This is a genomic window from Hyphomonas jannaschiana VP2, assembly GCF_000685215.1.
GTDB lineage: Bacteria > Pseudomonadota > Alphaproteobacteria > Caulobacterales > Hyphomonadaceae > Hyphomonas > Hyphomonas jannaschiana.
The window spans coordinates 1-57671 of sequence record NZ_ARYJ01000009.1 but is presented as its reverse complement, the minus strand read 5'-3'; the positions used below and the strand labels follow the sequence as shown (position 1 = coordinate 57671).

Below are 57671 nucleotides of genomic sequence, written 5' to 3'. Positions count from 1 at the left end.
TGAAGGCCAGTTGGGCTTCTGTCAGGTTGCTCGGGTCAAGGCCGAGCAGAGGCGCGACGCTCGGCGCCACGACCGGCTCGATAAAGGCGGTGAGGAAGTCGTCCCCCAGGAACACGTCCCGGTTCGTGTCGGCGCTCTGATTGTAGTAGTAAAGGCCGGCCATGTAGGTGAACGTGCTGTCGTCCGGCGAGATAAGCTGGAACTCCTGGCTCAGCTGTTCAAACTTGTCGCCATACTCAACATAGAGCATCGAAACCGGCGCATAGTCGGTGGCGTTCTTGTAGTTCGCTTCTGTGTCGCGATAGCCGGTGATCGACTTGGCGGTGAAGCCATTGTCGAACTTGTAGGTCAGATCCATCATGGCGCCGGAGACGTCGCGATCTTCGGTGGGATCGAAGTCGAACGCAACCTTGCGCGTTTCCGGAGCGATCGTGACCTTCTGAATGCCGAGCGTGTCAGTAAGGGGCTCGCCAACGAGAATTTTATTGTCGGTCTTCAGGCCATCATAGGCGAGGTTGATCTCAAGCTTGTCCGTCGGCGTGATGCGCAGCTGGCCGCGATAGGCCAGCACATCTTTGGTGTCGAGGTCGTTGCCGGTGGTGATGTTGTCGATATAGCCATCGCGGTCTGTCTTGGAGATAGAGAGCTTGGCAGCGACATTCTTTGCCAGTGGCACGTTCACCATGCCCTGCAGCTCGCGCAGATTGTAGTTGCCGACATTGACGCTGGCCTTGCCATAGAATTCGTCGGTCGGCTTCTTTGTGACAAGGCTAATGGCGCCGGCGACGGTGTTCTTGCCGAACAGCATGCCTTGCGGTCCACGCAGAACCTCGACGCGCTCAAGATCCAGAAGTTCCTGGTTCACAGCCGGCGACTGACCCATATAGACGCCGTCGACATAGACGCCCACGCGGCTGTCGAAGCCGATATTGCGCGAAGCCGAGCCGACGCCGCGAATGGTGATGACGGAGCGGAAATCATTGTGGCCGGAGATCGATACGTTGGGGATATATTCCGAAATTTCGGAAAGTTCCCGCACACTGGTCTGGTCGATGCTGTCGTCACCGAAGACGGACATGGCGATTGGCACTTCGGAGAGTTTTTCGGCCCGGCGCGTGGCTGTGACGACAATGCCTTCATAGACCTTCACATCATCTTCGTCCTGAGGGGCGGTGTCCTGGACCGCGACGGAGTTGTCAGTCGACTCGGTCTGGGCAATGGCGGTCGCCCATGGGGCTGCGGTGGACAGGATGAGGCAGCTTGCGCCCATCAGCAATTTGGAGGTCATTCGATTTCTTCCCTTAATGACTGTCTGAATCCGGACGCACCCAAGCGGGCGGTGGCGTTCCTCGAAAGGTGAACGTTACCCGGATCTTGACCACCAAGTTAATTAAGTTAACATTGTTGTGTCAACGCGCCGTTCTGGTGCAGAATGGCTTTTGAAGCACCGAGTGACATAAAAGACATGGCAAATGCCGAGGCCGACTCGAAGCGTGGTATTGTAAAGAAAGCCGGTTATCATCACGGCGATCTTCGCAACGCGATCATCGAATCCGTCGTCCGGCTGATTGCTCAGAATGCCTCGCTTGATTTCCAGTTGAAAGATGTGGCGAAACTGGTCGGCACCACGACCCCTGCGATTTATCGGCACTTCGAGAGCAAGCAGAGCCTGCTGGTTGAGACAGCTATCGCCGGTTACGCCATTCAGGAAGACTATCGTAACAGGGCGATCAGCTTGTCGAAGCCGTCGCCACTCGCCCGTCTGATCGCGATCGGGCACGCGTATGTCCTCTTCGGCCGGACGCATCCCGGATATTTTCGTCTCATGAAGAGTCTGGAGACGGAGGAAATGCTTGCTTCTCCGGAGTATCAGTCGCTGCGCACGAAGGCGCTGGATCTGACAAACGCGTTGACGATCGAGTGTATGGAAGCAGGGCTGTTCCTAGAAATTGACATGGCGGTGGTGAAGACCTCGCTGCAGACCACGGCTCTGGGGCTTGGACACATCTACTCGACCGATCAGCTGCAATATATCGCCCCGGAGGCACTCGATGACGAGAGCCTCGTCGCGCGGGTATTCGAGGTGAATCTGGGCGGCTTGCTGAGCGCGAAGGGCAAACGCCATGTTCGTGAAGCCAGCCAGGATCCATTCAAGGCCCAGCGCTGAAACCCCATTGAATAGGATATTATGATGCCAGCCAGTAAGCCTGTGGAAGCAGCCAGCCACCAGATCGGTCTGAACGATGTCCTGAGTGCATCCTCCAAGGCGCCCAAGCCGCCGCCGGCGGCGACGTTAGAAAATACGGCGCTTCTGCTGATCGACATCCAGCATCTGGCCGAGCCATCCTATCATCTGAAAAATGCCGTTGAGGCAGGGTTGCCGGAAGATGCTGTCCGGGAAGTGCTCAGTGACTACGAAGTCCGGTTTAATGCCGCAGTAGTCCAGGCTGCACGTGTGCTGGACGCAGCGAGGGCTGTGGGGATCCCGCCGATCCATGTCAAAATACAGTGTTTGTCAGACAGTGGCCGTGACACAGGCCTGCTGCACAGCCGCCTCGGCTGGAACTTTCCGCCGGGAAGCGCAGGGGCACAATTCCTCGAACCGACAAAGCCGACTGCTGATGAAATCGTCATTACTAAAACAGCCAGCGGCGCTTTCACCGGTACTGGTCTGGATGCGACACTGCGGAACATGGGGATCGAACACCTGCTTGTCGTTGGCTTCCTGACAGACGAATGCGTGGAAACCACGACCCGCGTCGCCCTCGACTATGGGTATGTCACGCGCGTGGTGAGTGACGCGACCACAACCTACCTGATGGACTCCTATCAGGCGACAATCGGAAAGCTTGGGGCTTATGGCTTTACCCTCACGGCAGATGAGGCAATTGCAGAATTTACATCGCTTGGCGCACAGGCCTGAAGCGTAGTTCCGGGGAGGAGCGGTAATATGGGAAAGCTGACACGTCGCGCCCTGATCGGGGGCGGTCTCGTCGCCGGAGCGGGGGTGGCATATGGCGCGTACTGGCTGCGCAAACGGCCGGCAGCGGCGCCGTTGGGCTTCGAAGTCTCGGACGAGGAGCGCGCAGCGGCGATTGCCTTGCTGGACAAATATCCGGCCATCGACAGTCACGCGCATCCCGGCCGCACCTTTGCCCGCGACGCTTCAGGGCTTGCGCCGCTCCTGAAGGTCTACAAGGCGCAGTCCGGCTTTGAACAGCGCACTGTCAGCGACATGCGGGGCGGGCATCTCACCGCCGCCTGCTTTGCCGCCGTCTCTGATTTCAATGTGCTTAATCTTGCGAAAGGCAAAGGCCTCGAAGCGCAACGCGCTTTCAATGAGGGCGAAGCCTGGGAAAGCTATAAGGTGCAGATCGGCAATCTGAAGCGCCTTGCGAAGAACGGCTTGGTGACTGAGATGCTCGCCCCGGACCAGCTGGCAGACTTGCGCCCGTCAAAGAGCCCGGGTGCCATCTGGACGGTGGAGGGGGGCGACTTTCTCGAAGGATCCGTGGAACGGGTTCGTGAGGCCTATGAGGATGGTGTGCGGTCTGTGACCCTCGTTCACTACCGGACAAATGATCTGGCTGATGCCATGACCAATGCGCCGGTGCATGGCGGCCTGACATCGGAAGGCGACGCCATTGTGCAGGAAATGAACCGCCTGGGCATGGTCATCGATCTGTCCCATATGGCGGAAGCCGGTGCGTTTCGGGCTCTTGAGCTCAGTACCCGCCCGGTCATGTTCACGCATACACACATCAGTTCGGCCCACTCCTATCATCCGCGTTTCATTTCGCTGGAACTTGCCAGGGCGGCAGCGGAAGCTGGCGGTATCATCGGGGCCTGGCCAGCGGGAATTGAGGTGAGCGATCTGGCCGGTTTCGCGGACAGGATCCTTCAGTTGATAGATATGGTCGGTATAGACCATGTCTGCCTCGGTACAGATATGGATGGGAACTACAAGCCGGTGTTCGACGATTACCGCCGGCTGCCAGACCTTGTCGCCCTGTTGCGCCGGAAAGGCATGAGCGAGCAGGAACTGGCCGCTTTCCTGGGGGGCAACTTCATGCGCGTCTGGTCAGCTAATCAGAACCATTCCTGACGGCTCTCGCTGTCCGGTTATATCCCGACAACAGGCTGGAACAGGCGGAGCAGTGGGTTGGCGAACCTGAGCTTGCCTTCATCCACGATCAGCGAGATGCAGGGACCGTCATCGTCAATCCGCAGGTCATGCGTGCAGGACTCGTCTTCCTGGTGCAGGTCTCCCGCAACATATTGCTGCGCGCCGGATTTGTAGCCACCGGACAGAACCAACGTCCACTCCTGCCCGCTATGGGAGTGCCGGGGAACTGGAAGTCCGGGTTTTGCGCGGAGCAGGTAAAGCCGTTCGCCGTGCCGGTTGCGGCCAAGGCGCGCCTGCTGCACGCCGACACCGGCGTTGCGCCATCTGAGCCGGCGGCCATTGCGGCGCATATAGTCGGCCAATGGGGCGGGCATCCAGTCAGGTATCGAAGCGGCGTGCGCAGCCTCGGACGTCGGCGCCTTCGCCTGCTCGTCTGCAATCAGGCGGGCGTCGAGGCGAGACATGAAGTCATCTGAGAGCGCCGCAGGTTTTGCGCTTTCAAGCAGCGCGCCGGCAACGTGATCGTCTGAAGCGAAGAGCGGGCGCAGGTGTGGCGCCATATCCGCCTGGCACGTCAGCAGCAATTGCTTGAAAGGTGAGAGGGTGCCAGCTGATTGCATGGCCAACCAGTCGTCACCGACCGTGATCGGCAGGGAATGTGCCGTACTCATGGTACATCCTTTCGATAGGCTTCGAGTGTGGTTCTGAGTTTCTTCAAGGGAGCGCGAATCCGGCTTTTTACCGTGCCGATTGCGATTCCGGTGCGTTCGGCGATCGCGCTGTGAGACAGGCCTTCGAAGAAGGCAAGGTAGAGCATTTGTTTCTGTTCGGGCGGCAGCGTTGCGAGCGCGTCTCTGACGGCCTGCGCGGCTTCGGCCTCTTCCAGACCAGCATGAAGGGAGTCGTCCGGCTCATCGACAAGGTGGATCATGTCGCTGGGCGCTGTTGGCTGCAGCCGGTCATGTTTACGCTTGTGATCGATCCAGCGGTTGCGGGTCATGCGATAGACCCAGGTTGAGAAACTCGCCTTGGCTCCGTCGAAACTCGCTGCTTTCTGCCAGACCGCCGCGAGCACGTCCTGGACAATATCTTCGCTCGTCGAGTCGCCTTCGCCGCGATGCATCAGCCAGGCCTTCAGCCGGGGCGCGTAATGCATCGCAAGTGCATTGAATGCGTCGCGGTCAGCCGATGTCACGACCCGCGACATCAGCTCACCATCCAGCGCAGAGCGGCCAGGCAGGGCGCTCACTTTAGCCGGGGTTTTCGATTTACTGCCACAAATGGCTCCTGACTGAACGGACGTCACGGACTGCATTATCGCCTCCTTTGGTCCTTCTACGCAAATACTGCCAGACTGGATCATTCAATCCGGCAGGCAGGCTGATCCGTATCTCATTGAACTAGCCGGAGAATGCCCATGCCATTTGATGTCGCCGCCCCGATCCGCCGCCGTTCAGGATCCGCGTCGGAGGGGCGCCGCCCACGTGTTGCTGTCATTGGAACCGGGATTTCCGGCCTATCAGCTGCCTGGGCTCTGCAGAATACCTGTGACATTACCGTTTTCGAGAAAGCCGGGCGGATTGGCGGGCACACGGCCACGGTGACGGTCGATGCGCCCGAAGGACCTGTGCCGGTTGATACCGGCTTCATCGTCTTCAACGAGCCGAACTATCCAAATCTGACAGCATTATTTGACCGGCTTGACGTGGCATCCAACCCGACGCGTATGAATTTTTCCGTGTCGATGCCTGACCAGCGTATGGAGTATGCCAGCCACGGTATGGAAGGGCTGTTCGCATGGCGGCGGAATATGGCGAGCCCGCGTTTCTTTCTGATGCTGAAGGACATTTTGCGTTTCCATGCCGCCTCGCATGATCTGGCGCAGTGCCAGCGTGGCCGGTCGATCGGTGATTATGTCGCTGAAGAGCGCTACGGTCAGGCATTTGTCGACTACCACCTTTTGCCGATGGCGGCTGCGATCTGGTCGTGTCCGGTCTCGATGATCATGGATTTCCCCGCTGCAAGTCTTGCCCGGTTCTTTGTGAACCATGGGCTGGTCAGCGTCCGCCCTCAATTCCCGTGGCAGTCGGTTGACGGTGGAAGCGCGTCATATCTTGCGCCCCTGACACAGGGGTTTGCTGACAAAATCCGCTGTAATGCCGGAATCGATTCCGTAATCCGGACGGCGCAGGGCGTTCGCCTCCGGTTCTCAACCGGAACATTCGAAGACTTTGATGAAGTGGTCTTTGCCTGCCATGCGCCAGAAGCCCTCGCGCTGCTTGCCGATGCAGACGAGCCGGAAACACAAATCCTCTCGGATTTCCGAACTCAGCCGAACCGTGTTATCCTGCATCGTGATGAAAGCCTGATGCCAATCCGCAAGGCCGCATGGGCAGCCTGGAATTACCGGGCAAGGCAGACTGACTCCCTGCAACTGTCGGTCACATACTGGATGAACACGCTGCAGAAGCTTGCAACCAAGACAAATTACTTTGTGACCCTCAATCCCGAACAGGAGCCTGCGACGGACAAAGTGGAACAGGAGTTCGTCTATAATCACCCGGTATTTGATGGTCAGGCCATGAAAGCCCAACGTGAAATTTGGTCGATTCAGGGGCATAGGAACACCTGGTTCTGCGGAGCATGGCAAGGCTATGGGTTCCACGAGGATGGCATCCAGTCCGGACTGGCCGTTGCTGAGTTGATGAGTGACTGGAAACGTCCGTGGGCGTTTGACTATTCGCAGGAGCGTCTGGCCCGGCCGGAGGCCGGAAAGGTGACCGTATGAATGCACCGGCGCAATACTACGTCGGAAAGGTAAGCCATCGGCGGTTTGGTGATGTATCTCACTTTTTATGCTACCGGATTGCTTATTTGCTGCTGGACCTTGACCGCTTGGACGAGGCGCGCGGCCTGACCCGTTTTCTGGCGATTGGCAAGGGCGGGTTGATGAGTTTCAACCCGCTCGACCATGGCGACGGCCAGTCGCGTGATCTGGCGGGATGGGTACGAGAGTTTGTTGCCGGGCAGGGTGTCCGGGAATCCACAGACAGGGTTGAGCTGCTGACGCTGCCACGCATGTTCGGCTATGTGTTCAATCCCATTTCCATCTACTTCATCCGCAACGGCGCGGGCGAGCTGCATCACGTGCTCTACGAGGTTGGGAACACGTTTGGAGAGCGACACTTTTATCTGTGTGCGGCTGACGAGGGTGAGGGCGTTTGCCGGCATGATTGCGACAAGGCGTTCTATGTCTCCCCGTTCTTTGACAAACGTGGCCACTACAAATTTATCCTCCAACCCCCGGCGGAGACAATGAAGCTGGCTATCTCCTATCGTGCGGACGGCGTGGAACGCATGCGTGCTTCCCTGGTGGGAGCGGCGCGTCCGATTAGTACCGGGAGCACGCTGGGCTTGTTGGTACGCTTTCCCTTGATGACGATAGGTGTGATTGCAGGGATTCATTGGGAAGCGCTCAAATTATTTATCAAAGGCGCCCGGTATCACAGCCATGGCCCAAAGCAGCCAGAACCAGGAGTGAGCTTCGACCGCCGCCAGTCTGGCGTCCGGGTTTAGGTTCAACTTTCACAATCTTGCTTTCGCGCTGAGGCGCCCTCGCGCACCCGATGCGAGGGCGCGCTTACACATGCCTCTTTGACAAATCCCGAATATGATGACATTTCGAGTGTCAATATATTCGGGGCTGAGGTAGTCATGTCGAAATGGGTCAGAAGCGGTGGTTTCCGCAAAATGCTAACGCGGCTGGGTGGGGGGGCGGCCTTGCTGGTAGCAAGTATCAGCTTCGCGGTCGCTGCTGCGGCTGAAGCCCCGGAAACGGACGACACGCGACCAAATTTCGTCCTGATCCTTGTCGATGACGCGGCATTGATGGATTTCGGGGTATATGGCGGGGAGGCGCGGACCCCTAACATCGATGCCCTCGCCGCGCGCGGCGCAATGTTCCGCCGGCATTACTCGTCTCCACTCTGTTCTCCATCGCGGGCCATGCTCCTGACCGGTATGGACAATCATATGACGGGCATCGCCACCATTCCCGAAGTCCTGCCGAAGGAGCATGTTGGGCAGCCGGGCTACACGATGCATCTGGAGCCGGGCATTCTGACACTGGCAGATCGCTTGAAGGCTGCCGGTTATCGTACCCTGATGTCAGGCAAGTGGCACCTCGGTAGCGGCGCGGGTGACCTGCCCAATGCCCACGGCTTTGACCGGTCTCTGGCATTGGACGCCTCGGGCGCCGACAACTGGTCTGACAAGCCCTACATGCCATACTATCAAAAGGCACCCTGGTACGAAGACGGACAGCCTGCCGATCTGCCGGAGTCCTTCTACTCTTCCGCGATGATCGTCGATCACATGATCGAGTATCTGGACGACAGCGATCAGAACGCGCCTTTCTTTGCGTATCTGCCATTCCAGGCGATTCACATTCCCGTGCAGGCGCCGCCGGAGCTGACGGCCGGGTATGATGGTGTCTATGATGAGGGCTGGCATGCTCTGAGAGAAGCGCGGTGGCGGAAGGCAAAGGAAAACGGATTGATTCCGGAAAGCGCCCCACTGGCGCCTATGCCGGAAGAGATGCGAGCATGGGATGATCTCTCTCCTGAAGATCAGGCGCTTTATTCTGCACGCATGCAGGTGAACGCAGCGATGATGGAGGCCATGGACATAGAGATCGGCCGGTTCGTGGACCACCTCAAGGAAACGGGCAAGTACGACAACACGATCTTCGTCGTTACCTCGGACAATGGGCCGGAGCCGTCGCGCGGTGATACCGATATTCGCCTGTCGATCTGGATGAAGCTGCATGGCTACCATATCGGCAGGGAGGGGATCGGTGAGCCGGGTAGCTGGGGCTTTATCGGCCCGGAATGGGCCATCGCAGCGGCATCACCGAACAACATGTTCAAGTTCTTAGGATCCGAAGGAGGCTTGCGCGTTCCCCTGATCATGGCTGGTCCCGGCCTGCCTCAGGGTGAGACATTTGATGCGCGCACAGTGGTCACCGACATTGCGCCGACGCTTCTGAAATACGCAGGTGTGGAAGACACAGACGCGGTCATGACCGGCCGCAGCCTTGAGCCGTTGCTCGCAGGAACCGAGGCGGCGGTTTATCGGCCCGGCGATGTTATAGGCATGGAAGTCTCCGGTAATTCGGCTGTGCTGAAGGGCCGCTGGAAGATCACCCGTAACCAGAAACCGCATGGAGACGGTCAGTGGCGCCTTTACGACATTGAAGCGGACCCAGGAGAGACGAAGGACCTACGTCTGTACCAGCCGGATGTGTTTGCGGAAATGCTGAACGAATATCAGGCTTACAGCGAGCGCGTTGGGGTGCTGGAGGTGCCTGAAGGTTACAACTCGCTGAAAGAAATCACCCGCAACACGATGGCCCGCCAGTTCAGGGCCTACTGGATGCAGCTCGTCGTTTTGCTCGTCGGCATCGTGGCCATTGTCTGGTTGCTTGTAGGCTTGGTGGTGCGGCTAATCCGGAGATGAGCGCAAGCCGGGCTCTTGACCGGAACAGAATTGGCAAGAAGGTGCCAATAATCAGGACAAAAAGCCTGGAAAACAGGCGGGGAGGAAAAATGGTAACCGCAGGTGATGATCGTTTGGTGCTTATGGGGGCGCCTGGCTCACCCTACACGCGCAAGATGGTGGCGCTGCTGCGTTACCGGCATATTCCCTATGCTGTGCTTTGGGGGGGGCATCAGAACCCGCCGCCAGGTTTGCCGCAGCCGAAAGTAAAACTTCTTCCAACATTTTACTTTCCCAATTCTGATGGCGGGATAGAGGCGGTTGTCGACTCCACACCGATTACCCGCAGGCTGGAGCAGGACTATTCAGGGCGCCGTGTCATTCCGGAAGATCCGGTCATAGCGTTTCTGAATGAGCTGATCGAAGATTATGCCGATGAGTGGCTGACTAAAGCGATGTTCCATTATCGCTGGTATTTTGAAGCCGATCGCGACAATGCCGGGCCGCTGCTTGTTTACTGGTCTGTGCCAACGCTTGAAGCAGCGGATGCCCAGAAGATGGCGGACATGTTCAGTAAACGGCAAACCGAACGGCTGTATGTTGTGGGGTCGAACGATGTCACAGCCTCCACGATTGAGGCGAGTTATCTCCGCTTCATCGATCTTCTGGACGCATTGATCCAGCATGCCGGTTATGTGCTTGGGGCGCGTCCATCGTCCGCTGATTTCGCGATTTACGGCCAGCTGACACAGCTGGCGATCATTGAGCCGACATCGGCGACGCTGACCCGTGCCCGGTCTGCCAGGGTGCGCGCCTGGCTGGACCGTATGGAAGACCTGTCAGGTGTTGAGCCGGTTGAGAGTGACTGGTTCACTCCGGAACAAGCCGCGGTGCGCCTGAAGCCCCTCCTGTCGGAAATCGGGCGGGTGTACCTGCCGTTCCTCAAGGCGAATGCTGCAGCGGTCGCTGCAGGTGAGCCGGATTTCCGCACAAATATAGATGGCCAGGTCTGGCAGCAGCCAACATTTCCCTACCAGGCTAAATGCCTGCAGCATTTGTTGCAAACGGCCGAGGCTGTCCCGGACAGCGCGAAAAATGATCTCAAGGAAATCTTCTCCGGCACGGGCTGTGAAGAGCTTGTTACGTAGATCAGGGTGGGAACGGATATGTTGAAAAGAATTCTGATCGGCGGCGCTAGCTTGCTGATAGTCTTCGGTGCGCTGGCATGGTTCAACAAGACAGCGATCATTCTGTTCATCGCGTCGAATTCCGGCCAGAGGGATGTTGCACCGTATCAGTCAGTGGTCTGGGACCACGGACCTGCAACGTCGCAACCGGCGAATGCCGACAGGCCGCCCAATATCATCTTCATTGTCGCGGATGATCTTGGCATCAATGACATTTCGACTTTCGGCGGCGGTGTAGCGGGTGGACGCTTGCCAACGCCGAACATAGACAGGCTGGCAGCAAGAGGCGCCATCTTCCAGCAGGCATATTCCGGAACAGGCACATGCGCACCATCTCGCGCTATGCTGATGACCGGTCGCTATCCGACCCGGACTGGGTTTGAATTCACGCCAACCCCAGACGGCATGGGCCGTGTTATATCAATGGTCGGGAATGACATGGATACCGGCCTGCCACCCATCGAATGGAACCAGCAGGCGGACGAAGGGGGCGTGCCCTTCGAAGCGCAGGGGCTACCGGGCGAGGAAGTCACGGTTGCGGAACTCCTGAAAGATGCGGGCTACCACACGATACATATCGGCAAATGGCATCTGGGGCGCAGTGAAGAATCCAGGCCAACGGCGCAAGGCTTTGATGAAAGCCTGCTCATGGCCAGCGGACTTTATTTGCCGGAAGACGACCCGGATGTCGTCAATGCGAAGCTGGATTTTGACCCGATAGACAAATTTCTCTGGGCTCGGATGCAGTATGCCGCGTCGTACAATAATGGAGACTGGTTCGAGCCGGGCGGATACCTCACGGATTATTGGACCGATGAGGCGAGCAAGGTGATCGAAGCAAACCGGGACCGGCCGTTCTTTCTCTATCTGGCGCATTGGGGCGTGCACACCCCGCTGCAAGCGACGCGGGAAGACTATGAAGCCGTCGGCGATATTCAGCCCGAGCGCCTGCGGGTCTACGCGGCAATGATACGTGCGCTCGACCGCAGCGTGGGGCGGATCATGGACAAGCTGGAAGAGGAGGGGCTTTCCGACAACACGGTCATTGTCTTCACCTCAGACAATGGGGGCGCCGGCTATATCGGTCTACCGGAAGTCAATGCACCATATCGGGGCTGGAAGATTACCCTGTTCGAAGGCGGTATCCGTGTGCCGATGTTTGTCTCGTGGCCAGGTAAAATTCCTGCCGGCACGCAGATCGACACGCCGGTTGCTCATGTGGACCTGATGCCGACGCTTGCATCGATTGCGGGCGAGGCTTTACCTGAAGGGCTGGTGGTGGATGGTGAAGACTTGTTGCCTGTGTCCATGGGGCAGGGAGGGGTTTCCCGCCTGGACAATGCGATCTTCTGGTCCAGCGGATACTACCGCGTCGTGAGGGCGGGCGATTGGAAACTGCAGGTGAATGGACGTCAACAAAAGGCCTGGCTCTTCAATCTGGCGGAAGATCCGACGGAACAAACCAATCTTGCCGAAACAGAGCCCGGGAAGGTCGCAGAGCTTCAGGCGTTGATTGATGCGCACTGGGCGAACGCCAGACCACCGCTATACCCCTATACGGTTGAGAGCCCGATCATGATCGACAAAACGGCTGCGGAGACGTTTGAAGCCGGCGATGAGTATGTCTACTGGCCGAACTGAATTATTCAGTGGTGGCGGTATCACGCACGATCCGGAACCCGATATGGTTCGATGAGAAGTCTGTTTCTTCGGGTTGCCGCGCAGCGGGGCGGTAACGCCGGCAGAAATTATCAGCACAAAGATAAGATCCGCCTTTAATCGTGTGCGTACCCGGGCCATAGGGGGTGTCCGTCCATTCCCAGACATTCCCGATCATGTCATAGGCGCCGATCCCGTCCTTGCCGAAGCAGCCAACCGGCGATGTGCCGGTAAAGCCATCAGCTGCGGTATTGGAAAACGGGAAGATGCCTTGCCAGGTGTTCGCGACGGGGTTGCCATCGCTATCGTAGGCGCCGGAATTGGACCGGTTGATCTCGGGCAGTCCGAGGGAGGCGGCATATTCCCATTCGACCTCCGTCGGCAGCCGTCCGTCTGCCCAGTCGGCATAGGCGCGGGCATCGGCAAGGGAAATGTGCACGACCGGATGCAGCGCCCGTCCGTCAATGTTGCTACCCGGACCTTCGGGAGACTTCCAGGTGGCGCCTGGAACAAGTTTCCAGGGAGCCTGAGAGATCGAGCCCTCAGCACTCAGGAAGACGGCGGAGCCAGCCGCTTCGCCGCCTGCTGCCGCGCTGCGTTCGGCATCGGTGACATAACCCGTTTCTTCAACAAAACGCGCAAACTCGGTATTTGTCACCTCATGGGACAGGATCGCGAAGCCCTCGACGTGTAGTGTCTCTGCCGGGGCCTCTTCCTGATAAATTGCGTCCCGGCCTTTCAGAAAAGACCCGGATGGAATTGTTAGGAACTCATCCAGTTCGTCAGCCGGAAGCCCACAGGAGGCTGATGCGGCACCGGGTGATGACGGGGCACCACAAGCCGCCAGGAGCAGCATGACCAGGGCAGGGGCGTAGCGCCCATTCATTCAGCAGCAGCGATCAGCGCGTCCAGCATGGTGTCCAGCACGGAGGTGGCTTTGGCTCTGGAGAAACCCTGATCCTGCCGCATGCGCCGCCAGGTGTCGAAACTCAACGCGACGTCAAACGCCAGTTTCAGAGGCTCGTTTTCCAGCACTTCAGGCGGCAGTGCGAGGGCAAGCGCCGCCGTTTCATGCGCGACGAACCGTTTGTGATTCGCCATCAGGAGTTCCGAGCGGTACCGCCTGGCAAGCGCACAAATACGAACAGGCATGACGTCCTCGAAGACGCGGATTCGGCGCTCCATCATCTCTTTCACGCGGCCCTGCCAATCTATGGCTGTCAGCGGCTTGGCGATTTCCGGAAGAATGCGTGCTTCGATCTGGCCGGACATTTCCCGGTACAGCGTATCGACATCGTCGAAATGGCGGAAGACTGTCCGCAGCCCCACGCCGGCGCGTTCGGCAATGCTGGCGACGCTCGGGTCGTAGTCGCCCTCGCGCACAAGCTCCATCATCGCACTAACGATCTTCTGTTTGTTGCGCTCTGACCTCAGCCGGCGGCCATCTGAAACGTGTGTCTGGTCCTGTGTGGCCTGATCCGTCGCCATGTCTAATCCTTGCAAAGTCTATCGGGCCCTTCAGGCAAACCGAGTTCTGTCCAACATCACCACATATACTCTCAGAATAAACAGGATCGGCCTTGAGGAAAGGTTCCTGCTGCTGCGGTCACTGCGTGAGTGAATTTTTCTAATCTCTCAGCAGGTTTTTCACCCATGGAGAGTCCTTTTGTGCGGCGGGCAGGACGGTCTCGATGTTGAGCTGTCCCTTGAGGCCGGCAGAGCGGTGGACAGCCGCTTCGCGCCATTCCTCGGACAGGGACATGCGCACCATGTCGGCCCGGCTCGGATACATCGCGATGGCGACCTCGTCCCACAGCTCTTCGACGTCCCCGAGCGCCAGGAAGGTCACGTCAGCGGCAAACACTGCCCGGCCGCCGAATTTTGGAAGAATATCAGCGACCGCTCGGCCGTAGATCATGTATGCATCACGTCCAGAGAGATCCGTCTCACGGCTATCGTCATATTCCGCTTTATCCTTGAATTTCAGAAGGTTGACCATAAAGATCGGGCCGCCAGGGCCTTTCTCCAGCATCTGTTGCATGCGTGCCGGGTCAGATGGGAATACTTCATTCCGGACTTCCATGGACGTGTCTCCTGTTATGTCCGGGAAGCTTAATAAATTGGCACTAGGTGCGTCAATTGTTATCAGCCGGCCACTCTCCGCTCTGCATTTCCCAAGATTGAAATACTGTACCCAACAGTCGAACCAATTTTCTCGGTGACGTCGAATCCACGTGGATTGATGGCTGCTGCTCTCGGACGCCGAGGTAGCCGGTTGCGGTGTTTTTTAGGGCAATTCCTGCGCTGCACTGTGGTGGCAGCTACAGCCAGAGCGAGAAATTCCGGCATGTCTTCGACGGGAATTTATTCGGTGATCCAGACCGTCATAGGCTGGTCAAACATTGAGAAACCAGACGATAAGCCACAAAAGAAAAATGCCGGCCTAGGGCCGGCATTTCACTGTTTCCGCTCTGATGCGCCTCAGTCTTTGGCGCGTTCCAGATAGGTGTTGTCTTCGGTGTTCACGACAATCCGGGTGCCGACGTCGATGTGCGGCGGGACCATCACGCGGACGCCATTGTCCAGAATGGCCGGCTTGTAGCTACTGGAAGCCGTCTGGCCTTTCACGACCGGTTCTGTCTCGGCGATCGTCGCGGTGATGCGGGCCGGCAGGGTGGCCGAGACCGGGTCGCCATTGAAGATCTGCAGTGTAACTTCCATGTTTTCCTGCAGGAACGCTGCATTGTCACCCAGCATCGTGCCGGCCACATAGACCTGTTCAAACGTTTCCGGGTGCATGAAGACGTAGTTGTCGCCGTCCTGGTAAAGGTAGGTATAGCCGATGTCTTCGACGAAGGCTTTCTCCAGCTTGTCGGTCGTCTTGTAGGTGTTGACGATCTTGATGCCATCCGAGATCCGGCGCATCTCAATCGTGGTGGTCGGTGTTCCCTTGCCGGGACGGAAGGATTCCGCCTTGAGGACGGAATAGAGCTGACCGTCGGTGTACTCGATGATATTGCCCCGGCGGATGTTCGCTGCGATTTCGACGGCCATGATGTGTTCCCGAATTGCCCGGACTGGCTCCGGTGCTATAGAGCGCTCCGCTCCGGAGCGCCTGATCGGGGTTCGCAATACCGGCACTTGCGTGTTTCGCCAAGCGCCGGTTCACATATTTCCACGTTTCCGGACATTGGGCAGGACACATGACTGACAGGAAATGGTGGCATCCGGCACGGCACAGGGACCGTCGTCCGTTCCTGTTGCAGCGGGGGCAGGTTCGCCGGGCGCTGTCGGACTGGTTCGCCCGGGAGGGGTTTCTGGAGGTCGAATGTGCGGCCCTTCAGGTCTCGCCGGGCAATGAGACCCATCTCCATGCTTTTGAGACGGAATTCAGGACGGATGACGGCCAGGTCAGCCCGCTTTACCTGCACACTTCGCCGGAGTTTTCCTGCAAGAAGCTGTTGGCGGCCGGAGAAGAGAAAATCGTCGACTTTTCAAGAGTTTTCCGGAACCGGGAGAGCGGCCCGCTGCATTCGCCCGAGTTCACCATGGTGGAATGGTACCGCACCGGCGCGGACCTCGCCATGGTGATGCAGGATGCGGTGGACCTTTGCCGCGAAGCTCTGAAGGCCACGGGCGAAACGGCGCTCCACTGGAAGGGGCGGACCTGCGATCCGGGCATGACTCCGGAGTACTTGACGCTGACCGAAGCGTTCCAACGCCATGCTAAAACGGACTTAAATGGACTACTGGATGACCGGGACGGATTTATGCGTGCCGCCCGGGACGCTGGCGTCGGCGTGCCGGACGATGCTTCCTGGTCCGATATATTCTCCGCCGTGCTCGTCACCCTGATCGAGCCAGCCCTCGGAGATGAACGCCTGACCGTGCTCCACCGCTATCCCGTTTGCGAAGCGGCGCTCGCCCGCGCCTGTCCAGACGATCTGCGTTTCGCCGAACGGTTCGAGCTCTATGCCTGCGGCGTGGAACTGGCGAACGGGTTCCATGAACTAACGGACGCAACGGAACAGCGGGCCCGGTTTGAGGCCGATATGGACCTCAAGCAGGAGATCTATGGCGAGCGCTACCCGATCGACGAGGATTTCCTCGAAGCGCTTGGCCACATGCCGGATGCGAGCGGTGTCGCGCTTGGCTTTGACCGGCTTGTCATGCTCGCCGCCGGAGCGCGCTCGATCCACGATGTCCAGTGGACGCCGGTGGAAACATGAGCCGGCCGCTCACCACACCTCAGGCGCTTCAGGCTGCCGGACTCGTCACGGCAGACGAAGCGGTGGCGCTGGCGCCGGTCGCAGACCATTACGCCATCGCGATCACACCCTTTCTCACCGGCCGGATCGACCAGACGGACCCCGACGACCCGATTGCCCGTATGTTCGTGCCGCAGTCTGCAGAGATGGTTCGGACGGCAGAGGAACTGAGCGATCCCATCGGGGATGCGGCCCACACGCCCGTGCCCGGCATTGTGCACCGCTATCCGGACCGGGTGTTGCTGAAGCCGGTTGCCGTATGCCCCGTCTATTGCCGGTTCTGTTTCCGGCGGGAAATGGTGGGCCCCGGGATCGGTGAGACCCTCTCTCCGGCAGACCTTGAGGCCGCGCTGGATTATGTCCGCGCGCAGCCTGGCGTGCGGGAAGTGATCCTGACGGGCGGCGACCCGTTCATGCTGTCCCCGGCGCGGGCGCACGCTTTGACACAGGCGATTGCTGCCATTCCTCATGTTGAGGTCATCCGCTGGCACACACGGATGCCGGTCGCCGATCCGGACCGGATCACGCCGGAATTTGCCGAAGCGCTGAAGGCGGACGGCAAGGCGGTCTATATTTCGATCCACATCAATCATGTGAAGGAACTGGCGCCGGAGACGAAGGCCGCTGCTGCGCGACTTGCCGATGCAGGTTTCCCGCTTGTCTCCCAGTCCGTGTTGCTTTGCGGGGTGAATGACGATGTGGAAACGCTGGCAGAGCTGATGCAGGCGCTCGTGGCGGCGCGGATCCGTCCGTATTACCTCCACCATCCGGACATGGCGCCCGGCACCGGGCATTTCCGCGTCAGCGTGGAGGAGGGGCAGGCGCTTTACTCTGCTTTGAGAGACAGTGTCTCCGGTCTCGCCCTGCCGCATTATGTGATCGACATTCCAGGTGGCGTGTCCAAGGCGAATGCCGCGCTATCCGATGTTGTGGACGGGCCGGACGGCCGGGCATTGCGCGGCCGGGACGGTAATCTCCATCCGTACAAGGGATAAGTGTTCCTAGTCGAGTGTCCGCCGGTAGCGGAGCATGGCAATGCTGACAGCAACGGCCGTGAAGAGGCACAGGGCGAGGATCGGCGCCTGCAATTGGGCGAGGCTGGTATCCTTCAGCATGACCCCACGCACGATACGCAGGAAGTGTGTCAGCGGCAGGACTTCCCCGATGGTCTGCGCCCATTCCGGCATGCCGCGGAACGGGAACATGAAGCCGGACAGCAGGATCGAGGGCAGGAAGAAGAAGAAGGTCAGCTGCATGGCCTGCATCTGCGTGCGGGCGATGGTCGAGAAGGTGAAGCCAAGCGCAAGGTTTGCCAGCACGAAGACGGAGACGCCGAGGAACAGGATCCACGGATTTCCGATAAAGGGCACGTTGAACAGGATCCGTGCCGCGAGCAGGATCAAAAGGGTCTGCCCGGCCCCGACCACGACATAGGGCAGGATCTTGCCCAGCATGACCTCGATCGGCTTCACGGGCATGGCGAGGAGATTCTCGATTGTGCCCTGTTCGGACTCCCGCGTCATCGCGATGGCGGTGATCATCACCAGCGTCATGGTGAGGATCACACCCAGCAGGCCGGGCACGATATTGTAGCTGGTCTTGGCTTCAGGATTGTATTTCTGGTGAACCACAAGGTCGAAAGGCGGCGGCCCGGCGGCAAGACTGGCCAGCGGCCCTTTCAGGTCGTGGCGCAGGGCATCCGTCAGGATCGTCTGCGCGAAAGCGACGGCACCCGATGCGGCGGCGGGATCGGTGGCATCGGCTTCGATCAGCAGCTGCGGACGTTCGCCCCGAACCAGCTTGCGCGTGAAGCCTGACGGAATGGAGACAACAAAGGCGACCTCGCCGCGGGCCAGCAGGTCGCCCGTTTCGCGCGGATCGTCCGTCTGCATGACGAAGTCATAATAGTCGGACGTCCTCAAAGATTGGACCATGGTGCGGACAATGGGGGTCTGCTCTTCCACCAGCAGCGCCGCGGGCAGGTGTTTGGGATTCATGTTGATGGCATAGCCGAACAGGATCAGCTGCATGATCGGTATGCCGAACATGACGGCAAAGGTCAGGCGGTCGCGCCGGATCTGCACCGTTTCCTTCATGAACACCGCCCAGATGCGGCCGAATGATCGGAAGAGGCCGGTCATGCGTGCACCCGTTTGTCTTCACCGGCTTCCGCGCTGAGGGCGATGAAGGCGTCTTCGAGGCTCGTGCGCACCTCGTTCCAGCTGACGTCATCTGTCGGATGCTTGTCGATGGCAGCCTGAATGGCGGCGCGGTTCCGGCCGCTGACATGGAGGGCGGACCCGAAATAGGCGACATGTTCGACACCCGGTTCGTGCTTGATGTCATCGGCCAGGCGGCGGACGCCGGCGCCTTCGCCCCGGAAGGTCAGCAGGCCGGACCGGTCGATCACGTCAGGCACCCGGCCTTCGATGATCTTTTCGCCATGGGCGAGATAGACGATGCGGTCGCAGCGTTCGGCTTCGTCCATGTAATGGGTCGATACCAGCACGGTCATGCCCTTCAGGGAGAGGTGATGAATCTCGTCCCAGAAGTCGCGCCGCGCCTGTGGGTCGACGCCGGCGGTCGGCTCGTCCAGCAGGAGGAGTTTCGGGTCATGCATGGTCACGGCCGCAAGGGCGAGACGCTGCTTCCATCCGCCAGAGAGGGCGCCGGACAGCTGATGCTGGCGGTGTGTCAGACCGAGGGTTTCAAGGGTCTCGTCCACCGTTTGTCTTGTATGGGGCAGGCGGTAGAGCCGGGCCACGAATTCAAGGTTTTCCCGGATCGTCATATCCGTCCAGAAGGAGAATTTCTGGGTCATATAGCCGGTCAGTTCACGGATCTGGGCGGCGTCCTTCCGGATGTCATAGCCGAGGCATTGGCCCGTCCCCTCGGTGACCCGCAGGAGGCCACAGATCATCCGGATCGTCGTCGTCTTGCCGGACCCGTTCGGGCCGAGGAAGCCCCAGACCTCGCCGCGTGGCATCTGGATGTCGACCCCCGCGACAGCCGTTTTGTTGCCAAACCGCTTGACCAGCCCGTGGACGTCAATGGCGTAATCTGTGGCCATCACCAATTGACCTCGACCGGCAGTCCCGGGTGAAGGCCGGCGCCAACCGGGACTTTCGCCTCGACCATGAAGACAAGCTTCTCCCGGGAATGGCGCGCATAGATGACCGGCGGGGCGAATTCCGCCTCATGAGCGATGAAGGAGATGTTCGCGCTGACCGGACTGGCGAGCCCGTCGGCGGTCACGGAGACGGAGTCGCCGACGTTCAATGCAGAAAGGTCCGTCTCCGGAACATAGAAACGGACTTTGAGGGCATCGTCGGGCAGGATCGCCAGAACCGGCGCGCCGGGTGTCACAAACTCGCCTTTGCGGAAAAAGACTTCCTCCACCCGGCCGCCGACCGGGGCCATCGTGCGTCTTTCATTGAGCCGGTATTCGGCGGCGGCCTTTGCGGCTTCGGCCGATCTTGTGGCGGCGTTTGCGGCCTCGCGGGAGGCGTCGCGGCCCGGAAGGGCGGCGACTTTCAGGTCCTGTTCGGCCGCATGAACGGCGGCCGTGGCCGCGTCGTATTCCGCTTCGACCGTGTCGCGCTGGGATTTCGGGGCAAAGCCCTGATCGACCAATGGGAGAATCCGGTCGCGTTCGCTGGTTGCTTTCTCCAGCCGGGCCCGGGCCGCTGACAGCTGGGCCTCAAGCCGTTTGATCTCGGGCGGGCGGGCGCCGGTGCTGAGGTCTTCGGCTTGCGCTTCGGCCTGGTTCAGCCTGGCGCCTGCTTCGGACACAGCGGCTTCTTCGGCTGTGCTGTCGAGCTGAAACAGAAAGTCGCCTTGTGCGACGCGGCTGCCTTCGCTGACCGTCTGGTCGATGATCCGTCCGGCGGCAGGCGCGGCGACATAGGTCCAGTCCGCTTCGACATAGCCGAGATGGACCGGCTCGTCCTGCTGGCTGCAGCCGGTGACGCTCAGCAGAAGAAAGCCGGCCGCCAGTGTGGCAGGCTTCAGAAACGGGGTCATGATACGCATCGGATTTCCAGGGCTTTGAGCATCATCTGCTCGTGAATTTCGAAAAGCTTGTCGAGATCGACATCCGCTTCGGAGTTCTGGTTGAAGACCCCCTGCCAGAGTGCGGAGAAGATGATCGGCGCCATGATCAGGCGGGCCGTCAGCTCAGGATCTGCAATGTTGGCTTCACCGCGCGCGTCTGCGCGGCTGAGCAGGGCGGCAATCATCGCCAGCACCCGCTCGATCAGGTCTTCCCGGTAGGCGCGGACCAGATCTGGAAAGAGCTGGCTGTCGCCGATCAGGACCTTCATCAGCCGGGGCAGGTCCGTCTGCCGGATCAGCGTGGGAGCGAACTGCCGGATGCCCTGCAGAGCTTCCTGCAGCGTCTCTGCCTGTTCGGTGATCTGTTCGACGATTTCCAGATTCGGGTAAGCGAGGGATTCGATCAGCCCCTGAAACAGGGCCTCTTTCGAGTCGAAATAGAGGTAGAGTGTGCCCTTGGACAGGCCGGCGCGCCTGGCGACATCGTCCATGCGCGTCGCTGCGAAGCCCTTCTCGAAAACTTCGTCAAGCGCAGCCGTGAGGAGCGCCTGCCGGCGTTTGTCCTTCGCTGCGTCACTTCTGGCCCGGAGCATGGCTCACCTGGATAATAACTGACTGGTCGGTCATTTAATGTGTGGCATGGCGCCGGTCAATGGGCTTACACATTTGTAATTGCCGGATTTTCAGTCGGCATGACGGCCCCGGCGGGCTGTTGCATGCTCTCCGGACAGGCAGATTTCCGGGGCGGGGAGACCGTCAAAGAAGCTTTATATTTCTGACATCAAACTTTCGGCATGGGCTTCTAAGGGTGCCTGCCTGAAGTTGGAAAGACCCATGCCGAGCGACGATCACTTTGTTTACTCCCTGGAACTCAAAATTCTGGATCTTGAGAAAACGGTACAGGAGCTTGAGCGCCGGCTAAGCGAGGTCGAAGCCAGGCAGGCAGCGGCTGTTCAGAGTACACAGCCTGACATTCCGGAAGATGTGCTCAAACAGATCGAGCAGGGCGAAAACCCTGTCCGGGCGCTTCGCCAGTACCGGCTGATGACACAGAAGGAACTGAGTTCGCTTTGTGGTATCCGCGCAAACCATATCTCCGCCATGGAACGTGGCATGCCTTTCGGGCTGAAGACCGCCAAGCGACTCGCTGAGGCGCTGGACGTGCCGGTAGGCCTTCTCACCTGAGGAAATGAAGTCCATGAAGATCAAGATCCTGGCGGCTGGTGTCGCGTCTCTTTGCTTCTTCGGAGCCTGTTCCGAGGCCCCGCCGCAAGGCCCCGTGAAAGTTTTCCCGGACGCAGAGACGCCGGACATCCGCCAGCCTTCCTATTCCCTGACAGAGAGTCCGGACGGGATGATCCGGATCTTCACCAAGGAGAATGGTGACGAGGCCTGGCTCTATGAAATGCACCGCACGAAAGGTGAGTGGTCGGAGCCGAAGCGCATGGACCTTCCGGCCCGCCGCCGCCTGAAGGGAGCCAGTTTCAACCGTCAGGACGGATCTCTCCTGTTCGCGACAGATGCTGAAATGCCACCGCCTTTCAAGGGAAAAGACCTCAACATCTGGCGGGTTACCTGGGATGGTGAGTCGTGGGGAGAGGCAGAACCGCTTGAGGGCGAGATCAATACCGGCGCGAATGAGACCATCGCGTCGGTCGCTGAGGACGGCACAATGATCTATGTGTCCAATCGCCCGGAAATGGATGGATTTGGCTATGGCCTCGGGGAGGCCCATCAGGACGGATCCGGCGAATGGAAGATCACGCGCTTCCTGACGGACCTCAATGACATTCGGACCGATGACCATGCTGTGATTACAGCGGACGGTAACCGGCTTTTCTTTTACTCCCACAGATCACCAAAGGCGGGCGGGGCTGACATCTGGACCAGTACACGGCTTGCGGATGGAACATGGAGCCCGCCTGAAAACCCGGGAGCGCCCCTGAATTCCGAAGCCAATGAGTTCGGCCCCGGCCTGTCGGGTGATGGCAAGACCCTGTTCTTTGCGCGTGACGGCCTGTTGATGCAGATCCCGCTGGATCAGGTCCTTGAGGGCGAGCCGGTAAGGTAAATTCCGTAAGACAGAAAACCTGAAACCTGGCGTTGCCTGGCAGGTAGCCAGAGGCTTTCGCATGCCTTCCGCAGCTTGCGGACCTCAAGATATTCCGGGCCTCCGGGGCGTTTCTGTCCCCATCTGTGTCCGTCACAAAAACTTAATCAAACCGTTTCGCAACCGTAAACCTGCGCTGCCATAAGCCGCGACGGCGTCGGGAGTTTTCCACGGGGATTCGGGGGCTCGCGCATGCCGGACAAGGGATACATAGCGGCTCCGGTGCAGGGGTCTTAGAGGGAAGTTTCATGAAAATCCGCAAATCACTGAAGCTGGCAACGATGGCGAGCCTCGCCATTCTGACGCTGGCCGCATGCTCGGACACGACCATCTCGTCGCCCGGCCAGCCGACCACGCCGGTTAGCCCTCCGCCGCCTCCGCCTCCGCCACCGCCGGCATCTGCGACGATCGATCTGGTTCCGACGGCTGGTTGTCCGACTGGCACCAGCGAGACGACCCTCGATGCGATTGCGGCTGATGGCTTTTCCGACGTGCTCGTCTGTGCGCTCGGCAGCGGTTCCGGTTCGACCATCGTGACGACCGACATCAACATTCCTGCGAACACGACGATTGCGATCCGTGGCCCGGTCTTCATCGGGTCTGATACGGCGAACGGCGGAACGGCTGCCATCCTCACCGTTGGTGAAGGCGTGCGCTTCTTCGGGGCTTCCGCATCCGGTACGGCAACGGCCACCGACGACTATATGGTCGTTTCCCGCGGTTCCCGCATTGAAGCTGTTGGTACGGCTTCCAACCCGATCCGCTTTACGTCCCGCGCCAAGCTGAATGACGAAGAAACCGGTTCCAGCATCACTGAAGCCAGCACGACCGCGCAGTGGGGCGGTCTGGTGCTGAACGGTTTTGCGCCGATCAACGCCTGCTCCAGCGCTACGGCAACGGGCGGCACGGCCGAATGTGAAAAGTCCGGCGAGGGGTCGTCCGGTCTCTTCGGCGGTGACCAGGCCAACGACAATTCCGGCACGCTTCAGTATGTGTCTGTGGAATATGCAGGCTCGCGTCTCACCACGGAAGACGAACTGAATGGCATCGCGTTCCAGGGCGTTGGCGCAGGCACGACGGTTGATCACATTCAGGTCCACAACAATCTTGACGACGCTGTAGAGTGGTTCGGCGGGACCGTCGGTGTGAAATACTTCGTGGCCACGGGCACCGGCGATGACTCGATCGACTGGACGGACGGCTGGTCCGGCAAGCTCCAATTCGCGGTTGTTCGCTCCACCAATCCGTCTTCGGAAGATCCGCGCGGCATCGAAGCAGACAACCTGAACAATGCAAATGCCGCTGAGCCGTTCTCGAACCCGAGCATCTCCAACGTGACGCTTGTCGGCACCACGGGTAACCAGCAGGGCGTTCTGCTCCGCCGTGGCACCAAAGGCCGTCTGGTCAACACGATTGTGACCGGCTTCGAAAGCGGCCTGGACGTCGACGATACCCAGACCTTCACCAACTATAATGATGGTGACCTGGTGATCGAGAGCCTGTTCCTCGACAACCCGACGAACTTCACCAACGACACAGATGGTGTCCCGACATTCCCGGCAAGCGCTAATATTCGTACCGGCAACAACACGCTGACGGATGAGTTCTTCCCGGGTCAGCAGGAGCTTAACGTTCCGGTTTCGACCGTGCTTTCAGGCGACAGCTTCTTCGACACGACCGACTATATCGGTGCATTCGCACCTACGGAAACCGTGACCAGCAACTGGGCCTCCTTCGCTCAGCCGGGCACGCTTTTCCCGGAAACCGAGGCAAACTGCCCGTCCGGCACGACCCAGAACGGCACGCTGGATAGCAAGAAGCTCTGTGTGATCAGCGGCGCGAACGCCATCACGAGCGACCTGCACCTGACGAATGGCGATCAGCTGATCTACGAACTGTCTGGCGCCGTCTTCATCGGTGTGGACCAGGGTGCCGATCCGGCAAACCCGGTGGCCGGTTCTGCTGCGACCGACCTGACCATCGATGCCGGTGTGACAGTCGTCGCTGAGGGCAATGATGACTACCTCGTCATCACCCGCGGTTCCAAAATCCTCTCGAATGGTACGGCTTCCCGCCCGGTTGTCTTCACCTCCAAGGACAAGATTGCCGGCACCGGTACGTTTGACCAGGACACCAAAGGCCTCTGGGGTGGTGTGATCCTGAACGGCCGTGCACCGATCAACGCCTGTGCTGACGCCGGTGCAACCGGCGGCTCGGTTGACTGTGAGAAGTCTGGCGAAGGCTCTTCGGGCTTCTTCGGCGGTGCAAGCTCCGACGATGACTCCGGCCAGATCTTCTACACCCGCGTAGAGTATGCCGGTGTCCGCCTGACCAATGATGACGAACTGAACGGCATTGCCTTCCAGGGCGTCGGTTCGAACACCGAAGTTGAGTATGTGCAGGTCTACAACAACCTGGATGACTGCTTCGAATGGTTCGGCGGCACCGTCAGCGCCAAGCACATGCTGGCAACCGGTTGCGGCGACGACCAGTTCGACTGGACCGATGGCTGGCAGGGCTCTCTGCAGTACGGCATTGCTTACGGTGGTGTATCGTCTGCAACGGGCGGCATCTCTGAAGACCCGCGCGGTCTTGAGGGTGACAACCTGAACAATGACAATGCAGCCACGCCGGTTTCCACACCGCGTATCTCGAACATCACGATCATTGCAGGTGGTGATGTGAATGCCGATACGGGCGCTGTGCTCCGCCGCGGCATGATGGGGACGGTTGCCAATGCCATCGTTCTCGGCTGGCCGGATGCTGGCATCGATGTTGATGACACTCAGACCATCACGAATTTCGACAATGGCGATCTTCAGATCCAGTCCTGGTTCCTCTCCGGAAACGGCGACGACCTGGAGAATGACGGGGAAGACCCGACCTTCACGGCTGCGAACAACCTGGTCACCGGTAACCCGATCACGACCAGCGGCTTCACCTTCCGCTCGGGCCGTCCGGGTGTGGTTCCGGGTGCCAATGAGAACGCCGTTCCGGTGTTCGATGTGACCGGCATCGGTGAATTGGAGCCGACGACCTATATCGGTGCTGTCGAAGATGCCAACGACACCTGGTTCCTTGGCTGGTCCATCGATCAGGAAGGTAACCTCACCAGCGCGAACTAGTTATCGCGCCGGCAATCGGGTGGAGCAGCGCGTACCGGCTGCTCCACCTCTTTTGCTTTCTTAGCCACTCTTTCTTGCGACTGGTTCAGTTTCGCATTCAGGAAAAACAAGATGAAACGTTTCATGTCCGCCCGCTCCGTCCTGCTGACGAGCGCCTGTCTGGCGTGGATTTCGCCCGCGCTGGCCCAGGACGCCACGGTCGCCGATCCCGCGGCTGCTGTAGAAGAACAACCTGCTCCGGTCGAAGTCGAAACTGAGGCACGCCAACAGACGGTTGTTGTCCGCGGCCAGTTTATTCCGGACGAAAAGCGCAACACGTCCGAAGTTTCGGCGCTCATTGACGAGGGCGATTTCAGCCTTCAGGGCGACGGAGATGCGGCGGCTGCACTTGCCCGCGTGGCGGGTATCGCCGCAGCGGAAGACGAATTCATTTATGTTCGTGGTCTGAACGAGCGCTATTCGACAGCTTTGCTGAACGGATCGCCGCTGCCAAGCCCGGCACCGCTGCGCCGCGTTGTGCCGCTGAACCTGTTCCCGACCTCGACGCTGAAAAGCGTTCTCGTGCAGAAGACCTATTCGCCAAACCTGCCGGGTGAGTTCGGCGGCGGTACGGTCGACCTGCGGACAAAAGCTGTTCCCGATGAGCCGTTCCTGACCGTTGGTGTCAGCGCTGGCATCGACGTCCAGACGTCGCTGCGCGATGGCCTGATGTACGATGGTGGTGAGACTGACTGGTTGGGCATTGACGACGGCTCCCGTGACCGTCCGTCTGTCGCCGATGGACTGACCCGCGAATTTGGCCGGCAACTGACGGATAATTCCTCTCTGCTGGTCATGCAGCAAGGGGAAGTAAACCCGAACGGTGGATTTGACATCTCAGGCGGCACGCGTGTCGATCTGAACAATGATGTTTCCATCGGCTTTACCGCATCGGGTGGCTATTCCAACGAATGGGAAACCAAACGCGGTGAGCGTAGCTTTGGTGCGATCAACTCCGGCACCGGCCGTCTTGAGCCGAACCAGAAATTCACTCGCGACTCCACGCAGAACACGATCGGCCTGAACGCACTGGCCACGATCGGGGTGGATCTGTTCGACAACCACGAAATCAAGTTCACAGGGCTGGTGACCCGTTCCTCTGAAAAAGAGGCGCGCATTGTCAGCACTGGGCTGGACGGGTTTACTCAGGAAGATACGCGTCTTCGTAACGACTATCTTGAGTGGATCGAGCAACAGCTCTGGTCGACCCAGGTTCAGGGTGAGCACTTCTTCCCGGGCCTTCATGACCTGAAAGTCGAATGGCGCGGATCCTATTCCGAAGCCCTCCGTGATGCCCCGTATCAGCTGTCGAACATCTATCGTATTGCGGACGATGGTAGCCTCTCGCTGTCCAACAGCCCGAGCGCGAACCGTATGCAGTTCAGCCGGATTGACGATGACACCACGGACTTCGGCATCGACCTGACCCTGCCGCTTGACCGGGCAGGGGACTGTTTCTTCTTCTGCGAAACGGAACTCAAAGCCGGTTACGCTTATGTCGAAAATGACCGTAAGGCGACGAGCTTCATCTATGACATCAATGGTGTCGCGGGTGCGCCCGGGCCGGATGGCCGCTTTGGGACAAACCGTCTCGACTATATCTATGCCTATTTGTTCCAACCGGATGGGCCCGGCTTCATCACCGAAATCAAGAACGACGGTTTCCCGCAGCTTTATCTGGCAACGCTTGAGATTGATGCCGGATATGTCGGCCTGGATACTCAGGTCACGCCTTATATCCGCGCAGCTGTCGGCGTTCGTTTCGAGGATGCGATTCAGGCGGTCGATACGCAATCAATTGGTATGGACCTGTCGACGAACTTTGTGGAAGGCGTCATCGATGAGCAGGACTGGTTCCCCGCAGTCACGCTGACATGGAACCCGATCGACGCAGTTCAGGTCCGGGGTGGATATTCGGAAACGATTACCCGCCCGCAGTTCCGCGAACTGGCCCCGGCCGTGTTCAACAATTCCGAAACCGATGTGACCTTCTTCGGTAACCCGTACCTGGTGAATGCTTCGATCAAGAACTACGACCTGCGTGCCGAATACTATTTCGCACGTGATCAGTTCGCGACGATCGGTCTGTTCTACAAGGACATCACGAACCCGATCGAGGAAGTCCTCGTGCCGGCGGAAACCGTTCAGACGAGCTTCATCAATGCGCCGGCTGCTGAGCTCTATGGCTTTGAGGTCGAATATGAGCAGGTGCTGCCCATGCAGCAATGGACCGGCTGGTCATTCTTTGATGATCGCGAACTGCAACTGAAGGCCAACTACACCTGGTCGGATTCCTCGGTTGATGCCGTGGGCGAGGTTGCTGTGAACGTCGGGACCAATCTCAATCCGGTTCGCGGGTTTGAAGATGCCTCCGGCCTGATCCTGGACGGACGCCAGCTGCAGGGCCAGTCAGAACACCTGTTCAACCTTCAGGTCGGCCTACTGAACGAGAGCGCACGTTCAGAATACAACCTGCTCGTGAATTACGTTTCGGAAAGGATCCGCTCAGGCGAAATCCTCGCTCGTGGGATCCCTGCATTCCTCGAACAACCGCCAATGACCGTAGACTTTGTGTGGAACAAGGGCTTCAATATGGGCGGCGGAGACTACGAATTCTCGCTGAACGTCCAGAACCTGTTCGGTGAAAGCTATGAAGCCTATCAGGAAAGCGGTCCTGACAAGGTTTTTGTGGACACTTACAAGCAGGACACTGTGTTCAGCATTGGTCTGAAACGGAGGTTCTGATCATTTGACTGGATCTGAATCCAGAATGTTCAATGGGGGGTCCGCGATGGAGAATATCCGTCGCGGGCTCGTCCGTTTTGCCGGGCCTGCAATTATGGTTACCGAGCTGCTCATCGTGGCCGGACTGGCCATTCTTGCGGCCAAGACCGTGTGGCTGGTGATTGTTCCCGGCGGCGCAGTTTCTGGCACGTTGCCGATGGTTCAGAGTCAAAGTGCCGTTTCGGGCAGTACCGCACGTGAACTTGTCGGAGACATGTCGCTTCTGGTCACGACGAACCCTTTCTCCCGTGTGGCTGAACCCGTTGAAGATGTTCAGGAAGCACCGGAAACCAAGCTAAATCTTGTCCTGAAAGGCGTCCGGGCATCGGCAGATGGCACGGGTGTTGCGATGATTGTGATGCCGAATAACCGGTTGAGCATTTTTGCGCCGGGCGAGACCATCCTGGAAGGGGTGGTGCTCGACCGTGTGTATGGGGATCGCGTGACCTTGCGAAAGAATGGGCAGATCGAAGCTCTGTTGATGGGGAGCGGCGCAGACAGGCTGGCAGTTCTTTCTGAACCTGGTGATCCGTCGCCTCGGAAGACGGGTAGCCAGCCTGAGGACGAAGGCCGGATCATCAGCACGACAGCCAGCGATTTTCTCGCCAATCTCACGATCAACCCGGTTCACCGGGGGCAGGACTTTGTCGGGTATGAGGTCGGAAGCCGGGGGGATGAGCAGCTTCTGGAACAGTCGGGGCTGCGGTCAGGAGACATCATCCTGTCAGTGGATGGTATTCCTGTTGGCTCAACAGGGCCGGGAGACCTCGCCATGAAACTTTCTTCATTAAAGAAAGTTCGTTTGAGGATCGATCGCGACGGCCGACAGATTGATCAGGTATTTACGCTGACGGAGAAGCCGTAGCTTATGAAGTTGAAATCCGCCCTCTCCGCAATTCTGTTTGCTGCCTCCGCGCCAAGTGCATTTGCGCTTGCCGGGGAAAGCAATGCGGAACCAACGCGTCATGTGATGAATTTCGATGATGTCGAACTTTCCGCTCTGATTGCGGACGTTTCGACCGTGACCGGTTACACGTTTATCGTGCATCCTGATGCCCGCACCAAGCGGGTGACCGTTTCGTCGTCAACGCCGTTGACGCGGGACCAGGTGTTCGACGTCTTCCTGTCGGCGCTACGCGTTCACGGATTCACGGCGGTGCCTGCCGGCCGGTCGACCTATCGGATCGTGCCGGAGCGCCAGGCCGTCTCGGATGCAAGCGTGTCCGCTTCGGACTCCAACACGTTTACAACGGAAATCTTCGCATTGAAGCACTCGTCCGCGCGTGATGTTGCGGCCGTGATCAAGCCGCTGATTGCTGAGCAGGGGCAGGTTGTCGCGAATAATGCGTCCAACACGCTTGTTGTTGTGGACTATGCCTCGAACCTTCCGCGGCTTCGCGCGATGCTGAAACAGATCGATGCCGACCCGTCAGTTACGCAAACCATCAGCCTGAAGAATGTGCCGGCACGTGAAATGGCCAGTATTCTCAATGCGCTTTCCGTTCAGCCCGGAGAGAATGGTGCGGCGATCAACTTCCAGGCGGTGTCGTCGGAGTCCGGCAACGCTGTGGTTCTGCAGGGCGATGAAGCGCTGGTCCGGCGTGCCGTCGAAGTCAGCCGTGAGCTCGACTCCCATGACCGGACTGAAGACTCGTTGAGAGTTATTCCCCTGAACAATGCCAACGCTGTCGATCTCGTTCCTGTTTTGCAGCAAATGGCTGTCGCGATGGACGCGCGGCGAGCGGCAGGCGGTGAGGTGGATGCGACTACGACCATCGCTCAGCACGAGCCGACGAACTCTCTGGTCATCAGCGCCCCTCCGGAAACGCTCGGCGCGCTGGAGCGCATCATCACCGATCTGGATCGGCGCCGTGCGCAGGTGTTGGTTGAGGCGATCATTGTGGAGATGTCGGATGATACGGCGCGGGAGCTTGGCCTCCAGTTCCTTGTGTCTGGCAGTAATGATTCCACAGTGCCGTTCGTGTCGACAAACTATTCGCGGTCTGCGCCCAGCATGCTGGCGCTTGCCGGTGCGCTCAGTTCCAATACGCCTTTCAACACCGGCGACACCGACACGAACCCGTTCGCCGAGGCGGCGGTCAACTCCCTGCTTGGGCTGTCCGGTCTGAGTGTCGGCGTTGGTGGGCAGGACGGCGACACTTTGTTCGGTGCGATCCTGACAGCCGTAGAGAACGATACCCAGTCGCGTATTCTGTCCAAACCATTCAACATGACACTCGACAACGGCACCTCCTCGCTCCTGGTGGGGCAGGAAGTTCCCGTCGCAACAGGCGAAGTGCTGGGAGATTCCAACTCGAACCCGTTCCGCACCGTTGAACGCCGGGATGTTGGTGTTGGCCTGAATGTCACGCCCCGTATTTCGAATGATGACACGATCCGCCTCGACATCATCCAGGAAGTTTCCAACATCGCCCAGGCGATTACGACCGGGTCGTCTACGGATCTTATTTTCAACACCCGCAAGATTGAGACCAGTGTCATCGCCGATGACGGAGAGATCATTGTGCTGGGTGGTCTGGTCGAACAGACTGAAAGCATGTCGAACGAAAAGGTGCCGGTACTCGGGGACATTCCTGTGGCGGGCCGTCTTTTCCGCTCCGAGGGTAAAGGGCTTGCACGTACCAATCTGATGGTTTTCATCCGGCCGACCATCGTGCGTAGCCGGTCCGATGCCCGGGATGCCACGACGCGGTCCTATCGCTATTTGCGGGCTCAGGAGCTTTGGGAAGGTCAGGGTAGCAGCGGGGAATCCCTGGACCGCTTTATCAATCAGGTTCTGGGGAGTCCGCCGCCCCAATGATTTCCGGCCCCGCCATTGAACAGTTCACTTATGCCTTTGCCAAGGACAAGGGCGTTGTCGTCTTGCCTGGGCGTGATGTGCTGACTGTCGGCGTGCGGGCAGGGGCGGACCCGTTGGTTCTGGTTGAAGCACGCCGGTCGCTCGGCACGGCGTTTCAGCTTGAGGCGCTGGATCGTGACGCCTACGAACGGACACTGGCTGACGTCTTCGCCTCAGGCGCACTTGCCGGGGACAGCGTCAACGCGGCGGCCGATTCACGCGACGGACTGGAAAGCCTGATCGATGACCTGCCGAAGGCAGCAGACTTGCTGGATGGGCAGGACGATGCGCCGGTGATCCGGCTGATCAACGGGCTCATCCATGAGGCGATGAAGCGCAGGGCATCCGATATTCACATCGATCCTTTTGAGGACACGCTCTCGATCCGCTACCGGATTGATGGAGACCTTGTGGAAGTCCTGACGCCGCCCAGAAAACTGGCAGCGCCAATTGTTTCCCGTATCAAGGTCATGTCGCGACTGGATATTGCAGAAAAGCGCCTCCCTCAGGATGGGCGGATTTCATTGTCCGCAGGCGGAAAATCTATTGACGTACGTGTGGCGACCCTGCCAACCCGCTATGGTGAGCGGGTGGTCCTGCGTCTTCTGGACACCAAGAACGCACTGCTGGACCTGACCGATCTCGGCATGGATGAAGAGACATATCAGCGGTTCACGGATGCGCTGAGTCAGCCCAATGGCGTTATTCTGGTCACCGGGCCAGTCGGCTCCGGCAAGACGACCACTTTGTATTCAGCCCTTTCGCGCCTGAATACAGGGCGTGACAATATCATGACTCTGGAAGACCCGGTCGAATATGGATTGCCCGGGATCAGTCAGACCCAGATGGACCACAAGGTCGGCCTGACATTTGCCGCCACGCTGCGATCCATTCTGCGGCAGGATCCGAATGTGGTTATGGTTGGCGAGATCCGGGACTCTGAAACCGCGGAAGTGACGTTCGAATTTGCGTCAACGGGCCGTCTGGCGCTCTCAACCCTGCATACCAATTCCGCATCTGGTGCGATCACGCGTTTGCGGGACATGGGCGTTGAGGACTATCTGCTTTCCTCGACGCTTCGTGCGATCATGGCGCAACGCCTCGTGAGAAAGCTCTGCCCTTCCTGCAAGACGTCCCGGAGCGCGACGCATGCAGAGTGTGAGGCGCTCGGATTGGGCGGCGAAACGGAGCTGACCGTCTATGATCCTCAGGGATGTCTGGCATGCGGTCAGACCGGCTTTACCGGCCGCCTAGGTGTGTATGAATTGCTGATTGCAGACCGGGACATTCGAAATCTGCTGGGAGATGGCGCGTCGGAGGACGCGATCGATCAGATGGCGTTTGCCAATCATGATCGTCTGCTGGACAATGCACGCCGCTATGTCGTCTCCGGTGACACAAGCGTTGCGGAGGTGTTGCGGGCCTGCAGGAAAGGAGGTCAGTAATGGCCGCCTTTGAGTATGTTGCCCTTGATAACGACGGAAAACGCCGCTCCGGCGTGATCTCCGCCGATAGCGCCCGTTCGGCCCGTAAAGAGCTGCGGCTTCGGGAGCTGATGGTCCTCAATGTCAATCCTGTAGCGGAGAAACAGGCGAAGTCGGTTATTCTCCGCGGCCGCATCAGCGAAAAACAGCGCGTGCTGCTGGTTCGTCAAATGTCGGTGTTGTTGAAATCCGGCCTTGCGGTGGAGCAGGCGCTCGGCGCCTGTGCCGGGAATGAAAATCCGGTTGCCGTCCAGAAAGCCGTGCATACCGTTCGGGCTGATGTCGTCGAAGGCGCGCGCCTGTCTGACGCGATGGCGCTCGCGCCCGATGCCTTCCCGCCGCTTGTTCGCGCGGTCACGTCTGCGGGAGAAATGTCCGGCAAGCTCGGCGACATCATGGAGAGTCTCGCTACGTATCTGGAGCGTACCTATCAGCTGCGCCAGAAAGTGCGTGCGGCATTGATCTATCCAGCGCTGTTGTCCGTCATGGCTTTGGGTATGGTCGTTGCGCTGATGGTCGTCGTCGTTCCCCGCCTTGTCGAGCAGTTCGACCTTTTTGACGCAAAGTTGCCCCTTCTCACACGGATCGTCATAGGCCTCTCCAATGGCGTCAGGGAATATGGCCTGTTTATTCTTCTTCTTCTGGCCGCGCTCTCCTTCCTTGGAGCCCGCTTGCTGCGTCAGCCAGCGATGCGGCGCAGCCTTGACCGCGCCGTGTTGAAACTGCCTTTGATAGGGCAGCAGACGCGCACTGTGGCCGCGGCACGCTTTGCGCGGGTCTTCGCGACACTTTCCGCATCAGGCGCTACAGCGCTGGAATCTCTTGAAGGCGCAAAAGGCGCAGCCAACAATACTGTCTTTGCGGATGCTGCGGACTTCATTGCTGAACGTGTGCGGGAAGGCGGGTCTTTTTCGGCAGCGCTCTCCGCAACGGGCGCATTTCCGCCGATGATGGTACATATGGTCACCAGCGGAGAAGCCGGGCGTGATGTTCCGGGTATGATGAACCGGGCAGCCGACTTTCTCGACACAGAGTTCGAAACCGGATCCGCAGCACTGTTGGCAGTCGCTGAACCGCTCATCATTGTGCTGATGGGAGGTATCGTCGGACTGATTGTCCTGTCGATCATGTTGCCCATTCTGCAACTCAATACACTCGCTATGTCATAGGAGGGCACTGCCATGGTGTCAGATGAAACGAACAAAGACGCCCAACCGCGCAAAGACAGCGGGTTTTCCCTTGTGGAGCTGATGGTCGTGATTTTTATCATGGGACTTCTGGCCACTCTGGTCATCATCAATGTGGCCCCCGTGGGGGAGCAGTCCCGTGTTGGCAAAGTCCGTGCGGACATCGCGGCTTTTGAAAGCGCGCTCGAAATGTACAGCCTCGATATGTACGCTTATCCGAGCGCAGATGCCGGCCTGGCCGCGCTGAAAACGCCTCCGGCGGGCGCGGATGTCGCGACATACCGGCCAGGCGGCTATATCAAGCGGCTTCGGGATGACCCATGGGGCAATCCCTATCACTATGATGTACCCGGGCAGAGGTCTGGCGGCGGTTATGACGTCTATTCCTCGGGCCCTGACGGCAAGCCTGGGACGGCGGACGACATCGGTAACTGGGAATAGGCTGTTTCGTGCGTAGAGGCCTATATCGGGATGGCGGCTTCTCCCTGGTGGAGATCATGGTCGCCTTGTTCATCATGGCGCTGGCAAGCGCCATGGTTGTGATGGTTATGCCATCGCGGCCCGATGCCTTGCAGACGGAGACCGCTCAGTTCGAAAAGGTGCTGGCCCGTACGATGGATCAGGCAATCACCCGGGGCCAGTCACAAGGCATCCGTTTCGAAGAGAACACATACCTGGTTTACACGCGCATCAATGGACGCTGGCTGCCAGTTCAGGGAACGGTCAGGCGGCTGACAGGGGGGGTGACCGCAAGTCTCGTCACCGAAAAACAGGGCGAGACGGATGAAGTCCGTCCACAGATTATTGCAGACGCTTCCGGAATTGTGTCAGGGCCCGATGTGAGGTTTGCAAAGGGTGCAAAAACCCGGGATGTTGAGCTTACCGGGCGGCCGGTCCGATGAGAGACCGCGGTTTCACCCTTGCAGAGGTGCTGGTGGCGCTGATGGTGTTTTCCACAGCGGCCATTGGCCTTGCCCATCTGGTGAATGAAACAACCGCAAATGCGCGGCACACACGTAGTCTCGCACTGGCTGGTATTGAAGCGGACAATCGCCTGGTCGAGGCGGTGACCAGTCCGGAGGTTTTGCGCGCGGGGTCCATGTCTGGTCAGAGTGAACAGCGGGGACAGAGTTTTGAATGGGTTCGCCAGATAGAAGTCCGCGAGCCTGAAGGCCTGGCAGGTATCCGGGTTATCGTGAGCGATGCGACGACGGGACAGCAACTGGCCATGCGCGATACGCTGGTAAAGGTGGCGCCATGACCCGTGATGCCGGTTTCACCCTGATCGAAATGCTTGTCGCGCTTGCGCTGACTTCGATGATTGCTGTTGCAGGCTCAACGCTCCTGATCGGAACGGTCAGGGCGTCGGACCGGCTGGGGCGGACCACGGAGGCCGTCAGTAGCGCGGATCTCGCGCACACGCTGATGCGGGACGATTTTGCCAATGCCATTTCACTGGCTGGGCAGACGGAGCGCCCGGGTTACACATCCGGTTCATTTCTCGCTCTGGTCCGGGATGGATGGAGCCATCCGGTACCGGACGATACCCATTCCAGTCTTCTGGCGATCGAATACTCATTTAAGGATGGGGCTCTGGTCCGCCGGGCTTGGTTGCGGCCAGACCCTTCCTCGGAGACGCCTTACGTGGAACGTGTCCTGGCCGCAGGTGTGGACCGTATGACAACGCGTTACTTCAATGGGCGGGATTGGCTGCCTGAATGGGATGGCCGGTCTGAAGACATGCCCAAGGCGATCGAGCTACAGCTGGAATATTCAGACAAGGACGTGCTGACCCAACTCTTCATCATGGGAGGAGGCGGGTGAGCAAGCGACCTGACAAGCAACAGGGCGCGAGCCTGCTTTCAGTGCTGGTTATCGTCATGCTGATGTCCGCCGCGGCCATTGCCGCGACTGACGCGCTGGCCCGTGCCGTTCTCATCGCGAAGTCTTCCAGTTCGCGGGCTGAAACTTTCTGGGTGGCGCGTGGTGCGGCGAATGCGGCGGCGTCGCGCCTGACGGACCTGATGAAAGTGACCGAAGGCGTTCTGAACCTGGAGTCAGACCTTCTTGCCACTCCGGTGACCTTGCCCGCCGGCCGGGGTGTGGTTGTGTTACAAGCGCAGGAAGCGTCCAACTGCTTTAATCTGAATGCCCTGATTGATGAGGCCGGGGATGGCGGTGTGAGTGAAAACGCGCTGGCGCCGTTTGAAGCATTGCTGGTGGCGGCAGGGCTGAACAACGCGGAAGCTCAGTCTCTTGGCCAGAAGTTGGCGGATTGGGTGGACGCGGATTTCTCCACGCGTACCTACGGAGCCGAAGATGGGTATTATGCGTCTCAGGCGGAGCCGTATCGGGCTGCGAACACACAGTTGCGCAGCATCAGTGAATTGAAATCGGTTGCGGGCTTCAATGCGGATGTCAGGTCGCGGGTGGAAGGACTTGTGTGTCTTCGTCCCGGCCGGGAACAATCAGTGCTCAACATCAATACGCTGACGCCTGCGCAGGCGCCGCTTCTGGTTTCCCTGTTTTCCGCGGAGTTGAGTGCGGATGATGCCCGTTCACTGATTGAATCCCGTCCGACTGGGGGGTGGCTGAAAGTGGATGACTTTTTAGTGGAAGATGTTGTGAACAGGATTGCGCCGGATGCACGCAATGAAGCGGCCCTATCAGTGAAGTCCAGCTTCCTGACGGCGGATATGGATATTGGAACCGGAGATCTGCTTACCGGGTATCAGGCACTTTACCAGCGCGCCGAAAGCGGCGATGTCGCGCTCATATCTCTGGTGCGGAGGGAATTCTGATGGCCCGCCATTTTGTAGGCTTGCTTCCAGCGCCAGGAGAGGGCTGGCGATTTGCGACGGTTGACCAGGGAGGCGTTAGCGTAGAGCGGACAGACGTCATGCCGTCCGGCTCCGATGAGGTCACAATCATTGTCCCGGCGACCGAGGTGGCGCTTGCGCAGGTGAGGTTGGTGGGGAACCGGCGTGCGGACTGGTTACGTGCGGCGCGCTTCGCGGTTGAGGATGATGTCTCCGTTCCCGTTGAAACCTTGCATGTCGCCATCGACCCGCGCAGGAAAAGTGGTGAGCAGGCAGGTGCCTGTCTTGTGTCCAAAGCCCTCATGGATCAGTGGATGGCGCGTCTTGCCGAGGCGGGACTGGAGGATGCCCATCTCGTTCCGGATGTGACGTTGCTGCCAGCGGGAGCGCCTCCGCAGGATGTTGGCCGCCATATCATCTTTGCCGGGGAAGGTGTAAGGCTCGCCATCGACAAGTCGCTCCCTGAGGAGCTTGTGTCGGTCCTTCTGGACAAGGCTGGCCACAGGACCGAAACCCCGGATGATGTTCTGCTGTTGATGGCCGGATATATAGCGTCCGGTGAAACCGGAATAGATTTGCGGCAAGCGGAATTCGCGCGAAAGGCCGAGCTGCCGGTGGATTTCAAACGCTTCCGTCTGCTGGCAGGGCTTGCGGCTGCGCTGGCGGTCGTTTGGGGCCTCTACACATTTGCCAGTATTCAGACGATGAAACGTCTGGAGGCAGAGCTGACTCAGCAGACACGCGACAATTTTACGGCCCTTTTCCCCGGTGAACCTGTTCCTTCAAACATTCTGACAGCTGTCCGGCAGCGGTCTGGAGGACCACAAGGGCGGACAGCCAGTTTCAGGCAGATGACAGGCGTCCTGTACGCGGCGCTGGGTCAGGCCGAGGGGACTCGGCTTTCAAGCCTTCGCTACGATGCTGAAACCGGCCAACTGCAGGCCAAGTTGGTCTATGGCGCTTTTGGTGATGATGAGGCGCTGAAGGCATCCATTGAGACAGGAGGGCTGTCCGTTCGTCTCGGGGATGCTCGGGTCGAGGACGGCCGTGTCGTGGGCGATCTGATCCTGGAGCTACCGTCATGATGGAATACTGGTCCACCCGGTCGGTACGGGAACGTCTCCTAATTCTGTGTGCAGGCCTTCTGGCAACCGCTCTGCTGGCGAATGTACTTATTGTGCGTCCGCTGCTGGCCGCAAGGGAGAGTGCAGAAGCGTCCCTTGCCGTTGCATCCCGGACGCTGGATGCAGTCGTGGCGGCGCGTCCTGCCGGTAGTGGCCGTGGCACTGATTTACCTGTTGCATCCGTTTCGGGTGAAGACCTCAGGGCGCGTCTGGTTGATCTTGCCAGCCAGCGCGGCCTTGCTGTTTCGCGCCTTCAGTCAAATGAGCGCGGCGCGATTATCATTCAATTTGATCAGGCGTCTGTACAGTCCCTGTTTTCCTGGTTGGAAATGGCAGAGCGGCAATTGGGCGCGCAGCCGACACAGGCATCGGTTTTTGCCGATGCGTCGGGTACGGTCCGGGCAAGCTTCGAATTTCGTGGAGGCGGTTCCTGATGGGAAAGAAACTGCTGCTTTCTGCGGTGTTCGTCGGTGTGTTCGCTTGCGCGGTTGTCGCCAATATTCCGCTCTTGTTCGCTTTGAGACAGTCGGGCCTTGTTCAGCAGGGTGTATCCTGGCAGCAAGCTCGCGGAACGGTCTGGCATGGCCAGGTTACGGGGCTCGTTGTTCGTGGAGATGTCGCGGGGGCGGTTGAGGGTGACTTCAGTCTGATGCGTGTCCTGAAGGGGCAGCCTGGCCATATGGTGCGCTGGAGTGGCCCCTACGGACGTGGGAGCGCACTGGCCAGTCTCGCATCCGACGGCATCCGGATTCGCAAAGGGCAGGCTGCTCTCACTTTCGATGCGGCACGCATTTCAGCCTCTTTTCCTGCGCAGGATGTTTCATTACGCCTGACAAATGTCTCGATCGATGCCGGGCGTACAGGGTGCCGGGAGGCAAGTGGACGTGTCACATCCGATGTGTTGTCACGCGTATCAGCCGTTTACGGAGCGACCTGGCCAGAACTGACCGGCACGCTGTCCTGTGATCGGGGGCAGCTTGCTTTCTCCATGGAGGGGCGGGGCGTCGATGGCACGCAGATTTCGGCGAATGCCTATCTGGATGGTGGCGGCAGGCTGGAGCTGTGGGATGTGCCTGAGGACCAGGCAAGTGCTCTGCTGTTGGCTGGCTTCACAAACGAGGCGGGACGGTTTGTTTATTCGCAAGAAAGTGGGGAAGGGGAGAGAAGCCAATGATGTTTCGAGCTTTGCTTTGTAGTCTGGTGTTTGTATCTGCCTGTGCGTCGTCAGACACTGCAGTGCCGGCGAACAGGAATGGCGCAGGCCCGGCGGCCGATGTCGTGGCAACGAATTCGCTGCCGGCCCAGACACTTGAACCGGGAACCTGCGGCCTGTTCCTCTGGTCGCGCGATGAACCTCGTCACTTTGTCTTCTTCCATGTCGCCGGTACCGATACCGCGGAAGTGGTGTTTGAGGGGCTGGAACAGACGATGGGGGTTGAGTCGCAGAGCGGCGACATTTTCGGGCAGTTCCTCACGCGAATGACTCTTCGCAGCGCAGATTCGCGACCTGTCTCTTTGACCCTTTCGCCGGGTGAGGAGATCGATGGAGGGCGCAGAGTGCCACTCGCCCGCATGATTTCACAGGATGATCAGGGGTGGGAAATCATAACGCCGCTTACAGGACTGACCGCTTGCCAGCCAGAATGACGTACCGCATTCTGTAGTAACTGCTGCGATACATAAAAAGTACTCAATACTGTACGTAATTGACACATAATCGTCATACAGCGTATTGTGACAGTTATGTTACACAACGTATACAAATTTCTGTCCGTTTCGGCGCTGGCCCTTGCGGCTCTGAGCGGCCCCTCCTTTGCAGACCCTGCCTGTGACCTGACTGACGGTTATGGGATGACGCCGACGGCGTTCCAGAAAGAAGCCAATGCCTGTCTTGAAGGCATCAACGGCATCAAGACGGACACCTACATGGCGAACCAGCTGTTGCAGCTTGCGGGCGAGCAGCGTGCTGACCAGGGGGTGTCCGAGCTGCAGTCGCTCAGCTCCCTGATCGATGCCGCCCGTCTTCATGCATATGACATGGCGGTGCGTGGCTACGCAGCGCATGAGGACCTCGAAGGCCGTACGCACCTGGACCGTGTACGGATGATGGAGCGAAGCCGTCTGATCGGGGCCTTTGGTGCGAATGTGGTCGTGGTGAAAGCCGGCACGTCCGCTGAGGACATCCAGAAGGCCATGATGGCTGACAAGGCGAATGCCGAAAACTTCAAGCGCAGCGAATTCGACCATATGGGCGTCGCAGCCATTGAGGCGGATGGCATGATGTATGTCGTGGAATTGTTTGCGCGGATCGACGGGCGACTGGATGCGCCAATGCCAATGGTTGCTGCCCCGCGTACGAATCTGGCGGCCAATTACAATGACAAGCTCGAACCCCTTGGCTGGTCGGTCGTATCGGCAAATGGCACAACTCTGATGCGCGGTGTCGGGGACAAGCTTCCCGCATCCATTCCCTCAATGGAAGAGGGTTTCCTTCAAATGGATGTAGCGCTTGGAAAAGACGTTTATACTCTGAAAGGTCCGGCGATTTCGTCGTCTCTCTGAGGCTGACTGAAGGACATTCCAATTCGCCCGGGCCATGTGCCCGGGCGTTTTCGTTTTGGTATGTTCCATCTATGCTGGGGCCGTGTCGGCGGGGCCGGGAGGGAACGCACCATCATGAACACCGACGTGCTGCTCTGGGCTATTGTTCTTCTGCCCGCATTGGCCGCGCTATCATGGATCGATTTGCGAACCATGCGATTGCCGGACGTCCTGACTCTTCCTTTGATTGGTGCGGGCATGGTTCAATACTGGTATTTTACCGGTAGTGTATGGGCAGCCATTGTGGGCGCCCTCGCGGGTTATCTCTTTTTCGTCGTCGTAGAAAAGAGCTACCGTGCTTTACGCGGAAGTGACGGGCTGGGCCGGGGAGATGCAAAATTGCTCGCCGCCGGTGGCGCATGGTGTGGCTGGATCGGTCTCCCCTGGATTGTGCTGATCGCCAGCAGTTCTGGCCTGTTGATTGCCGGCGCCCTCATGCTGACCAGCCGCAAACCCTCCGGACTGATGCCGTTTGGTCCTTTCCTGGCGGTTGGCATCGCACTGGTCTGGGCGGCGCAATTGCGGGCTTTGCTGATCTAGCGAGGGGCGCGAGCCTCCAGCGTGTCAGGCGGCGGCCGCGCGTGCGGCGTCACGGCGGTAATTCCGGGTCGCCATAAGCAGGCAGGCGATGGAGGCCAGATTGAACAACAGCATCATCTCAAGTGATCTCGCGAGGGAGTTCTGAGCGCCCTGCGCCGCGAAATAATCGCTGAGTTCTCCAGCGATCCAGGGGCCGCAACCGATACCTATGAGCGTCAGGCAGAACAGCATGAAGGCCGAGGCGAAAGACCGCATGCGGACCTGAACCAGCTCCTGTGACGCGGTGTAGGCGATGCTCGCATAAATCAGGCCGATGAAAGCGGGAACCAGGTTCCAGGCATATGCTGCCCAAACGTTCGGGGCATGCAGGAACATCCAGGCGAAAGGCAGGGCGAGACCAGCGCAGATCGCAATCATTAGCGGCCGCCAGCGCATGTCCTTCGCAGAGAGGCGATCGCAAACCGCGCCCAGCACCACTGCGCCCACGCTGCCGACACCGCCAATCAGCACGCCGAGTGGCAGAGACACTTCGCTGGGTGAAAGGCCATAAGTGCGCTGCAGATGACCAGAGGTGAACACGAGAAATGCATTGGATGAAATGCAGATCAGGAGACATCCGGCCAGGAGCCACAGATAGGAAGACTGACGAAGAATGAAGCTGATCGTTTCCGTGAAAGAAGGCGCATCGCCTTCAATTTTCTGCTGATCGGCCAGGCCGCGTGCAGGCTCTTTCACCGTAAAGCGGACAAGTAATGCCAACAACAGGCCCGGAATACCGGCCACGAAGAAAGCTGCGCGCCAGCCGAAATGTTCATAGATGATTCCGCCAAGAGCGAAGCCTCCCATGACGCCAAGACCAATGCCCGTCGTGTAGATACCCATAGCTGTGGCGCGTTCCTTTGGCGGGTAGAGGTCTGCAATCATGGACGTCGCGGGCGGTGTGCCGCCAGCTTCACCAACGCCAACCCCCATACGGGCGAGCAGCAATTGCCAATAGGTCTGAGCCAGTCCGGACAAGGCGGTCATCGCCGACCAGATTGTCAGAGCGAGCGCGATGATGTTCCGGCGATTTCCCCGGTCGGCCCACATAGCAACCGGAATGCCGAGCGTGGCGTAAAAGCCAGCGAAAACAATGCCGGTCAGCATGCCGAGGTCCCCGTCGCGCAGGTTCAGCTCTGCCTTGATCGGTTCCAGCAGGATCACGAGAACCTGACGATCAATATGGTTGAACGTGTAGGTCAGCGTCAGGACAGCGAGGACCCAGGCGCGGCCTGGAATGGCCGTGGCGGGAGCGGCAGGCGTTACAGAGGTCATGTGCGAGCTTCTACTTTTGTCAGGAAGTCCCGGATGCCTTCTACGGCTTCCGGTTCGTCAAGGATGGGGGCGTGTCCGATGCGGGGAACGGTAATAAGGGATGCATCGGGGTGTTTGCGGATCATCTTGGCGGCAGTTTTTGCTGACAGGATGTCAGATGTTTCTCCACGGATCAGAAGAAGAGGGACTTTCGTCATGTCCTTGTAGAGCTTCCACATGGCAATCCGTGTCAGGAGGCCGGGGCGGACCTGTGCGACCGTGCGCGTGATGGCCGGATCGTAGTCCAGCGCCACACGCCCATCGTCCAGTTCCCGGTAGGTGCGGCGGGCAAAGGCCAACCACTGCTGCGGGCCATAGTCGGGGAAGATCTCTGCCTGAACTTCCCCGACTGATCTGGCCGCGTCATCCCACCCGGCCTTTGGCTCTGTATTGCTGGTATAGGCGGCGATCCGGTCCAGCCCGGATTTCTCGAAGACAGGTCCAACATCGTTCAGGACAACGCCGCAGATACGGTCCGGCATGGTCTTCATCATGATCATGGACATCAGCCCGCCCATCGAGGTTCCGATGAGAGCGACGCGTTTCAGGTTCAGATGGTCCAGCAGGGTTGCCATATCGCCGGCATAGATGGCCGGGGAGTAGTTTTCGGCCTTCGGGTCCCGGTCTGAGAGGCCGCGGCCACGCACGTCAACGGCAATGAACTGATAGCGGTCCGGCAGGGCCGCGATCATTGGTTCAAAATCCTTATGGTTCCGCGTCAGGCCATGCATGCACAGTATGCTGAGCGGCGCGTCTGCCGGGCCGTAGCGCTTCGCATAGAGGTTTAAGCCGTCTGGCGAACGGTAGTAAATATCATCCGTCATAGGTGTTTCCCGGCGTAGCTGATTTGCCTACGGCGCTCCGATTGGTGCGCGTTGGCAGTTCAGCCGGATGCTTCGAAAGTGGCCAAACCGCGTCGCTCACGCTCTTCCCCTGGATTGTCGATACCTGATGGGTATTTCTATTTATTCAACAAGTGTTGAATTTTGGACTATTCCTGAAGAGATGGCAAGCATAAGCTTGGCCCAAACCCCGGGCATCTCACCTAGGGGGATCGTTGATCTCCCTGAGTGTGCAGTCTACTAGCGTTGTATGAGTGTGAACAAAACAGAACCCCGACTGGACCGGCGGACCGCTATTCTCGACGCTGCCGAGGAACAGTTCGCGAAGCATGGCTATGATGGCGTGACCTTGCGGGCAATCGCCAGGCGTGCAGGTGTCGACCTCGCTTTGCCGAATTACTATTTCGGGCCGAAACGAGACCTGTTCGATGCGGTTCTGTTCCGGCGCGCAGAAATCCTCAACAAGGCCCGTCTGGACCAGTTGGACCAGTGCCTTGAGGAAAGCGATCAGGCGCCGAGTGTCGAAGCGATTATCCGCGCCTATCTCGAGCCGATGCTGACGGGGGAGCAGGTCGAGGAAGAGGGCTGGAAGAATTATTACGCCCTGATCGCCTATGTGAACAACTCGCCCGAATGGGGCGGGCAGCTGATGACACAGTTCTTTGATCCGCTGGTCTACCGCTTCATGGATGCGCTTCGCCTCGCCTTGCCGGGGATCGAGGACCGGGATCTGTACTGGGGCTATCATTGTCTGTCAGGCGCCCTGACGCTGACCTTCGCCCAGACCGGGCGGATCGATCACCTGTCCGGCGGCTCATGCCGGTCCAGCGATCTGATGGATGCCTGCGAGCACATGGTGCAGTTCACCACGGCAGGGTTTGAGGCATTCCGTAAGCAGATGACGGCGGACAAAAAAGGACGGCCCCGCAAAGGGCCGTCCGCGCGCCGTTGAAGGAGGAATGACGCGTCCGTATCTGAACGATAACGGAAGTCATGATCGGTGGCGGAGACAGCAAGCTGCCCCCGCCATCCGCTTAGAAGTCGGCTGACAGCGAAACAGTGAAGGTCCGCGGCGGGCCGTAGAAGGCCGAATAGGCAGAGTCGAGGCCGAGCTGGCTCGGCGTGACGAAGTTGTAGGCCGCCACACGGTATTCCTCGTCCGTCAGGTTCCGGCCATGCAGGCCGACGCGGTACTTCCCAGTAGGCGACGTCCAGACAGCGCTGAGATCGAACAGGTAGTAGCCTGACGGATCCAGTTTCGGACCACCGCCCGGGAAGATGGCGCTTTGCCCGGCCGGGAAGCCTTCGTTCGGAATATTGAACAGATAGTAGTCGTCTCTGCCGGAGACCGTACCGGTCAGGGAGAGGTCACCGCGGTTTGCGCCCAGGTCAAAGTTATAGTTCGCAGAGATCTGGCCCTGTAGTTCCGGCGTGTTCTGCGTCACGAACGCATCGGCGACGTTTACACCGCCGGACAGGATCTCATTGATCTGGGCGTCGATATAGCCGAGCGTTGCGAACAAGGTCAGGTTGTCGGTGGCAAACCATGTGCCTTCGATTTCCAGGCCTTTGTATTCGGACGCGCCAGCGTTGAACACGGACGATACGAATGTATCGTTGACCCCGTCATTGTCGCTGTCGGCACCGCTCTGCACAGTGATCTGCTGATCCGTGTAGTCCGCAAAGAACACGGCCGTATTGAGCAGGAGGCTGTCATTGAAGAACGAGCCTTTCATCCCCAATTCGTAGGAGTCGACCTGTTCCGGGCCGAAGCCCTGACGGGACAGGCCTGTCGGGTCGAGGTCTTCACGGGCCCGCGGGTCGAAACCGCCTGCCTTGAAGCCCTGTGCGTAGGTCGCGTAGAGGTTCAGGTCGTCAGTCGGCTTGTACGACACGGATACGCGCGGCGTGAACTGGTCATCCTTCCGCTCCACGCCCTGATAGTCAGTCTGGGTGACGAGGAAAATGGACGTCGTGTTCGACGGATCGAACGAACCGGTTCCAAGACCAAGCCAGGCTTCGCGCAGAACGTCAGCCGTCGTCTTGTCCTCGGTGTAGCGACCGCCAAGCGACACACTCCACTTGTCGTTCAGTTCATAGGTGAAGTCACCATATACTGAGAAGTTCTCTTTCTCTTGCGCACCTGCCTGGTAGATCGAGAGGCCGAGCGCGCTGAGAATGACGTCGAACGCGCCGTCTGCGTTGCCGTCGAGGTAGTAGATCCCGGCGACACCGCTCAGCGGCCCGTTATTGTAGAGAAGCTGGAACTCCTGCGAGAACTGGTCGTCATTGTAATAAGCGGGGACATCGAAGTCCGGCTGGGGCAGGGCGTCGAAGTCGATCGGCGTAATGGTGGAGCCTTCACGATAGGCCGTGATCGATTTCAGTGTGACGATGTCGTTGACGTCCCACTGAGCCGTCAGCGAGTAGCCTTCCGTCTCAACCGAGTTGTCGTCGCCGATGCCGGCACGCGTGTCATAAACATCGCCGGTGACCGGGATCGTGCCGTCTGCACTCGGAAGGAGGCGGTGGCCGTGCTTTGCGTTGGAGTCGTCTTCAGACTTGTCATAAGCGAACCGGACGGAGAAATCGTCCGTCGGGGTCCATTCGGCGCTGAGACGATAAGCCAGCAGGTCCTTGTTGTAGTGTTCGGCACCTGTGTTGAGGTTCTTGCCGTAACCGTCGCGCGTATATTTCGCGATGGCGCCGCCCACAGCGAATGTGTCACTCAGCGGTGTGGAGCCGGAAACGATCACGTCGGCCTGGCTGTAGCTGCCCAGATTGGCCTTGACCTTGAGATCCGGTTCATTGCCCAGCGGTTTCGTCACATATTTGATCGCGCCACCAATTGTGTTGCGGCCGTACAGCGTGCCTTGCGGGCCACGCAGAACTTCCACGCGGTCGACATCGAAGATGTCGAGGATCGCACCCTGCGGGCGGGCGATGTAGACGTCATCGACATAGAGACCGACGCCGGGCTCGAAGCCCCAGAGCGGGTCTTGCTGGCCGACACCGCGGATAAAGGCGATCAGCGTCGAGTTCGATCCGCGAGCGACTTCAATCGTGGCGTTCGGGGTGGAGCGCTGGATCGATGTGATGTCGACTGCGCCGGTGAGTTCCAGCCGTTCGGAGCCGATGGCTGTGACGGACAGGGGCACGTCCAGAAGGTCTTCTTCGCGCCGTTGCGCGGTCACCGTGACGGGGCCCAGTTTGCGAGTCGTGTCTTCCTGATCGCCGGTGTCCTGTGCCCAGGCGGGCATAACGGGGGTCAAGGCCGTCGCGGCGAGCGCATACAATGCGAGTCTGGTTTTCGGGTGCATCCTAATTCCTCCCTGATGGATCGCGTTACTTCAACGACTGTTGAGTAAATTCAACGCTTGTTGAAATTGAATGAACACGTTGTTCGCCGGGAGTCAATTCTGTGGCGATTAGACCAATTGATTATTTTGAACGATCGATGCCGGGTGTGACTTTCACGCATCAGCCCTCTAACGGGGAATGCCTGACCGGTATTCGTCGCTTTAGGGGTGAAACCGGTCCGAAGGGAAATTTGTCCGGCGACGCGGTGATGGCATTGTGAATGCCATGTGCCGGCACGGTTATGGTTGCGGCGGCCTTAAATCTGTTGTGAATTGATTTCTCAGGGGAAAGCGGGGCGTGTCCGGTATTGGGCAGACCGGTTTAGAGTGAGGAGTCGGGTCGTGGGAAATAGGCGCAGCCTGCTGGCGTTCACGGCGATGATCGGTGCATGCACCGCGCTGACCGGGTGTCTGACAAGAAGCATCAATACGCGGCCACCGGTCGTGTCAGACGGCATGGGCTCCGACCTCCGGGTCATGCTGGATGATACATGTTTGCCGGAAGATACCCGCGGGCCGGGCGACCGTACGCTGGGGTTCGGGCAGGAACTGGCCCTTCAGGCCGGCATGCTGGCGTTTGATTCTGTCGGGGCCTGGCTGCAGCAGATGGGTGCCCCGAAGATCGACCGGAGCACCGGCGTTGTAAGTGGTAAACTCTTCACCAGCCCGGACATGATGGAATTCAATCGTGAGGTGGCGTGCGTTCATGTGATCCGCGAAGGGTTCGACCCGTCCGGGCCTGCCTTCGGCAATGCCCCTCCGGAATTCCTGGCGGAGTGGAATCGGCTGGGGCTTGTCTCCCGGCCATCGTTCTATGCCGAAATCCGTCTCGTCCCGGATGATGAACTATCAGGTTATTTTTCCGGAGAGCTTCTCAAGGTTGTATCAAACGAGTTCGAGCGGCAAGCGCGCTACGATTCCCGCGATTATCTCCTGGTTCTGGATTTCGAACGGCCCGAACCGCGCACTTACGTTCAGTTCACACCGGAGGGGGCGGTGGAGTTTCATGATGCTTCCGGCTTTGCCCGGGGTGTCTTCAAGTTTCCCGAGCTGAAGCGTGGACAATATATTTCGGGCGCGGCGGCGGCTGGGCTCGAAACGGGATGGATGCCGCTCGACTATTCAGGGGTCGATCGCGATTCCGGTATTTTCAACCTGTTCGTCGATGTTCTGGAGCTGAAGCGGGGCGATCCGCTGCTGTCCGATGTCGGGTCTTTGTTGCGTTCCAACGCGGTTCAGTCGGCCGCCGAGGAAGAGCTCCGCAAACAGATCGACAAGGATGGTACCCGGGAGGCCGAAGAGGAAGAGCGCACCGATGCGCTGCTCACACAGCGTACACTGGAACGTTCCCTGCGGCGCGCCGTTCTGGATCTCCGCCGGACACTCGCTCAGGAAGGCCTCACATCGGATTACCTGATCCCGGCACAGGACGATGTCGAGGATGCATTGTTCGATATTGAACGGCATCTCAACTGGCGCGGGCCGAAGCCGATGGACGAAATCGATGCGGCGAACGACTTGCTCGCAGAGGCTGATTTGAGGCTTGAGGAATTGCTGGCCGCCGAGCTCGGCGACGATCAGTAAGTCGAGGTCGCCGCGGCCCAATCTGACAGACCGCCTTCACTGGACCGGTTGGCGACTTCCGTCAGCATCCGGGTTGCGAAGTCGACAGGTTCCCGCTCCGGCTGGGCTTCTTCAGCCACGGTCCGCATACGTGCTGGCGTTGGCAGCAGATCGCCTGCGAAAGACACACTTTCCGGAATGACGAACGCATAGACGGTGGCGCCACCCTCAGCCGGCGGAATCACCATCCAGGGAACTTCCGGCAAACGGATAGTTTGCCCGGCTTTGACAATCGCGCTGTCTTCGGGTGTCCGGTCATTCGGGAAATAGGTGTTGATACGGCCTGAATTTTCCAATTCGAAGACGATGAGGCGTCCGTCGATCTTCGGCGTCACAGCGATGTTCAGCGCCGCATTTGCACCTTCGCCTTCCTGCGTCACGGTCAGGTCTATCCGGTCGCGGGTCGGGCCCAGAACGCGCGCCATGGCTTCCATGGTTTCGGCTGTTGCCACGAACACCTGCTCGGGATCGGCATCCACGAACATCGCACCGCGCGCGGTCGTCTCGATCCAGTCGCGATAGGGGGAGACACGGGTGTAGACGCCTTCTGATTTCGCTGCAGCGCATTCGAAACCGTAGCTCACAATGCCGACCTGATAGGTGCGCTCACTCGCATCCAGTGCGACCAGCGGGCCGCCGCTGTCGCCCTGGCAGCTGTCGGTGCCGCCGAACTTGCGGCCGGCGCAGATCTGCGTGCTGCCGTCATAGGCCAGATCCGCATATTGCGCGCCGCAGACCTCCGGCGGCTTCATAGGCAGCATGGCGTGGTAGAGGTAGCGCGAACCGGCCTGACCCGTGCGGTCAGTGGCGCCGATGCGGAATGTCTCCAGCCTCGCCTGCGCGCCGGAATCTGCCTGCTTCCCGAAACCGGCCACGAAGGCGCGGGCGCCATTCGCGTCGCTGTCGGATGGGCCGCCGGATGAGAGTCGGGCCAGCTGGCCGGTCCATGTGCGTCCGATCCGGACGAGGGCGACGTCATTCTCGGAGCCTTCCCAGACACCGGGTGAGACCTCCATAGTCGGCTTATAGTCCGGATGGATCATGACGGAATCCACTTCAAACACGGCTCCGTCACCGGCGCCGAGGTCGTCTGTGCCGCCTACGACTTCGAGTTTTGCGCGGGGGCTCCACTCCCAGCGGCCCTCCAATCTGCGGGATTCTCCTTCAAAACAATGCGCTGCGGTCAACACCCAGCGGCGGGCGACAAAAGTGCCGCCACAGAAATACTGCAGCCGGCCACTCCGCGTCTCATGCCGCAAAACCGCGATATACGGCCACTGCGCCAGCGTGGAGCGGTCTCCATTGACGATGCGGTCAGAGGCGCGGGCGTTTGCGTCGAGCGTACTGGTCCATGCGAGTTGTGCCTCGCTCGCGGCTTCGTCAGGCGCCGTCTGGCAAGCCGTGGAGAGGCCCAGAATCGCAGCAACGACAACAGGCAGGCGCAGGAGGCTCTTCATCATGCAACTCACTCGCTGACGCTATACGTGACCAGCCCCATGCCGGTATTGGCATAGGGGTCGGAAGGCGCCGCATCTGACATGGCATCCCGGACTTCGAACACGAGAATGTCGGAATAGGACTGCCACACCGTTCTGATCGGCCCCTTGGTCCGGCTGAGATCCGGCAGCGTGTCGCCGATCAGGGCCATGCGTTCCGGCAGGACGAATGCGGCCAGCGTGCTTTTGCCAGGGACGGTCGGCGGGGAGACGCTGATCGAGACGCCTCCGGGTGGCAGAACCACAGACTGCCCAGGCTCCACAAGTGCAGTCTCGACCTCACCGGCATTACAGGGAAACAGGCAGCTGACAGTGCCGGCGGGGTCGAGATCGAAGACCCAGAGGCGGCCCTTTATGGAGGGATCAACAAAAATGCGGACCCGCTCTCCGGACCGGAACGTCGAAGCGCCGTCATTGATGCGGATGCCAATTTTGCCGTCGGCGGGTTTGAGCGTCCGGATCAAATTTTCGAGCCCGGCTTTGGTCATATAAACGGTCTTTTCCGGCTTGGCGTCTACGAAGGCGGCGTCGGGCACGACGGACATCACGAAATCCTTGAAACCGGAGACGCGTGTATAGACGGCCGGTTTGCCCCGGACGCCGCAGCTCTCCCCAAAACTGACAATGCCGATCTGGTAGACCCGGCCGGCAAAATCCCTGGCGATGAGCGGACCGCCGCTATCGCCCTGGCAGGAGTCGATAATTCCGGTGTCATACCCGGCGCAGATCATGCTGGCGCTGTTGTAGGCCTCAACTTCGTAATCATTGCTGCACGCATCCGGGCTGCGTGTCGGGATCATCGCATTGCCAAGAATGCTGGTGTAGGCGGCGAAGGGGCCTTCAGCCGATGCGTAGGCTTCCGGTTTTTGCTGCCGCATATCGGTCTTGCCGAAGCCGGCGAAATAGGCGGGGCCGAAAAAGCGGTCGACATCCGACGCGCTGCTGGCAGACAGGCGTACGATTGGGCCGTTCCACGGTCTGTCCAGCCGAACCAGGGCGACGTCATTCACAGGCACCTTGTTCTCGCCGCCACGCGTAAAGCTGGGGGCGATCCGTACGTCTACGGCGTTGTAGACATTGGCGCTGGTGACGGTCGTCAGGTCTTTTGCGCCGAGCACGATTTGCAGCTCACCTGAGCCTGGCCGCTCCCACCGCCCTGACGCATTTGCCGAGGCACCTTCCACGCAGTGTGCAGCGGTCAGGATCCACTCGGACGAGATGGCCGTGCCACCGCAGTCATAGGTGACAATACCTTCACGCGTGCCGCGCAGGGCGGCAAAGAACGGCCAGTCTTCCTTGCGGGCAGGTTGGGTATTGAAGCCTTTTGTCCCGGTCGTGCTGTCGGGAATCGTGAATTCTGTACGCGGCCAGGCAGGATCCTCATCCGGAAACTCAGCAGGTTGCGCCGTAGCAGACGAGGCGCAAGCGGCAATCATCAGCAAGGAGAGCCCGGTCAGCCGCCGCAGGATCTGAAATACTTGCACGTCACACTCCCACCCGGATCGTCTCTGATTGGGTCAGTGTAACAGGCCTTTTGCCGCATGCCAGCCTGAGAGCGCGTTTAGCGGAATTCGTCCTGAAGCTTGCGAAGGGCATCAGCCCCCGGATTGAGTTTGGAATAGGGGATAGAGTGCAGTGGCGTCTCCGGAAGCTTTTTGTGTTCAGCCATCGCCGGGCGGGATTCGTCTATATAGAGAAGACCCGTCAGGATTTCCTGTGTCTGCTGGCTCTGCATCAGCTTCTCCATGGCGGACGCCCGGTTGGTCGGGTCGTAATCCTTGTCCAGCTTACGCAACAGAATAGACCCGCCGTCATGCAGTTCCACAGGCATGGCTTCGCCTTCGTCATATGACGCTGTGATCTCTTCGCTCGGCGGCACATAATCGGCATGCACGGCCTTGTGGTAGTATTGATAAGTGTGAGCGTAGGACTTGGTGGACCCTTTGTGGTCATTGAAGCTGACACATGGGGAGATCACGTCGATCAGGGCGAAACCCCGGTGTGCGATTCCGGCCTTGATGAGTGAGACGAGCTGTTGCTTGTCACCCGAAAAACTGCGTGCCACGAAGGTTGCACCTATTGAGAGCGCCATGATCGCTGGATCGATTGGCGGCAGCATATTTGTAGCACCCTTTTTCGCTTTGGAGCCGATGTCGCTGGACGCCGAAAATTGCCCCTTCGTCAGACCGTACACACCGTTATTTTCCAACATGTAGATCATATCGACATTGCGCCGGATGGCATGAGCCATCTGACCGAGACCGATGGAAAGGCTGTCGCCATCGCCCGAAACGCCCACATAAGTGAGGTTCTTGTTCACGGCGGCCGCGCCAGTCGCGAAGGATGGCATTCTGCCATGCACCGTGTTGGCGCCGTGGGCGTCCTTCAGGAAGTAAGTCGTCGTCTTGGAGGAGCAACCGATCCCGGAGACTTTGACGACATCTTTCGGATCTGTCGAAAGCTCGTAGAAGGCGCGAGCCAGGGCGGCAGTTACGCTATCATGGCCACAACCTGCGCAAAGCGTGGACATGGCGCCGTCATAGTCCGCACGTGTCTTGCCAAGCCCATTGGTCGGCTCGTTCAGTCTGCGGATCTTGGGTTTGACAAAGGAGGTCATGCGATTTTCCTCACTTTCAGGGCGGTTTCCACCGCCTCATAGACGAAGCGGAAATTCAGCGGTTCACCGGAATAATGCAGCACAGGCACCAGCTTCTCCTTGGGCGCGCTGGTTTCCGTAATCAGCAGGTTCATCAGCTGCGCGTCCCGGTTTTGCTCAACGACAAAGACTTCCTCATGCGCGTCGATGAAAGCGGTGACATCGTCACTGAAAGGGAAGCCGCGGACGCGCATGTAATCGACCGGGACGCCTGCGGCTTCAAGACGGTCACGGGCTTCGGTGACGGCGGCGTCGGAGCTGCCGATAGCAATCATACCGTAGCGTGCCGGGCGGTCGGATTTCTTCACGACAGGTTCGGGCATGAAGGCGGCGGCGCGTTTCCATTTTTCGTAAAGGCGGTCTACGACTTCCTTGTATTCCGGGCCTTTCTCCGTGTACCTGCCGAGCTTGGTATGGCCGGATCCGCGCAGGAAGTAGGCGCCTTTGGGATGTGTGCCGGGCAAGGTCCGGTAAGGGATCGTGTCGCCATCTACATCCAGATAGCGATAGAAGGCATCAACCTCTTCAAGCTGCTCGGCGTTGAGAACCTTGCCACGGTCGGGCACGTAATCCTCCGGCCAGGTCAGCTCATCGACCATCCAGTCATTCATGCCGATATCGATGTCGGACAGGAAGAAGACGGGAGTCTGGAACCGTTCGGCGAGGTCCAGTGCCTTGGCAGAGAACTCGAAACATTCACCGGGATGGGCCGGGAACAGAACAAGGTGGCGCGTGTCGCCGTGTGAGGCATAAGCGCAAAGCTGGATGTCACATTGCTGCGTCCGGGTCGGCATACCGGTCGACGGGCCAACTCTCTGAATATCGCAGATCACCAGCGGTACTTCGGTATAATACGCAAAGCCGATGAACTCGCTCATGAGTGAGACGCCAGGACCGGATGTCGGCGTAAATCCGCGTGCACCCGCCCAGGCCGCACCGATCGTGAGACCCGCGGCGGCCAGTTCGTCTTCCGCTTGCAGGATGCAGAAATTGTTCTGTCCGGTTTCCGGATCCACGCGGAGTTCTTCACAATATTTCTGGAAGGCGTCCATGAGCGATGTAGAGGGCGTGATCGGGTACCAGGCGCCGAAGGTTGCACCACCGAAGACCGCGCCGATGCCAGCGGCCGTATTGCCGTCGATCATCACCTTGCCCTTGGTCTTGTCCAGCGGGGTGACGCGGAAATCCAGCGGGCATTTGAAGTTCTGCTTTGCATAGTCGTGGCCAAGTGCAACGGCCTGCATGTTCAGCGGGATGAGCTTTTCCTTACCCGCAAACATTTCGGTGACCAGTTGTTCGATCACTCCGAGATCCAGGTTCAGGAGGGCCGCAGCGGCGCCGACATAGGCCATGTTTTTCATCAGGATGCGCGACCGTGCGGCCTTGAAGGCCTCATTACACATGGCAGATAGCGGGGCGCCCAGAACCGTCACATCCGGCCGGGACAAGAGCTGTGGCCGCGGCCAGGTGGAGTCGTAGAGCAGGACTCCGCCGGGAGCGAGCTCAGCCAGATCGTCGGCATATGTCTCCGGATTCATGGCGATGACGAAATGCGTCTCGCCGTCGCGGCCGGCATAGCCGTCGCCCGTCACGCGGATTTCATACCAGGTCGGCAGGCCCTGAATGTTGGAGGGGAAGATATTCTTGCCGACGACGGGCACGCCCATCCGGAAGATGGCTTTCATCAGAAGGCCGTTTGCACTGGCCGAGCCTGTTCCGTTCACCGTTGCGATACGCAGGGTGAAATCATTGATGCCGGGTCCGTTCATGCCACGGTCTCCACTTGGTCATCCGCATGGGGAATTTTGATTACGCCTTCCTTCATGTCCCAGGCCGACGTCGGGCAGCGCTCGGCACAAAGGCCGCAATGCAGGCAGACATTCTCGTCCTTGATCATTACACGCCCTGTCAGCGGCAGGGGATTGGACACATAAAGTGACTGGTCCTCCGGTGCTTCCGGCTGAGATAGCGAGGCACGCAATTCCGCTTCACTGTCTGCCACAGGCGTAATGCTGAGGCACTCGACCGGGCAGACATCGATACAGGCGTCGCACTCTTCACAGAGCGGAGCTTCGAACACTGTCTGCACATCACAGTTCAGGCACCGCTGCACTTCGACGGCGATCTGTTCAGCATTAAAGCCAAGTTCGACTTCGATGTTCAGGCGCTGGAACCGGTCAACCAGCGCGACATGCTCCATCTCGCGGCGCTCCGCGGCCGTGTAGGCATTCGAATAGCGCCACTCAAACATGCCCATCTTGGCCGATTGCAGTTCGACTTCGCGCGGTGCCCGGTCCCGCAGGCCAAGCCCCTGACAATGACGGTGGATCGAAATCGCAGCCTGGTGTCCGTGCTCAACAGCCCAGATAATGTTCTTCGGACCGAAAGCAGAATCGCCTCCGAAGAAGACGCCTTCGTGCGTCGACTCGAAAGTTTCTTCATCGACCACCGGGACATCCCATTTGCCGAACTCAATACCGGCATCCTTCTCGATCCAAGGGAAGGCGTTTTCCTGTCCGATGGCGAGAATGACGTCGTCGCAAGGGAGAGTTTCTTCACCGATGATGCGCTGACCGGTGATCTCGCCCTTGTCGTCGACATCGTATTCCATCAGCTCAAATGTCATGCCGACCAGTTTGCCATGCTCGGTGACAAAAGCCTTCGGCGAATGGTTCACGACGATCTGGATGTTTTCTTCCTCGGCATCTTCCAGTTCCCATTCCGAGGCCTTGAAGAAGTTGCGCGGCTTGCGCGCCATGACCTTCACATTCTCCGCCCCAAGACGAAGCGATGTGCGGCAGCAATCCATTGCCGTGTTGCCGACGCCGATGATCAGTACGTTCTTGCCAATCGAATCGATGTGCTCGAAGGCGACGGACTCCAGCCAGTCGATGCCGATATGGATATTCGCATCAGCTTCTTCGCGGCCGGGCAGGTGAAGGTCCTTGCCTTTCGGGGCTCCGGTGCCGACAAAAACGGCGTCCCAGCCTTCATCCAGCAAGGCTTTCATGCTGGAAACAGGCGAGTTCAGCTTCAGCTCCACACCCATATCAAGAATGTACTGAAGCTCTTCATTGAGCACTTTTTCGGGCAGGCGGAACGCTGGGATGTTCGCGCGCATCAGGCCACCGGCTTCAGGCAGCTTCTCGAAGATGGTGCACTCATAGCCAAGCGGGGCGAGATCGTTCGCTACGGTAAAGCTTGCCGGTCCGGCTCCGATCAGCGCGATCCTTTTGCCATTGGTCTGGTCAGGCTTCTGCGGCAGGCGGCTCGTTACATCGTCGCGATGGTCTGCTGCCACACGCTTCAGACGGCAGATGGCAACGGGCTCTCCATCCACGCGCGTCCGTCGGCAGGCTGGTTCGCAAGGCCGGTCGCAGACGCGGCCGAGAATGCCCGGGAAGACGTTTGAATCCCGGTTCAGCAGGTAGGCGTCACTGTAACGCCCTTGCGCGATGAGACGGATATATGCCGGGACCGGTGTGTGTGCCGGGCAGGCCCATTGGCAATCGACGACTTTATGAAAGTAGTCGGGATTGCTGGTGTCTGTTGGTTTCATATTTGCCCGCTTCCTCCGGAGAAAAGACTAGCGACACATTTCACCGGCATCAATGACTTCCGTTTGGCCCGGAAATACCGGCTTTGATCCTGCGCTTGTTGAATGGAACGCGCCAAGTCAGCGGCCCTTGAAGTTTCCTGGCCTGCGTTCGGCGACAGACCGGATGCCTTCCTGATGGTCTTCCGTTTCGCGCAGCTTCCATTGTTCTTCATGCTCGTGCGCTAGCGTATCGCGGACGGTTTCATAAAGGCCGGTGCGCAGGGTCCTTCTGGTCGCCATCACGCCGAGCGGGCCACCTTCGGCGATTTCCGCTGCGAGCTTGTGCGCCGCATTCCTGACTTCCGTCAGCGGGACCAGTTCGTCCGCAAGACCCATGGCAAGCGCCTCCTCGCCTTTGATGCGCCGGGAGGTCAGCAGCATGAGCGCCGCATTTTGCTGGCCAAGTAGCCGGGGCAGGGTCGCACTGAGCGCAAAACCCGGATGGAAAGCCAGTCGTGTGAAGTTTGCAACGAAACGTGCCTCAGGTGCTGCGACACGGAAATCCGCGGACACTGCCAGGCCGAGACCAGCACCAACAGCTGCGCCTTGAATTGCCGCGACAACCGGCTTTTTCGCTTCGTATATACGAAGGGCCTGATCGTAGAATTCGCGGACTGGATCATCTCCCGATCCGCCAACGCCGCCGCCGCTTTCATCATTTGCGAGGTCTGCGCCAGCGCAAAAGGCCTTGCCTTCGGAAGCGAGCACGATGGCCCGGCATTCGGGTTTGGCGTCCAGTGCCAGAAGCGTTTCCCCGATTTCCCGCAGCAGGGCCACATTGGCGTGGTTGTTCGGCGGATTGGAAAACACGACCTCGGTCACATGGCCGAGATCGCGCACGGTGATCGTGTGTGTCATGGGCGGGTATCCATCAGGTTCCGGGCGACAACCATCCGATGCACTTCCGATGGTCCGTCATAGATGCGCATATTGCGGATACGGCCGGCGAACAGATGCAGGGGCATTTCCTTTGTCATGCCCATGGCGCCGAAGCACTGCATGGCATTGTCGATGATTTCCTGCGCCATTTCCGTCGCATAGAATTTGATCATGGAGATTTCCGTCCGCACGTCGCGCCCCTGGTCGATCTTCCAGGCGCAGTCATAGGCCATCAGCCGGGCAGCGTGAATCTTTGCCGCGCCATCGGCCACCCACCACTGGATCGACTGGCGTTCCGAGAGCTTGTGGCCGAACGTTTTCCGTTGGGGCGCGTATTCGCGCATCATGTCGAGCGCTCGCTGGGCTGCGCCGATGCACCAGGCCGCCATTTCCATGCGGCGGG

The 57671-nt window shown here is 59.2% G+C and carries 53 protein-coding genes (1 of these 53 running past the window's edge); 31 read left to right on the top strand and 22 right to left on the bottom strand.

Going from position 1 to position 57671, the window contains the following annotated elements:
• Nucleotides 1-1288 carry the 5' portion of a TonB-dependent receptor gene (locus HJA_RS13470; RefSeq protein ID WP_051597701.1) on the bottom strand. 1112 nt of this gene lie to the left of the window's left edge, so 1288 of the gene's 2400 nt are visible here — the first part of the coding sequence; the start codon lies at nt 1286-1288; the stop codon falls past the left edge of the window.
• A gap of 177 nt (nt 1289-1465) precedes the next feature.
• Here HJA_RS13470 and HJA_RS18140 point away from each other — a divergent pair, with 177 nt between their 5' ends.
• From HJA_RS18140 to HJA_RS18135, 3 genes are read left to right on the top strand one after another with little or no spacing between them, the layout of a single operon-like run.
• A complete protein-coding gene (locus HJA_RS18140; protein WP_051597700.1) occupies nt 1466-2167 on the top strand; it encodes a TetR/AcrR family transcriptional regulator in 702 nt (233 codons plus the stop codon).
• A 24-nt stretch (nt 2168-2191) separates the two neighbouring features.
• Nucleotides 2192-2923 carry a cysteine hydrolase family protein gene (locus tag HJA_RS13460; protein ID WP_162177072.1) on the top strand — a complete coding sequence of 244 codons (732 nt, stop codon included), beginning with the start codon at nt 2192-2194 and terminating at the stop codon, nt 2921-2923.
• Between the two features lie 27 nt (nt 2924-2950).
• Nucleotides 2951-4105, top strand: a complete 1155-nt coding sequence (locus HJA_RS18135) for a dipeptidase (RefSeq protein WP_051597698.1) — start codon at nt 2951-2953, stop codon at nt 4103-4105.
• A 17-nt stretch (nt 4106-4122) separates the two neighbouring features.
• On the opposite strand, the gene HJA_RS13450 is transcribed toward HJA_RS18135, so the two are convergent.
• Together HJA_RS13450 and HJA_RS13445 are read right to left on the bottom strand one after the other, a co-directional pair.
• Nucleotides 4123-4797: a cupin domain-containing protein gene (locus HJA_RS13450; protein WP_035583195.1), complete on the bottom strand. Its 675-nt coding sequence runs from the start codon at nt 4795-4797 to the stop codon at nt 4123-4125.
• Nucleotides 4794-5441, bottom strand: a complete 648-nt coding sequence (locus tag HJA_RS13445; protein WP_081814708.1) for a sigma-70 family RNA polymerase sigma factor — start codon at nt 5439-5441, stop codon at nt 4794-4796. The genes HJA_RS13450 and HJA_RS13445 overlap by 4 nt, the downstream gene beginning before the upstream one ends.
• A gap of 102 nt (nt 5442-5543) precedes the next feature.
• Between HJA_RS13445 and HJA_RS13440 the strand changes: the two genes are divergently transcribed.
• The 5 genes from HJA_RS13440 (at nt 5544) to HJA_RS13420 (ending at nt 12450) form a co-directional block, all read left to right on the top strand.
• Complete coding sequence (locus HJA_RS13440) at nt 5544-6914, top strand: NAD(P)/FAD-dependent oxidoreductase (RefSeq protein WP_051597696.1); 1371 nt, start codon at nt 5544-5546, stop codon at nt 6912-6914.
• Complete coding sequence (locus HJA_RS13435) at nt 6911-7702, top strand: DUF1365 domain-containing protein (RefSeq protein ID WP_051597695.1); 792 nt, start codon at nt 6911-6913, stop codon at nt 7700-7702. Before HJA_RS13440 ends, HJA_RS13435 begins: the two co-directional genes overlap by 4 nt.
• A 138-nt stretch (nt 7703-7840) precedes the next feature.
• On the top strand, nt 7841-9643 hold the full coding sequence (locus tag HJA_RS13430) for an arylsulfatase (RefSeq protein WP_241764363.1): 1803 nt from the start codon (nt 7841-7843) through the stop codon (nt 9641-9643).
• Between the two features lie 89 nt (nt 9644-9732).
• Complete coding sequence (locus HJA_RS13425) at nt 9733-10770, top strand: glutathione S-transferase N-terminal domain-containing protein (protein ID WP_035583190.1); 1038 nt, start codon at nt 9733-9735, stop codon at nt 10768-10770.
• 18 nt (nt 10771-10788) lie between these two features.
• The gene (locus HJA_RS13420) at nt 10789-12450 is read left to right on the top strand and encodes a sulfatase (protein WP_199285803.1); all 1662 of its coding nucleotides are present in this window, start codon (nt 10789-10791) and stop codon (nt 12448-12450) included.
• A 1-nt stretch (nt 12451) separates the two neighbouring features.
• On the opposite strand, the gene HJA_RS13415 is transcribed toward HJA_RS13420, so the two are convergent.
• The 4 genes from HJA_RS13415 to efp all read right to left on the bottom strand — a co-directional run bounded on the left by HJA_RS13415 (nt 12452) and on the right by efp (nt 15522).
• The gene (locus tag HJA_RS13415; RefSeq protein ID WP_241764362.1) at nt 12452-13354 is read right to left on the bottom strand and encodes a formylglycine-generating enzyme family protein; all 903 of its coding nucleotides are present in this window, start codon (nt 13352-13354) and stop codon (nt 12452-12454) included.
• Nucleotides 13351-13956, bottom strand: a complete 606-nt coding sequence (locus HJA_RS13410) for a TetR/AcrR family transcriptional regulator (protein WP_051597694.1) — start codon at nt 13954-13956, stop codon at nt 13351-13353. Before HJA_RS13410 ends, HJA_RS13415 begins: the two co-directional genes overlap by 4 nt.
• A gap of 139 nt (nt 13957-14095) precedes the next feature.
• Entirely contained in the window at nt 14096-14551 is a 456-nt protein-coding gene (locus HJA_RS13405) for a DUF1330 domain-containing protein (RefSeq protein ID WP_035583188.1), read from the bottom strand.
• A 398-nt stretch (nt 14552-14949) separates the two neighbouring features.
• A complete protein-coding gene (gene efp, locus HJA_RS13400; RefSeq protein ID WP_035583186.1) occupies nt 14950-15522 on the bottom strand; it encodes an elongation factor P in 573 nt (190 codons plus the stop codon).
• A 149-nt stretch (nt 15523-15671) separates the two neighbouring features.
• Here efp and epmA point away from each other — a divergent pair, with 149 nt between their 5' ends.
• Nucleotides 15672-16697: an EF-P lysine aminoacylase EpmA gene (gene epmA / locus HJA_RS13395; protein WP_035583184.1), complete on the top strand. Its 1026-nt coding sequence runs from the start codon at nt 15672-15674 to the stop codon at nt 16695-16697.
• Nucleotides 16694-17731 carry a lysine-2,3-aminomutase-like protein gene (locus HJA_RS13390; RefSeq protein WP_035583182.1) on the top strand — a complete coding sequence of 346 codons (1038 nt, stop codon included), beginning with the start codon at nt 16694-16696 and terminating at the stop codon, nt 17729-17731. The genes epmA and HJA_RS13390 overlap by 4 nt, the downstream gene beginning before the upstream one ends.
• A 6-nt stretch (nt 17732-17737) precedes the next feature.
• On the opposite strand, the gene HJA_RS13385 is transcribed toward HJA_RS13390, so the two are convergent.
• Genes HJA_RS13385 through HJA_RS13370 form a run of 4 tightly spaced genes read right to left on the bottom strand, consistent with a single transcriptional unit; the run spans nt 17738 to nt 21382 of the window.
• Nucleotides 17738-18877 (bottom strand): ABC transporter permease, encoded by a 1140-nt coding sequence (locus HJA_RS13385; RefSeq protein ID WP_035583178.1) that lies wholly within the window; start codon nt 18875-18877, stop codon nt 17738-17740.
• Entirely contained in the window at nt 18874-19806 is a 933-nt protein-coding gene (locus HJA_RS13380; RefSeq protein WP_035583176.1) for an ABC transporter ATP-binding protein, read from the bottom strand. Before HJA_RS13380 ends, HJA_RS13385 begins: the two co-directional genes overlap by 4 nt.
• Nucleotides 19806-20759, bottom strand: a complete 954-nt coding sequence (locus HJA_RS13375) for an HlyD family secretion protein (protein ID WP_162177071.1) — start codon at nt 20757-20759, stop codon at nt 19806-19808. The genes HJA_RS13380 and HJA_RS13375 overlap by 1 nt, the downstream gene beginning before the upstream one ends.
• Complete coding sequence (locus tag HJA_RS13370) at nt 20756-21382, bottom strand: TetR/AcrR family transcriptional regulator (protein ID WP_035583172.1); 627 nt, start codon at nt 21380-21382, stop codon at nt 20756-20758. Before HJA_RS13370 ends, HJA_RS13375 begins: the two co-directional genes overlap by 4 nt.
• A gap of 241 nt (nt 21383-21623) precedes the next feature.
• On the opposite strand from HJA_RS13370, the gene HJA_RS13365 reads away from it, so the two are divergent.
• The 3 genes from HJA_RS13365 to HJA_RS13355 all read left to right on the top strand — a co-directional run bounded on the left by HJA_RS13365 (nt 21624) and on the right by HJA_RS13355 (nt 26024).
• Nucleotides 21624-21974, top strand: a complete 351-nt coding sequence (locus HJA_RS13365; RefSeq protein WP_035583170.1) for a helix-turn-helix domain-containing protein — start codon at nt 21624-21626, stop codon at nt 21972-21974.
• Between the two features lie 13 nt (nt 21975-21987).
• Nucleotides 21988-22860, top strand: coding sequence for a TolB-like translocation protein (locus HJA_RS13360; RefSeq protein WP_162177070.1), 873 nt, complete (start codon nt 21988-21990; stop codon nt 22858-22860).
• Between the two features lie 287 nt (nt 22861-23147).
• Complete coding sequence (locus HJA_RS13355; protein WP_035583167.1) at nt 23148-26024, top strand: hypothetical protein; 2877 nt, start codon at nt 23148-23150, stop codon at nt 26022-26024.
• Here the strand turns inward: HJA_RS13355 and HJA_RS18820 are convergent.
• Nucleotides 26021-26149: a hypothetical protein gene (locus tag HJA_RS18820; protein ID WP_277813108.1), complete on the bottom strand. Its 129-nt coding sequence runs from the start codon at nt 26147-26149 to the stop codon at nt 26021-26023. The two genes, HJA_RS13355 and HJA_RS18820, sit on opposite strands and share 4 nt — an antisense overlap.
• Between HJA_RS18820 and HJA_RS13350 the strand changes: the two genes are divergently transcribed.
• The 16 genes from HJA_RS13350 to HJA_RS13275 all read left to right on the top strand — a co-directional run bounded on the left by HJA_RS13350 (nt 26136) and on the right by HJA_RS13275 (nt 41462).
• Nucleotides 26136-28808: a TonB-dependent receptor domain-containing protein gene (locus HJA_RS13350; protein ID WP_051597693.1), complete on the top strand. Its 2673-nt coding sequence runs from the start codon at nt 26136-26138 to the stop codon at nt 28806-28808. The two genes, HJA_RS18820 and HJA_RS13350, sit on opposite strands and share 14 nt — an antisense overlap.
• Before the next feature lie 46 nt (nt 28809-28854).
• Nucleotides 28855-29712 carry a type II secretion system protein N gene (locus tag HJA_RS13345; RefSeq protein WP_162177069.1) on the top strand — a complete coding sequence of 286 codons (858 nt, stop codon included), beginning with the start codon at nt 28855-28857 and terminating at the stop codon, nt 29710-29712.
• Nucleotides 29713-29715: 3 nt separating this feature from the next.
• Nucleotides 29716-31668 carry a type II secretion system secretin GspD gene (gene gspD, locus HJA_RS13340; RefSeq protein WP_035583163.1) on the top strand — a complete coding sequence of 651 codons (1953 nt, stop codon included), beginning with the start codon at nt 29716-29718 and terminating at the stop codon, nt 31666-31668.
• Entirely contained in the window at nt 31665-33152 is a 1488-nt protein-coding gene (locus HJA_RS13335) for a GspE/PulE family protein (protein ID WP_035583161.1), read from the top strand. Before gspD ends, HJA_RS13335 begins: the two co-directional genes overlap by 4 nt.
• Nucleotides 33152-34360: a type II secretion system F family protein gene (locus HJA_RS13330; RefSeq protein ID WP_035583159.1), complete on the top strand. Its 1209-nt coding sequence runs from the start codon at nt 33152-33154 to the stop codon at nt 34358-34360. The genes HJA_RS13335 and HJA_RS13330 overlap by 1 nt, the downstream gene beginning before the upstream one ends.
• Before the next feature lie 12 nt (nt 34361-34372).
• Nucleotides 34373-34819 carry a type II secretion system major pseudopilin GspG gene (gspG, locus tag HJA_RS13325; protein WP_035583157.1) on the top strand — a complete coding sequence of 149 codons (447 nt, stop codon included), beginning with the start codon at nt 34373-34375 and terminating at the stop codon, nt 34817-34819.
• A gap of 8 nt (nt 34820-34827) precedes the next feature.
• Nucleotides 34828-35280 (top strand): PulJ/GspJ family protein, encoded by a 453-nt coding sequence (locus HJA_RS13320; RefSeq protein ID WP_162177068.1) that lies wholly within the window; start codon nt 34828-34830, stop codon nt 35278-35280.
• On the top strand, nt 35277-35639 hold the full coding sequence (gene gspI / locus HJA_RS13315) for a type II secretion system minor pseudopilin GspI (RefSeq protein WP_035583151.1): 363 nt from the start codon (nt 35277-35279) through the stop codon (nt 35637-35639). Before HJA_RS13320 ends, gspI begins: the two co-directional genes overlap by 4 nt.
• A complete protein-coding gene (gspJ, locus tag HJA_RS13310) occupies nt 35636-36202 on the top strand; it encodes a type II secretion system minor pseudopilin GspJ (RefSeq protein WP_035583148.1) in 567 nt (188 codons plus the stop codon). Before gspI ends, gspJ begins: the two co-directional genes overlap by 4 nt.
• A complete protein-coding gene (gspK, locus tag HJA_RS13305) occupies nt 36199-37179 on the top strand; it encodes a type II secretion system minor pseudopilin GspK (protein ID WP_035583146.1) in 981 nt (326 codons plus the stop codon). The genes gspJ and gspK overlap by 4 nt, the downstream gene beginning before the upstream one ends.
• The gene (gene gspL / locus HJA_RS13300) at nt 37179-38282 is read left to right on the top strand and encodes a type II secretion system protein GspL (protein ID WP_035583144.1); all 1104 of its coding nucleotides are present in this window, start codon (nt 37179-37181) and stop codon (nt 38280-38282) included. Before gspK ends, gspL begins: the two co-directional genes overlap by 1 nt.
• Entirely contained in the window at nt 38279-38755 is a 477-nt protein-coding gene (gspM, locus tag HJA_RS13295) for a type II secretion system protein GspM (RefSeq protein WP_035583143.1), read from the top strand. The genes gspL and gspM overlap by 4 nt, the downstream gene beginning before the upstream one ends.
• Nucleotides 38755-39495 carry a type II secretion system protein N gene (gene gspN / locus HJA_RS13290; protein ID WP_035583141.1) on the top strand — a complete coding sequence of 247 codons (741 nt, stop codon included), beginning with the start codon at nt 38755-38757 and terminating at the stop codon, nt 39493-39495. Before gspM ends, gspN begins: the two co-directional genes overlap by 1 nt.
• Nucleotides 39492-39968, top strand: a complete 477-nt coding sequence (locus tag HJA_RS13285) for a hypothetical protein (RefSeq protein WP_155839997.1) — start codon at nt 39492-39494, stop codon at nt 39966-39968. Before gspN ends, HJA_RS13285 begins: the two co-directional genes overlap by 4 nt.
• A 96-nt stretch (nt 39969-40064) precedes the next feature.
• On the top strand, nt 40065-40883 hold the full coding sequence (locus tag HJA_RS13280) for a CAP domain-containing protein (protein WP_035583137.1): 819 nt from the start codon (nt 40065-40067) through the stop codon (nt 40881-40883).
• 114 nt (nt 40884-40997) lie between these two features.
• On the top strand, nt 40998-41462 hold the full coding sequence (locus HJA_RS13275; RefSeq protein ID WP_051597692.1) for a prepilin peptidase: 465 nt from the start codon (nt 40998-41000) through the stop codon (nt 41460-41462).
• A 24-nt stretch (nt 41463-41486) separates the two neighbouring features.
• Here the strand turns inward: HJA_RS13275 and HJA_RS13270 are convergent, their stop codons facing one another.
• Entirely contained in the window at nt 41487-42776 is a 1290-nt protein-coding gene (locus HJA_RS13270) for a spinster family MFS transporter (RefSeq protein ID WP_035583135.1), read from the bottom strand.
• The gene (locus HJA_RS13265) at nt 42773-43639 is read right to left on the bottom strand and encodes an alpha/beta fold hydrolase (RefSeq protein ID WP_035583134.1); all 867 of its coding nucleotides are present in this window, start codon (nt 43637-43639) and stop codon (nt 42773-42775) included. The genes HJA_RS13270 and HJA_RS13265 overlap by 4 nt, the downstream gene beginning before the upstream one ends.
• Nucleotides 43640-43907: 268 nt before the next feature.
• Between HJA_RS13265 and HJA_RS13260 the strand changes: the two genes are divergently transcribed.
• A complete protein-coding gene (locus tag HJA_RS13260; RefSeq protein WP_051597691.1) occupies nt 43908-44609 on the top strand; it encodes a TetR/AcrR family transcriptional regulator in 702 nt (233 codons plus the stop codon).
• An 82-nt stretch (nt 44610-44691) separates the two neighbouring features.
• Here the strand turns inward: HJA_RS13260 and HJA_RS13255 are convergent, their stop codons facing one another.
• Complete coding sequence (locus HJA_RS13255; protein WP_035583132.1) at nt 44692-46977, bottom strand: TonB-dependent receptor; 2286 nt, start codon at nt 46975-46977, stop codon at nt 44692-44694.
• Nucleotides 46978-47358: 381 nt separating this feature from the next.
• On the opposite strand from HJA_RS13255, the gene HJA_RS13250 reads away from it, so the two are divergent.
• Nucleotides 47359-48600, top strand: a complete 1242-nt coding sequence (locus HJA_RS13250) for a hypothetical protein (protein ID WP_035583130.1) — start codon at nt 47359-47361, stop codon at nt 48598-48600.
• Here the strand turns inward: HJA_RS13250 and HJA_RS13245 are convergent.
• From HJA_RS13245 to HJA_RS13215, 7 genes are all read right to left on the bottom strand, one after another.
• Nucleotides 48594-50099, bottom strand: a complete 1506-nt coding sequence (locus HJA_RS13245) for a trypsin-like serine protease (protein ID WP_035583128.1) — start codon at nt 50097-50099, stop codon at nt 48594-48596. The genes HJA_RS13250 and HJA_RS13245 overlap by 7 nt on opposite strands.
• A gap of 5 nt (nt 50100-50104) precedes the next feature.
• Nucleotides 50105-51619 carry a trypsin-like serine protease gene (locus HJA_RS13240; protein ID WP_035583127.1) on the bottom strand — a complete coding sequence of 505 codons (1515 nt, stop codon included), beginning with the start codon at nt 51617-51619 and terminating at the stop codon, nt 50105-50107.
• A 77-nt stretch (nt 51620-51696) separates the two neighbouring features.
• Nucleotides 51697-52752 (bottom strand): 2-oxoacid:ferredoxin oxidoreductase subunit beta, encoded by a 1056-nt coding sequence (locus tag HJA_RS13235; protein ID WP_035583125.1) that lies wholly within the window; start codon nt 52750-52752, stop codon nt 51697-51699.
• Nucleotides 52749-54560, bottom strand: a complete 1812-nt coding sequence (locus HJA_RS13230; RefSeq protein WP_035583122.1) for a 2-oxoacid:acceptor oxidoreductase subunit alpha — start codon at nt 54558-54560, stop codon at nt 52749-52751. The genes HJA_RS13235 and HJA_RS13230 overlap by 4 nt, the downstream gene beginning before the upstream one ends.
• Nucleotides 54557-56350 (bottom strand): FAD-dependent oxidoreductase, encoded by a 1794-nt coding sequence (locus tag HJA_RS13225; RefSeq protein ID WP_035583120.1) that lies wholly within the window; start codon nt 56348-56350, stop codon nt 54557-54559. The genes HJA_RS13230 and HJA_RS13225 overlap by 4 nt, the downstream gene beginning before the upstream one ends.
• Nucleotides 56351-56467: 117 nt before the next feature.
• A complete protein-coding gene (locus HJA_RS13220; protein WP_035583119.1) occupies nt 56468-57247 on the bottom strand; it encodes an enoyl-CoA hydratase/isomerase family protein in 780 nt (259 codons plus the stop codon).
• Nucleotides 57244-57671: acyl-CoA dehydrogenase family protein (locus HJA_RS13215; protein ID WP_035583117.1), on the bottom strand; the 428-nt coding region annotated here is incomplete at its 5' end. The genes HJA_RS13220 and HJA_RS13215, both read right to left, overlap by 4 nt.

Coding starts and splice junctions, on each gene's coding strand:
- HJA_RS18140 (WP_051597700.1), top strand. CDS start 1,466: ATGGCAAATGCCGAGGCCGACTCGAAGCGTGGTATTGTAAAGAAAGCC.
- HJA_RS13460 (WP_162177072.1), top strand. CDS start 2,192: ATGCCAGCCAGTAAGCCTGTGGAAGCAGCCAGCCACCAGATCGGTCTG.
- HJA_RS18135 (WP_051597698.1), top strand. CDS start 2,951: ATGGGAAAGCTGACACGTCGCGCCCTGATCGGGGGCGGTCTCGTCGCC.
- HJA_RS13450 (WP_035583195.1), bottom strand. CDS start 4,797: ATGAGTACGGCACATTCCCTGCCGATCACGGTCGGTGACGACTGGTTG.
- HJA_RS13445 (WP_081814708.1), bottom strand. CDS start 5,441: ATGCAGTCCGTGACGTCCGTTCAGTCAGGAGCCATTTGTGGCAGTAAA.
- HJA_RS13440 (WP_051597696.1), top strand. CDS start 5,544: ATGCCATTTGATGTCGCCGCCCCGATCCGCCGCCGTTCAGGATCCGCG.
- HJA_RS13435 (WP_051597695.1), top strand. CDS start 6,911: ATGAATGCACCGGCGCAATACTACGTCGGAAAGGTAAGCCATCGGCGG.
- HJA_RS13430 (WP_241764363.1), top strand. CDS start 7,841: ATGTCGAAATGGGTCAGAAGCGGTGGTTTCCGCAAAATGCTAACGCGG.
- HJA_RS13425 (WP_035583190.1), top strand. CDS start 9,733: ATGGTAACCGCAGGTGATGATCGTTTGGTGCTTATGGGGGCGCCTGGC.
- HJA_RS13420 (WP_199285803.1), top strand. CDS start 10,789: ATGTTGAAAAGAATTCTGATCGGCGGCGCTAGCTTGCTGATAGTCTTC.
- HJA_RS13415 (WP_241764362.1), bottom strand. CDS start 13,354: ATGAATGGGCGCTACGCCCCTGCCCTGGTCATGCTGCTCCTGGCGGCT.
- HJA_RS13410 (WP_051597694.1), bottom strand. CDS start 13,956: ATGGCGACGGATCAGGCCACACAGGACCAGACACACGTTTCAGATGGC.
- HJA_RS13405 (WP_035583188.1), bottom strand. CDS start 14,551: ATGGAAGTCCGGAATGAAGTATTCCCATCTGACCCGGCACGCATGCAA.
- efp (WP_035583186.1), bottom strand. CDS start 15,522: ATGGCCGTCGAAATCGCAGCGAACATCCGCCGGGGCAATATCATCGAG.
- epmA (WP_035583184.1), top strand. CDS start 15,672: ATGACTGACAGGAAATGGTGGCATCCGGCACGGCACAGGGACCGTCGT.
- HJA_RS13390 (WP_035583182.1), top strand. CDS start 16,694: ATGAGCCGGCCGCTCACCACACCTCAGGCGCTTCAGGCTGCCGGACTC.
- HJA_RS13385 (WP_035583178.1), bottom strand. CDS start 18,877: ATGACCGGCCTCTTCCGATCATTCGGCCGCATCTGGGCGGTGTTCATG.
- HJA_RS13380 (WP_035583176.1), bottom strand. CDS start 19,806: ATGGCCACAGATTACGCCATTGACGTCCACGGGCTGGTCAAGCGGTTT.
- HJA_RS13375 (WP_162177071.1), bottom strand. CDS start 20,759: ATGACCCCGTTTCTGAAGCCTGCCACACTGGCGGCCGGCTTTCTTCTG.
- HJA_RS13370 (WP_035583172.1), bottom strand. CDS start 21,382: ATGCTCCGGGCCAGAAGTGACGCAGCGAAGGACAAACGCCGGCAGGCG.
- HJA_RS13365 (WP_035583170.1), top strand. CDS start 21,624: ATGCCGAGCGACGATCACTTTGTTTACTCCCTGGAACTCAAAATTCTG.
- HJA_RS13360 (WP_162177070.1), top strand. CDS start 21,988: ATGAAGATCAAGATCCTGGCGGCTGGTGTCGCGTCTCTTTGCTTCTTC.
- HJA_RS13355 (WP_035583167.1), top strand. CDS start 23,148: ATGAAAATCCGCAAATCACTGAAGCTGGCAACGATGGCGAGCCTCGCC.
- HJA_RS13350 (WP_051597693.1), top strand. CDS start 26,136: ATGAAACGTTTCATGTCCGCCCGCTCCGTCCTGCTGACGAGCGCCTGT.
- HJA_RS18820 (WP_277813108.1), bottom strand. CDS start 26,149: ATGAAACGTTTCATCTTGTTTTTCCTGAATGCGAAACTGAACCAGTCG.
- HJA_RS13345 (WP_162177069.1), top strand. CDS start 28,855: ATGGAGAATATCCGTCGCGGGCTCGTCCGTTTTGCCGGGCCTGCAATT.
- gspD (WP_035583163.1), top strand. CDS start 29,716: ATGAAGTTGAAATCCGCCCTCTCCGCAATTCTGTTTGCTGCCTCCGCG.
- HJA_RS13335 (WP_035583161.1), top strand. CDS start 31,665: ATGATTTCCGGCCCCGCCATTGAACAGTTCACTTATGCCTTTGCCAAG.
- HJA_RS13330 (WP_035583159.1), top strand. CDS start 33,152: ATGGCCGCCTTTGAGTATGTTGCCCTTGATAACGACGGAAAACGCCGC.
- gspG (WP_035583157.1), top strand. CDS start 34,373: ATGGTGTCAGATGAAACGAACAAAGACGCCCAACCGCGCAAAGACAGC.
- gspI (WP_035583151.1), top strand. CDS start 35,277: ATGAGAGACCGCGGTTTCACCCTTGCAGAGGTGCTGGTGGCGCTGATG.
- gspJ (WP_035583148.1), top strand. CDS start 35,636: ATGACCCGTGATGCCGGTTTCACCCTGATCGAAATGCTTGTCGCGCTT.
- gspL (WP_035583144.1), top strand. CDS start 37,179: ATGGCCCGCCATTTTGTAGGCTTGCTTCCAGCGCCAGGAGAGGGCTGG.
- gspM (WP_035583143.1), top strand. CDS start 38,279: ATGATGGAATACTGGTCCACCCGGTCGGTACGGGAACGTCTCCTAATT.
- gspN (WP_035583141.1), top strand. CDS start 38,755: ATGGGAAAGAAACTGCTGCTTTCTGCGGTGTTCGTCGGTGTGTTCGCT.
- HJA_RS13285 (WP_155839997.1), top strand. CDS start 39,492: ATGATGTTTCGAGCTTTGCTTTGTAGTCTGGTGTTTGTATCTGCCTGT.
- HJA_RS13280 (WP_035583137.1), top strand. CDS start 40,065: ATGTTACACAACGTATACAAATTTCTGTCCGTTTCGGCGCTGGCCCTT.
- HJA_RS13275 (WP_051597692.1), top strand. CDS start 40,998: ATGAACACCGACGTGCTGCTCTGGGCTATTGTTCTTCTGCCCGCATTG.
- HJA_RS13270 (WP_035583135.1), bottom strand. CDS start 42,776: ATGACCTCTGTAACGCCTGCCGCTCCCGCCACGGCCATTCCAGGCCGC.
- HJA_RS13265 (WP_035583134.1), bottom strand. CDS start 43,639: ATGACGGATGATATTTACTACCGTTCGCCAGACGGCTTAAACCTCTAT.
- HJA_RS13260 (WP_051597691.1), top strand. CDS start 43,908: ATGAGTGTGAACAAAACAGAACCCCGACTGGACCGGCGGACCGCTATT.
- HJA_RS13255 (WP_035583132.1), bottom strand. CDS start 46,977: ATGCACCCGAAAACCAGACTCGCATTGTATGCGCTCGCCGCGACGGCC.
- HJA_RS13245 (WP_035583128.1), bottom strand. CDS start 50,099: ATGATGAAGAGCCTCCTGCGCCTGCCTGTTGTCGTTGCTGCGATTCTG.
- HJA_RS13235 (WP_035583125.1), bottom strand. CDS start 52,752: ATGACCTCCTTTGTCAAACCCAAGATCCGCAGACTGAACGAGCCGACC.
- HJA_RS13230 (WP_035583122.1), bottom strand. CDS start 54,560: ATGAACGGACCCGGCATCAATGATTTCACCCTGCGTATCGCAACGGTG.
- HJA_RS13225 (WP_035583120.1), bottom strand. CDS start 56,350: ATGAAACCAACAGACACCAGCAATCCCGACTACTTTCATAAAGTCGTC.
- HJA_RS13220 (WP_035583119.1), bottom strand. CDS start 57,247: ATGACACACACGATCACCGTGCGCGATCTCGGCCATGTGACCGAGGTC.